A 57,671-nucleotide genomic window follows, 5' to 3' on the forward strand; every position below is an offset into this window, starting at 1 on the left:
ATTCTGGAGAGTTTTCCACCTCTTCTATCTCTTTTAGTCTATTTTCTATAGCAGATGGTTTTATTATATTTTTGATATTTTCTATCTTCTTTTCAAGCTTTTTTAGAAGTTCGGAATATTCGTAGCTGTCCAATTTTATCTCCTAATTTGGGTAAAATAACTTTAAAAGTTTAGTGCAATTATATCAAATAATTATATCAATAAGGATATGTATGAAAGTAGTAAAAAACCCTAAAGAATTGATGAAGATTTTAAGAAAAGAAAAAAGAAGCATTGGGTTTGTTCCTACAATGGGTGCTTTGCACGAAGGACACCTCTCTTTAATCAGACAATCTTGCAAAGAAAATGAGATTACAGTGGTATCCATCTTCGTAAATCCTACTCAATTTCTACCGGGAGAAGATTTTAGCAGATATCCTAGAAAATATGAAGCGGATAAAAAAATATGTGAACTAGCTGGAGTAGATTATCTTTTTATGCCAAGTGTGGAAGATATATATCAAAAAGATGAGGTTTTGGTAAAAGCGCCGAAAATTAAAGGATATATACTCGAAGGCTACAATAGACCCGGACATTTTGATGGAGTTTTACAGATAGTAAATAAACTTTTAAATATTGTTAAACCTACACGTGCCTATTTTGGTAAAAAAGATGCGCAGCAACTGTATCTAATAGAGAAGATGGTGGAAAATTTTTATATGGATGTAGAGATTGTTCCTTGCGATATTGTAAGAGAATCTGACGGTCTTGCAATGAGTAGCAGAAATGTATATCTGAGTGAAGAAGAGAGGAAAAGAGCACTGCTACTTTCTAAGTCCTTAAAAAGAGCTGGAAAGTTAATAATGCAAGGCGAGAAAGATGTCGAAAAGATAAGAGAGGAGATGTTTAAAGTCTTAGAGAAAGTTGAAATCGAATATATTGAAGTAGTTAATAAAAATTTGGATAAAATAAAAAGTGTTGAGAAGGGGAATAGTATCATTTTAGTTGCTGCGAAAGTTGGAAATACAAGGTTTATAGATAATTTATGGATATAGTTATGAATTGTAAACGATGGCTCTCTTTAAAAAAGCCCAATATTGAAGATACTAGAAAAATTTCTGAGGTGGCTAAAAAGACTTTAGCCTTTATGGCAAAGCATTATATCCCCTTAACTCCTAAGAATTACGAAGATTGGTTTTTTGTATTGTGTAGCGCTATAAATGAAAAACATCTTTTAACGGATCAAAATATTTTTTTATTATATGAAGAGTATTTAAAAGATAAGCCTATAATTTTAGATGATTATGTTGCAAAAGAGGTATCGGATAAGTTAAAAAGCGTAGCTAATGAGTCTGAAAATATAATCTCTATGATAGATTCAAACATTGATAAACATAGACAATATATAAAAGATAGTAAAGATGTTATTGAAGAAAAAGAGTTCGGAAAAATTAAAGAACTACAAATAAAAATTAATGAATTAGAAAAAGAGAATAGAAAACTAAAAGAGAAGATCAATAAAAATATCAAAAAGTTAGATAACCTTCAAGACAAATTTGAGGAGTATAAACATCTTTCATATATTGATCCATTAACCGAACTTTATAATAGAAGAGGTTTTGAGAAAGAACTAGAGAGAGTAATAAGCGACTCTAAAAATGTATTCTTAATATATCTTGATATTGATGACTTTAAAAAGATTAACGATCAATATGGTCATAATGTAGGTGATGAGGTATTGAAAAATATAGGTGAGATTTTGAAAAACTTTATAAGAAAAGGGACAAAGGCATTTAGATTAGGGGGAGAGGAGTTTGCGATAATTTTGTCCGATTTGACGCAACAAGATGTATATAAAATAGCCGAAAGACTTAGAAAAGTTATAGAAAATCATAATGTCAGAATAGATGAAAAAATAATTTCATATACGGCAAGTTTTGGTATAACGGAGTATAAAGAGAGTGAAAGCATGGAAGAGTTTTTAGATAGAGCCGATAAAGCTATGTACGAGGCAAAGAAAAAAGGTAAAAACAGAGTAGTTTTGCTATAGAGAGTCTAAGATAATTTTTATAGGGAGTGTAAATATAACTGTGTAAATCCTTATAAAAAGATTAGATAAAATTAAAGAATAAAAAGGATTTACACAATGAGGTATATCAATACAGAAGAGGTAAAAAAAGCTATCAAAGAGGGAAAGGGGATAGATATTGATGAGATCTTGGAAGAATTCAAAGGTCTTTTAAAAGAGGTTTATCAGACTGCTACAGAAGTAGAGTTAACTGAGCATTTAGGATATGAGAAGCATCAAGTTTCAGATAATCCAAATTATCGTAATGGGTACAGTGAAAAAACTTTAAAGTCCAAATATGGGGATATAGAGGTTAAGATACCAAGAGACAGAAACGCTACCTTCGAACCAAAGCTTATCAAGAAACGACAGACTCTCATAAAGGGGACAGAAGATTTAATTTTGTCTTTATATGCAAAAGGGATGAGTGAACAGATTTCAACACCATCTTGATGATTTATATGGGTATGAACTTTCTATTCAGACAATTTCCAATATAACAGAAGCAATAATAGATAAGGCAAAAGAGTGGCATAGTCGTCCGCTAGAGGCAATATATCCGATAATATTTATGGATGCTACAGTTTTAAAAATAAGAGTGGATAGAGTAGTTAAAAATATTGCTGCATATATAATGCTAGGCATAACTCTTGAAGGGAAAAAAGATATTCTTGGTATATGGATAGGTGAAAATGAAAGTTCTAAACAGTGGTTAACACTTTTAAATGAGATAAAAAACAGAGGTGTTGAAGATGTATTGATATTTGCAATAGACGGACTAAATGGATTTAAAGAGGCTATAGAGGCAGTTTATCCAAAGGCAGAAATTCAAAGATGTATTGTACACCAGATCAGAAATAGCCTAAAATTTGTATCTTGGAAAGATAGAAAAGAGGTAGCTAAAGATTTAAAGAGTATCTACACTTCATCAACCGAAGAAGAAGCAGAGCTTGCTCTTACAAATTTTAATGACAAATGGGGTCAAAAATATCCCCATATTACCCAGTCTTGGCAATCTAACTGGAATGAGCTATCTACATTTTTTAAATATCCCCAAGCTATAAGAAAACTGATTTATACGACAAATCCCATAGAATCGATAAATTCAAATATTAAAAAAAGAACAAAGTCTGTGGGTTCTTTTCCAACCATCGATTCAGCTTTTAAGCTTCTTTATCTTGCCACACAGGAGGTACAGCACAAATGGAGTAATACAAAAATCAGAAGCTGGAGTGAAATCTATGATAATGTCAAGAAAAATTCGCAATTTTCCTTCCCAGCAAGTTGTATTTCATTGGATATCAAGCAGCTTTAAGCTGCGCTTCATAGATTTCCATCACCTCTTGAAGCTTTTGTGGATGAATATAGCTTCTCTCAATCTCCCAGTCTTCAGTGTACTCCATCAAGTATGTGGTAATGAGTCTAATATAGGACTCTCTTGATGGAAAAACAGATACTACTTTAGAGCGTCTTCTAATCTCCTTGTTGATTCTTTCTAACACATTTGTCGAACTTATCCTCCTTTTATCAATTTGCGGGAAGTGATAAAACTGCAAAGAGTCTTCCAATCCATTTTGAAGCACTTCAATTGCTTCAGGGAATTTTTTGCCATATTCATCGATAATAGCTTGGGCTATAAGATAAGCTTCCTTTTTGCTGTTTTGCAGCCAGATTTGTTTGAGTTTTGCTGCAAATTTCTCTTTTGCTTTAGGTGGAACATGAGCCAGGATATTACGCATAAAATGGACTTTACACCGTTGCCATGATGCGCCAATAAAACTCTCTTTGAAAGCCTTTTGAATCCCTAAATGTGCATCACTGACAAGAAGGGCAATCTTTTCTATGCCTCTTTGTTTGAGTTTATCAAAAAAACTCTTCCAGCTCTCTACGCTTTCATTGACAAAAGGCTCGATCGCCAATACTTCTCTTTTTCCTTCCAATGTCACACCATAGGCTATCATAATAGCGGTAGATACCACTCTTCCTTCATAGTCTCTCACTTTCTCATACAAAGCATCAACCCTTGCGTTGGGATACTCTTTTTGCAGTGGTCTGTTTCGAAACTCTTCTACTTGTTCATCTAGCCCTTTGTTGATTTGTGATACCTGTGATGCACTGATATTCTCTATTCCAAGCTCTTTTGCAAGGCGCTCTATCTTTCTTGTTGATATTCCATTGACGTATGCCTCTTTCACCATCGAAATCAGAGCCTGTTCACTTCTTCTCTTTTCGGTGATGAAAAAGGGAATGTAGCCACCTTTTCTTATCTTTGGAATCATAAGATAAACTGTCCCTAGTCTCGTATCGAACCTTCTTGGTCTATAACCACTGAAATAGCTTTTTCTCTCACTATTATGCTCACCTTTTTTAGCTCCAACTTTCATCTCGGACTCTATCTTCATCAACTGTTCCATCATCCATTTCATCATTGATAAAAGTGGATCTTCATCAACTACAAACTGTGTCATTATCTCTTTGAATATTTTTGTTTCATCTATTTTTTTGCTATTATTTCTTTTAGATTGGTTTCCTCCTGCTTGCTTTATTCCTCACTGGGAAGTCTATCCAACTCTTTTGAAGATTTCAAAATCTAAAAAAGAGTCTTCAAGTGAAATTGCGAACTTTAGTGTACACTATCAAATCTATCCTCAGCTTTGTATATTTTTCAGTGAAATTATACAAAAATATACACGCTAAGGTTTTAAGGGCTTTAGGTGGTTTACACAGTTTATTTTACAGTCCCTTTTTATAGTCCATAGCTACTATAGTTTTATAGTTTGTAGGTAGTGAAGTTAAATATAGTATATTCTTTAGCGAAAAGCTATATCGATTTAACTTTTTATGATCTCATCTATAACAGATCTAGAACCTCCTCTTTTTGTAAGGCCTATCAATCTTTTGCTATATTGAGACAGATCCTTTTCTATAATATCCAATAACTGTTTTGGACCTAGTTTTTTATCGTATAAAAATGCGGCTTTATATTTTACTAAAAATCTTGCGTTGAACTCTTGATGATTTCCGGCGGCGTAAGGATACGGCAGGAAAAGTGTGGGGATTGCGTTTGCGGCAAGTTCCCAAAGAGTACTAGCGCCTGCTCTACTAACTGCAAAGTCCGCTTTTTCGATTTTTTCTACAACTTTTTTATCAAAATCAAAAATATCAACTTTTATATCTAGTTTTTCATACTCTTTTTTAACTCTTTCAAGATCTTTTTTGCCGGTTTGATGAATGATTTTTATACCCCTTTGTTCTAGTTCTTTTGCAACATAAAGAGCAAAATCGTTTATCTCTTTTGCACCTTGACTACCGCCTAAAAATATGACGGTTTTTACCTCTTTTCTAATACGCCTTTTTTCAAAAAAAGATTCTGAAACTGGATATGGATCATAAGGGGGTAAAAATGAGCAAAAGACTCTTTTTGCAAAAGGAGAAAGGATTTGGTTTAGTTTTCCTTTTACAGCATTTTGTTCATGGATAAAAAGAGGAGTTTTTGAGAGTATTGCTGCAAAACTTGCAGGTGCGGCTGAGTAGCCTCCTACGCTTATGACAGCCTCAATATTTCTAGTTTCTATAATATCTTTGCACTTTTTTGCTATTTTTAAGATATTTATAAGTGAATATATTTTTTTTAATCCTTTTTTATTTATTACTCCTGAGCTATCGAAAAATATTTTTTCACTAAAGCCCTCATCGTTTTCAAACCAGGCTCTATCTTGTCCATACGTAGAGCCGATATAGATAGGACGAATCTCTCTTTTATTTAATTCCTCTTTAAAAGCTTTGGCTACGCTGAGATGTCCACCTGTACCCCCACCGGTAATTATAATATTCAAGCTTATTCCTTTCCTAAAGTTTTAAGTGATGGGTAATCAGTGGTTAGTAATCCGTCACTCACCACTCATTACTACTCTATTTTATCTTCTTACTTATCATTAAAACAAGTCCAATAGCTATACCGTTAGCGAGCATAGAGCTTCCTCCATAGCTTAAAAAAGGAACTGCGATCCCTTTTATCGGTGTAAGACCGCTTATTCCATACGCATTTATTAAAAAAGAAAAACCTAAAAGAAGACCTACGCCTATGCAAAAAAGATAATCCAAATGATCTTTGCTTCTATTGGCAATTTTGAATATTCTATGAATCATCAAGGCTATTATAACGGTAACGGCAAAAACGCCTAAATAGCCAAGTTCTTCAGCAATTCCGGCAAGTATAAAATCTGTATGTACCTCGCTTAAAAAACCCAGTTTCAGTACTCCCTCTCCAAGTCCAGTTCCAAAAATACCTCCATGATGTATAGCATTTAGTGAGTGGGATATCTGATAAGGTTCAGGTGCATTTTCTACTCTTAGTTTTTCCGCTATGGCTTGAGGTAGATAAGATAAAATATAGTTTTGGGCATTTGCCCACCAAGATAAAATTCTATTTATTCTGTGCTCGGAAGTAAAAATGAAAATGATAAAAAGAGCCACAGCCGAGCCAATTAGAGTCAAAAAGAGTTTAAAGCTTCTTCCGGCAAAAAAAAGCATAAAGCTTAAAGTCAAACCCAAAACCATCACTTGTCCTAAATCGTTTTGAAATACGGCTATTAAAATAACAACGAATAAAAATACCACCATATACGGTAAAATCATTTTTATCTCTTCTAAAAGATCTCTTTTTTTCTCATCATTTGCAAATTTTCTTGAAAAACTCCAGGCCAAAAAGTATACAAAACCTATTTTGAAAAACTCTACGGGAGCTAAAGAAAAACCGGAAAGTCTTATCCATCTTTTAGCGCCTCCGGCACTTGTTACCAAAGATGATGGTAAAAAATACATAGATATCATTAAAATGAAAAATATTATAAATAGAGATATTCCTATAATTTTAGTCCATTTGGAGGGTTCTAACCTAGAGATCCCCCACATCAATAATATAGCACCTATACCGGCTATGAACTGCCTTGTTAAAAAATGAAACTCGTTAAAACCGTATAGTAAAGTTGTGTATGTAGAAAAAGTATAAGAGCCTATTATACCTATAGTTATAAGTATAGAAGCGAGAATAAAGAGTGTTTTATCTACCATATCAATCTTTCTTAAACTAACCCTTAAGTCAAATTTTATAGCTTTAAGAGTATCATTTTAGCCACTATAAGCCAAATCTTTGATTAAGAATAGATTTTATGAATACCCAAAGCAAACTATACAAAATAGCCACCCTTTTTTTCTTGCTATTGTTCGGTTTTTTAATATTTTTGTTTGCCGTTTTTAAGATAGTAATAGACGATAGAAAACTACCTGCTCTTAAAATAAGTGAAAAAAACAGAGCTATTAGAGGAGCAATAGTTACAAATGACGGTTTTAATGTAGCAAGTAGTAAAAAACTGTATAAAATCTCAGTCAATACAAGATGTATTGATCCGAACAAAAAAGAGTTGTTTGTAAAACTTTTTTCTGTTTACAGTGGAATGGATCACAATAGAATAAAAAAGGTTATAGAGAGCAAAAAAGGTAATGTTGTTCTTACTTATGCGATGGATCCAAAAAGAGCTAATCTTTTAAGAGAACTTGCTAAAAAGCTATATCTTATGGATGTATTTATTGAGTATGAATCAAATGGCAAAGTCTACAAACAAGGACTTTCCGTAAAAGAGAGTGGAGAGAGTAGATTATATCCTTATCAAGATATTTTAACTCCCATAGTTGGATATGTAAGAAAATATGAAGATGAAGGGTACACAAGAATAACTGGGGTCAAGGGTATTGAAAAATATTATGAAGAAAAGCTCAAGCCTATACAAGATGGGTTAATAGAAGGTTATAGAGATATTGGAAATAATATCATTTTAAACAGAGAATCAAAAATAAAAAAAAGAGTTGACGGTTTTAATGTGCATCTAAATATTCCAATACTTCTTCAAAAAACTGTAGAAAATATACTGGATAGATATAAAAAAAAGTTAAGAGCGAAAGAGATAATTGCAGCTGTAATGGAGAGCAGAAGCGGTAAAATAATAGCTTTGGCTTCTAGTAACAGATTTGATCCAAAAAACATAAGAAAAAGAGATTATGAATCTCTCAATGCTTCTGTAATAGAGTACAGTTTTGAGCCAGGTTCTGTTATGAAGCCTATAACTTTTGCTCTTTTACTTGAAAACTCTCTTGTATCTCCCTACGATATTATTAGAACTTATAGTGGACGATTTAAACTTGGAAAAAAAATTATAACCGATGAGCATAAAGAGGAGTGGATGAGTGCCGAAAATGTTATAGTTTACTCCAGTAATATAGGTATAGCACAGCTTGCGCAAAAACTCTCTCATATACAATTTTTTCAGGGATTAAAAAAATTTGGTTTTTCTAGGAGGACGGAGATTGATCTTCCATATGAGCATACAGGTTATATTCCTTCTCTATCAAAATTTAAAAGTGAAATCTACAAAGCAACTATAGGGTACGGATACGGTATGAAAGCGACTTTTATGCAGCTTCTAAAAGCGTATAACGTATTTAACAACAACGGAAAAGAGGTAATTCCGAGAATTGCTAGCTATCTTAGTTTGCAAGACGGGAAGCAGTTTGCTCTACCAAGATTTAGTGCTCAAAAAGTGATCTCTATTGGCACAGCTGCAAGAATGAACAAGATTTTAGTGAAAGTTGTGGAAAAAGGAACTGGAAGAGCAGCAAAGATAGAAGGCATTAATATAGGAGGTAAGACCGGAACGGCTCACATAGTAAAGAAGGGAAAATATGTAAAAAGCTACAATAGCTCCTTTTTTGGTTTTGCTAACGATGAAAAGAATAGATATACTATAGGAGTGACAGTGATTGAGCCAAAAAAAGTTTATTTCGCTTCACAGACGGCTGTACCGGTATTTAAAGAGATAGTAGATGTTTTAATAGACCAAGGATATTTAGTGCCTATGATTAATGAGTAGAGGAAAAAAGTATAAAGTTTGGCTTACTTAGTTACAAATCACGAGTTATTGTAGTATAAAAAAGGATAATATTAAACTCCATTAACGAACTAATTTATGTTAAAATTACCAAAAAAATTAATAAGAGGCTTTTATGGATATTAGAAGTGAATTTTTAAAATATTTCGAATCAAAAAATCATAAAATCTATCCCAGTTCTCCTTTGGTACCTGAAGATCCTACCCTCCTTTTTACCAATGCAGGGATGGTGCCTTTTAAAAAGATTTTTACAGGAGAGCTTCCGCCCGAGAGTTCTAGAGCTACAAGTTGTCAAACCTGTATAAGAGCTGGCGGGAAACACAACGATTTAGAAAATGTTGGATATACAGCAAGACATCATACATTTTTTGAGATGCTTGGAAATTTTAGTTTTGGGGACTACTTTAAAGAAGAGGCTATAGAGTACGCATGGGAGTTTGTTACAAAAGTTTTGGAACTACCTATTGATAGGCTTTGGGTTACTGTTCATGAAAGTGATAATAAAGCTGAGAAGATTTGGCAAAAGTTTGTAAGCAAAGATAGAATAAAAAGATTTGGGGATAAAGATAACTTTTGGCAGATGGGTGATACGGGACCTTGCGGTCCATGTAGTGAGATTTTCTACGATCAAGGAGTGGTGCGTTTTAACGGTCCTGAAGATTATCTTGGAGGAGACGGGGACAGGTTTTTAGAGATTTGGAACCTTGTTTTTATGCAGTACGAGAGAAATGAAGCCGGTGAACTTCTTCCTTTACCAAAACCTAGTATTGATACAGGAATGGGTTTAGAAAGAATAACGGCCATAAAAGAGGGAGTTTTTAGTAACTACGATAGCTCTTTGTTTATGCCGATCATCGAAGAGATTTCAAACCTAGCTAAAAAAGAGTATATTTACAAAGAGGGGGCTAGTTTTAGAGTTATAGCCGATCATATTAGAGCCGTAACATTTTTGCTTTCTCAAGGAGTTATGTTCGATAAGGAAGGGCGCGGTTATGTTCTTAGAAGAATTTTAAGGCGTGCTGTTAGACACGGATATCTGTTAGGATTAAAAGAGCCGTTTATGTATAAACTATCCGATGTGGTCGCCGAAATTATGGGAAAACACTACACATATTTAAATGAAAAACTTTCTACCGTAAAAGAGCAAATACGTGCCGAAGAGGAGAGATTTTATCAAACTATAGAAGCGGGGATGAGACTTTTTGAAGAAGAGCTTTCAAAAACTCAAGAGGTTTTTAGCGGTGAAGTGGCATTTAAACTTTACGATACATACGGATTTCCTCTAGATTTGACCGAAGATATGCTTAGAGAAATAGGTTTGAGGCTCGACAAAGAGGGTTTTGAGCGTCTTATGAAAGAACAGAGAGAGCGTGCCAAAGCTGCATGGAAAGGTAGTGGAGATATGGCGCTTTCCGGTGATTTTAAAGATCTTTTGGGATTAAAAAACGAGTTTGTAGGTTATGAGAAACTAAAGGCCAAAACGATAATTTTGGCGATTTTAAACGAAGATTTTAAAAGAAGCGAGAAACTCAAAAAAGGTGAAAAAGGTTGGATTTTACTAGAAGAGACCCCTTTTTACGCCCAAAGCGGTGGACAAGTTGGAGATATAGGCGAGATAAGAGTTTACGAGGGAGAAAATATAGCCAAAGTTTTGGACACTCAGAAATTTTTCGATCTCAATATGAGTCTTGTTGAAGCTCAAGATGAGGTAAAGGTTAACGAAGCTGTTGAAGCTGTGGTAGATAAAAGCCGCAGAGAAATTGCAAAACACCACTCTGTTACGCATCTTTTACACTCTGCTCTAAGACAAATCTTAGGAGAACATGTTACGCAACAAGGAAGTTTGGTTGAAGCAAATAGACTAAGATTTGATTTTTCCCATTCAAAAGCCCTAAGTACCGAAGAGATAAAAAAAATAGAAAATTATGTAAACGAAGTTATTGCACAGGGTATTGAAGCAAATATAGAAGAGATGAGTATAGAAAAAGCAAAAGAGAAAGGGGCAATGGCTCTTTTTGGCGAAAAGTACGGTGATATTGTGAGAGTCGTAGAGTTTGGCGATGCCAGTATAGAGCTTTGTGGCGGGACTCACGTTAAAAATACGGCAGAAATAGGTAGTTTTTTTATAACAAAAGAGAGTGGAGTCAGCAGTGGAGTAAGAAGAATTGAAGCTGTTTGCGGTATGAGTGCTGTTGCGTTAGCTAAAAAGTGGAGAGAGACTTTAGAAGAGGCTAAAGCGGAGCTAAAAGCTAAAGATCTGCTTTTGGCTATCAAAAAACAAAAAGATGAGATTAAAAGACTAAAAGAGGAACTTAAAAATGCAGCTAAAGTTAGTCAAAAAGAGCTAAAAAGCTATGAGATTGGTGGTGTAAATGTGATAGTGGATGAAGTGGAAGCAGGAGATATAAAAAATATCATAGACGATATAAAAAATGCAAATGAAAAAGTGGCTGTTATGCTTTTTCAGAAAAAGGGCGATAAAGTACTCATAGCTGCAGGAGTAAAAGGAGTTAGTCTAAAAGCTGGCGATTGGGTTAAAAAAATTGCTCCTATTGTTGGTGGTGGTGGAGGAGGCCGTCCCGATTTTGCTCAGGCTGGCGGAAAAGATCCAAGCAAAACCAAAGAAGCAAAAAGAGAGGCTCTAGAGTTTGTAAAAAAGAGTTTAAATTGATATAAAAGGAAAAGATATGAGAAAAGTTTTGAGCGGCTTATGTGTAATGTTTTTTACAGTATCCGGTTTAAATGCCGATTTTCTAAGAGCAGAAGTAGGTGCTGGTGCGTGGATAAATACGCCTAAAGGTAGTGCAGAATATTTAAGTAGTGACGGAAGCGTAGGCGGAAATGATACTTTTAAGGAAGATTCAACAACCAATGGTTATGTTTGGGCTTTTATAAAACATCCAGTACCACTTTTACCTAATATCAGAGCTGAATATAGTAAGTTCGAAGCTGAAGGAAATCCAACGGGAAAATGGGGCAACCAGACTTTTAATACCGGAGCTGCAAGTAATCTTGATATAACGCAATACGATATTATTCCTTATTACAATATTTTGGATAACATGTTTTGGTTAACAGTAGATTTAGGGATAGATTTTAGAATATCTGAAGTTAAATATGAGGCTTATCAAACTTCCAATCTAGCAAAATATAGTTATAATGATACTATTGTTTATCCTCTTGGTTATTTAAGAGCCAGAGGGGAAATACCGATGAGCGATATCGGTATTGAGGGTGATATAAAATATATAAGTTATAATGGCTCTACAATATATGATTATCGTATAAAGCTTGATTATACTTTTTCTTTTATAGGTTTTGAAGTAGGGTATAGATATGAAAAAATAAATATAGATGACAAAGATGTTTCTGAAGTAAAAACCGATCTCTCTTTTAGCGGAATATATACCGGAATTATGTTTAGATTTTAACAATCAATAAGGCGGTGTAATGGAAAACTATCTTTTATATATCATCTTTTTTCACGTTTTAGGAGCAATTATTTGGGTTGGGGGTATGATAGCTATTAGATTTGCCGTTCATCCGGCACTGCAAAATATAGATGATGCCAACACAAGAATGGCTAGAACTTTGGAGATAACAGGAAGACTGTTTGCACTGGTTCTGCCTTTTATCCTTATCATTTTGGCTACTGGGCTTATGATGGCTAGTACTTTTGGTTTTAGAGGCCAAACAGATTTAAGTATGATAGTTCATATTAAAGAGGCTATTTGGCTTGTTATGACACTTAATTACGCTTTGATGGTATATATAAGATTTCAGGCACAAAGCAGATTTTTAGCTGCGGATATAGAAGGGGCTAAAAATCTTTTATCCAAAATAGCAAAATATATGCTTCCTTTAAATATCTTTTTAGGGGTTTTGGCGCTATATTTTGGGCTGGTTCTTAGAGGATTTTAATAAAAGGATGTAAATGAAATCACTTGGAAAACATCTTTTGGCGGAGTACTATCGATGTGACGAGAGTGCTATAAACGACGTCTTAAGAGTCGAAGAGGCACTGAAAAAGGCTGCCGAGATAGCAGGTGCTACGGTTATAGGTAGTTCTTTTCATAGATTTGAGCCTTATGGAGTAAGTGGCGTCGTAGTCATAAGCGAATCTCATCTAACAATTCATACTTGGCCAGAATACGGTTTTGCGGCTGTTGATATTTTTACATGTGGGGAATATGTCGATCCTATGAAAGCTCATGAGTATCTAAAAGAGGTTTTCAAAACAAAAAACGCTACCGTAGAGACTGTTTTAAGAGGCGTTTTGAATATTCCGGATCTTAGACACAAACCGGGAGGAAGCTGTATAGAAAGTAGTTGTGATAGAGCTTTAAAGGAGTGAGGTTGATAATACTTGCGAGCGCAAGCGAAACAAGAGCAAAGATTTTGACTGAAGCTGGAGTTGAGTTTAAGCAATCTCCAGTAGAGTTTGACGAAGACTCTCTGGCTTTAAAATATACCTCTGCTAGAAGTTTTGTTTATCACGTCACAAAAGGAAAACTTCAAAAGGCTATTGAGAAACTAGGACTTAATGAGCCTCTTTTGGTAGCCGATACGGTAGTTGCCGTAGGAGAGAATATTCTTAGAAAAGCAAAAAACGAAGAAGAGGCCAAAAAAATTTTGGAACTTCAAAGCGGTTCTAAAGTTTCTATATTAACTTGCACTGCCTACAAATCTAAAAAGATAGAGTTTATTGACATTAGCGTTACATCATATATTTTTGATATATTCGACGAAAAAGAGTTACAAGAGTATCTAAAAAGCGGTGATTGGAGAGGGAAAGCCGGAGCTTGTATGGTTGAAGGTTTTTGCAAAAAGTATATAAAAGAGGTTAACGGCTTTGAAAGTTGTGCTAGAGGTTTGACGATAGAAAAGCTTATTCCTTTTATAAAACTGGATGAAAATCATTAAAAAAATTTTTGAGGGAAAAAGAGGTGAAATTTTTCTAGTTGAATATAGAGGCAAAATTTGTGTTATGAAAAGAAAAAAAGAGGGAGTTCCTGACTTTATAGATAAAGAGTATGAGATTTTAAACTATCTTTCTAGCGAATATGTTCCAAAAGTGTGTGAAAAAACAGAAGATTATATTTTGATGGAGTATCTAAAAGGGTACGATTTTAAAGAAGCTTTACGATTAAATAGAAAAACCTCTCTTCTTCTTGGACTTAAACTTAGCTACTTTTTAGATAAAAAAAGAGTTTACCACTCTCAACTCGGAAGATACTATCATCTAATAGTCTCTAAAGATTTTAAAAATATAAAAGCTTTGGATTTTGAGAGAGCAAAAGTCGATACTACCCAAAAAAATCTTTTACAGATTGTCGGATATTATATGAGAGATTTTTATCCTTTTTTAAAAGAAGAGATAAAGATATATAAAAGTGATATCGATAGCGGATATGAGAGGATTGTTAAAAAAATTATGTTGGTTGATGATTGATGGTGTATTAGTATATTAAAAAAATAAACCAATACACTAATATCCAAACCAAAATACTAAATTTACAAGTTATGACTTAAGGTATAAAGGCAATGTATGTATGAAAAAGAGCTTTTAGCTTTAAAAAGAGCAGATAGATTTAGACAAAGAGTTGTATATGATAAAAATCTCAAAGATTTTGCTTCAAACGATTATTTGGGATTTGCGGAAAAAAAGAGTTTTTTAAAAAAAGCCTATAAAGAATTGAAAAGATTTCCATCAAATGCTGCCAAGGCATCTTTACTAGTAAACGGATATACACAGATTCATAAAAATTTCGAAGAGGATCTTTGTAGAGTAAACGGTTTTGAAAATGGGGTGGTTTTAGGAAGCGGTTTCTTGGCAAACATCGCTATGATTGAGGCTCTGCCAAGAAGAGGAGATCTTCTTTTGATAGATGAGGAGTATCACGCAAGCGGCATTTTGGCTACGAAGCTTAGCATAGGAAAGGTTGAGTTTTTCAGACACAATGATGCAGAGGATTTAAAGAATAAAATAAAAAGAAGCTCTGCTAAAAGAGTTTTCATTGCCGTAGAGGGTGTTTACTCTATGAGCGGCGATTTACTAAATGAAGAGATTTTTCACATCGCTGACGAAAATGAAGCTCTTTTAATAGTAGATGAAGCACATAGCAGCGGTGTTATAGGTCAAAAGCTTATGGGAATATTTGATTATTATAAAATTTGGCCAAAATCAAACCATATAAAGATGGGAACTTTGGGAAAAGCTTATGGCAGTTATGGAGCTTATATTTTAGCTTCCAAAGAGATAATCTCTTTTTTAGAAAATAGAGCAAAAAGCATTATCTATACTACTGCACTTTCACTTTTTGATGTTTTGTTGGCTCATGAAGCTTTGAAATATATTAAAAAAAAGAGTAAAAAGTTATCAAAAAGAATTGAGGAAAGAAAAGATATAATAAAATCTGTTTTGAATAAAGATATAGAGTCTTTGATACTTCCAATAGAGTTTAAAAGCTCTAATGATGTTTTAATGGCTCAAAAATCTCTTTTACAAAAAGGTTTTTTGGTCGGGTCTATAAGGCCGCCGACAGTGAAACAACCGATACTTAGGGTGATTCCTAGGTTAAAAGAGAGCAAAAAAAGTTTTTATAGACTTTTAAAAGAGATAGAGTTACTTCAAAAAGAGTTTAGGTCAAAATAATGTTTATATGTGAAAAGTTAACAATAGCAGATTTTGAAAAAAGAAAAATTTTGGTTGATATATCTTTCAAGATCGAAGACTCTTTGGCATTAGTGGGAGAGAGCGGCAGTGGAAAGAGTCTGACTTTAAAGGCTCTTTTGGGACTTTTGCCATCGAACATAAAAGCAGATATGAAGATAAAGAGTGAGTTTGAGTTAAAAAGAGGCAAGACAATCTCTTTGGTACCCCAAAATCCGTTTACCTCTTTATCTCCACTAACAAAGATAAGAGATCAATTTTTAACCCCTTTGGACAAAGCAAAAGAGTTAATGAAATTGGTAGGATTAAAAGAGGAGTTTTTAGATAGATTTCCACCAGAACTTAGTGGCGGGCAGCTTCAAAGAGTCATTATAGCTATGGCTCTCTCTTTAGAGCCGAAGCTTCTTTTGCTTGATGAGCCAACAACTGCGCTAGATCCCGATACAAAAGATATGGTTATAAAACTTTTGAATGATATGAAACGAAGATTTGATTTTTTGACACTTTTTGTAACACACGATATAGATAGTGCTTCAAAGATTTGCAAAGAGATTTCTGTTATAAAAAAAGGTGAGATAATTGAAGAGGGATTAATGAACCAGATTTTAAAAAATCCAAAAAAAGAGTATACAAAAAGATTGATAGAGTCAAATTTTGCTAAAAGAGAGTGGAGAAAGTGAGATACTTTATATCTTTTTTGTTGATAACTTTTATGGCAATAGGCGCTATACTCATATATTATTATAATCAAATAAGGGGACAAGCCGACTATATTATTAACTATGAACCTAAACTCACTACTAAAATATACGATAGAAATAAGAAACTGATTGCAAATCTCTTTGATGAGGAAAACAGAATATATGCTACGTACGACGAGATACCCGCACACGTTATCGAAGCTCTTTTGGCTATAGAAGATACTCTCTTTTTTGAACATCATGGAATAAATTTCGATGCGATTTTTAGAGCGATTATTAAAGATATAAAGGCTAGAAAGTTTGTAGAGGGTGCAAGTACTCTTACGCAACAGTTGGTTAAAAATACTGTTTTGAGCAGAGAGAAGAAGATAGAGAGAAAGATAAAGGAGATTTTGCTAGCTTTACGCTTAGAGTCAATGCTCTCTAAAGAGGAGATTTTAGAAAGATACTTAAATCAGATCTATTTTGGACACGGATATTACGGTATAAAGACGGCAGCACAAGGCTATTTCCATAAAAGTTTGAAAGATTTGACCCTAAAAGAGGCAGCTATGTTAGTTGGACTGCCAAGGGCTCCTAGTTTTTACGATCCTACCAAAAACTTAGAAGCCTCATTAGAGAGAGCCAACAGAGTAATATCTAGGATGCATCAATTAGGATGGATAGATGATGAGGAGTTTACAAAATCTATAAAAGAAGTGCCTATCGTTTATGATGATACCTTAACTCAAAACAGGGCTCCATATGTGGTAGATGAGATTATTAGAAGATTATCAAAAGATATCGAAGATTTAAAAAGCGGTGGATACAGTATATATACGACTATTGATCTTGAATATCAAAAACTAGCGAAAAAAGTTCTAAAAGAGGGATATGAAGCAATCCTTAAAAGAGCCAAAAACGAAGAGCAGGTAGAGACGCTAAACGGTGCTATGGTAGTTATGGAGAATAAAACCGGAGATATTTTAGCTTTGGTTGGAGGGGTCGATTATAAAAAAAGCTCCTTTAGCAGGGCTACCCAGTCAAAAAGGCAGCCGGGAAGCTCTTTTAAGCCTTTTATATATCAAGCGGCCCTCAATATGGGCTACTCTACCGTATCTTTGATTCCAGATGTTGCTCGAACCTACGAGTTTGATAACGGGGATGAGGTTAAAAAATGGCAGCCTAAAAATTATGAGAAAGATTTTAAAGGTCTTATAACTCTTAGAGAGGCTTTGGTCCATTCAAGAAACCTAGCTACCATAAACCTTGTAAATGAGATAGGACTTTTGAATGTTTACAAAGAGTTAAAAAGATTTGGCTTTAAAGACTTGCCTATGGATCTCTCCTTGTCTTTGGGAAGTCTAGGGATTTCACCTTATGAGTTTGCAGGTTTTTATTCGATCTTTTCCAACTATGGAACGAAAGTAAAACCAAGACTTATTTTGCAAATTAGTGATAAAAACGGAGATGTAATCTATGAAAAAGAGGAAAAAAAAGAGTATCTATTTGAACCAAAACAGGCCTTTTTGATGATAGATATATTAAAAGATGTGGTAAAGAGAGGAACCGGAAAAAGAGCTAGAGTAAAAGGGTTAGAGGTAGCCGGAAAAACCGGAACAACAAACAACAATATAGACGCATGGTTTTGCGGTTTTACGCCGGAATTAGAGGCTATTGTTTGGTTTGGAAAAGATAACAATACCCCTATGAGAAAGGGAGAATCGGGTGGTGTGGCAGCAGCGCCGGTTGTAGGGAAATTTTTTAAAGAGCTTTTGAAAAAACATCCTGAAATTAAAAGAGAGTTTGATGCTCCAAAAGGTATTATAATAACTAAATATAATGGTAAAAGAGAGGTATTTACTGATATCTCAAAACCTCCTGCTATGAAAGAGGAGCCGGTTATTGAAGATAAACTACTTTTTTAAAGGGAAATTATGTTGTTTGTAATGGAAGGAATCTGTCCAAAATGTAAACAAAAAGGACAAAAGGTCTCTCATGAGGTACTGATGGCACATCTAAAAGATATATCAAAAATAAAAAAGGATAAAGGGTATTACTTTTGTTGGAGCGGTGATTGTGAAAATATCTATTTTGCGATAGGAGAAAATCTAACGCAAGAGGATGTTATAAGAGAAGTTGGATATAAAAATTTCTCAAGTGAAGATGGAATAGTATGTTTTTGTTTTAACTATACAAAAGGGAGTATTGGTCCCGACTCTTTTAAAGAGAAAAAGTTGAAAGTTAAACTCCACGGATGTAACTGCGCTCTTAGAAATCCTAGCGGGGGATGCTGTACCAGTTGGTTTAAAAATTATGTAAAAGAGAAATTTAAGAGGGGTGATTAATTTTTAATCAAAAAATAAAATTTAATTAAATTTGATTTAGATATAATTTTTGGTGAATTCAAAAAAATATAAAAGGAGTATATATGTTTCAAATAGATGAAGCAAAGCTTCAAAAACTCTTTGATACTATCAAAGAGCATGAGATTGAATTTATAGACTTTAGATTTACTGACATTAAAGGTGCTTGGCATCATGTTACTTATAATGTAAAGGCTATTAGTGAGGAAACTTTTAGAAATGGACTTCCATTTGACGGTAGTTCTCTTCCAGCTTGGCAGCCTATCAATAAGTCCGATATGGTTTTAGTGCCAGAAGCTGGAACTGAATTTGTTGATCCTTTTACAGCTGATCCGACTTTAGTCGTAATTTGTGATGTTTATGATATATACAAAAACCAGCCATATGAAAAGTGTCCAAGAAGCATAGCAAAAAAAGCTCTAAAATATCTACAAGAGAGCGGAATTGGAGATGTTGCTTATTTTGGACCTGAAAATGAATTTTTTGTTTTTGACAACATTACAATCAGAGATGAGATAAATTGTCAAAGCTATGAGGTTGATACAAGTGAAGGAGAGTGGAATAGAGGTGTTGATAATCCTGAAAACGATGTTTACAATATTGGACACAGACCAGGAACAAAAGGTGGATATTTCCCAGTTCCTCCAGTAGATAGCTTAATGGATATAAGAGCTGAAATGAGTAAAGTAATGGAGGAAATTGGACTTGAGACATATGTAATACACCATGAAGTTGCCCAGGGACAAGGCGAAATTGGTGTGAAATTTGGAACGCTTATAGAAGCAGCCGATAATGTTCAAAAGTTAAAATATGTTGTTAAAAATGTTGCGCATATAAATGGTAAAACTGCAACATTTATGCCAAAGCCTTTGTATGGAGATAACGGTAACGGTATGCATACTCACATCTCTATCTGGAAAGATGGAAAGAACCTATTTTATGGAGATGGGTATGCAAATCTAAGTGAAACAGGACTTCATTTTATAGGTGGGGTTTTAAAACATGCTCGAGCAGTTGCAGCCTTTACAAATGCTTCTACAAACTCTTATAAAAGATTAATTCCTGGATTTGAGGCACCTTCAATTTTGACCTATTCGGCTCAAAACAGAAGTGCAAGTTGTAGAATTCCTTGGGGAGCCGGTGAAAAGAGCGTAAGGACTGAGTTTAGATTTCCTGATAGCTCTTCAAATCCATATTTGGCTTTTACTGCTTTGCTTCTTGCAGGTATTGATGGTATAAAAAATAAGATTCATCCTGGTGAACCTATGGAAATGGATTTGTTTGAACTTAGTCTAGATGAAATTAGAGAAAAGGGAATTAAACAGATGCCTCATACTTTAAGGGAAGCTGTGGAAGCAATGCTAAAAGAGAAAGAGTTATTTAAAGTTGGTGAAGTAATGACAGAAGAGTTTATTCAAACATACCAGCATTACAAGTTTGAGACAGAAATCTGGCCGTGGGAAGGAAGACCGCATCCATACGAATTTATAACTACATACTCTTGCTAATTTTTGGGGCTTTGCCCCAATATTAAAATTTAATCAATATTTTTTCTTTATTTCTAAATATTGCAAATTCTGAATATCCAATCCCTTTTGCTAAACTTTTTAACTCTTCTATTTTAAAACCTACTTGTTCAGGTTTGTGGGCATCACTTGCAAAAGTGATAGGTATATCCATTTCATACGCCATCTCTAAAAGTTCTTTGCTGGGATAGATTTCACCTACCGGTTTTCTTAGTCCAGCACTAGAGATTTCCAAAACCATATCAGATTTTTTTATAGCTTTTAAAGCATTTCTTGCAATCACTCTTACATCTTTTTTGGGTTTGTAATTAAAAACTTTTATAAGATCTAAGTGACCGACTATATCAAAAAGTCTTTTTTTTGCCATTGCCTCTATCGCATCAAAATAGTCTTGCCAGATTTTATCTATATCTTGATTTTTATATTCGCCGATAAACTCGGGATTGTCAAAACCCCAAAGATTTTGATGTATTAATATCTCTTTGTGAGAGCTAGTTTTAGGCAGAAAATGTACCGAGCCTATGAGATAATCCACTTTTGCATTTAAGACTCTATCTTCTATGAGTCCGGGTAAAAAATCCACCTCATAGGCTAAAAGAATCTCTATTTTATCTTTGTATCTCTCTTTTGTTTCTTTAACCATCTGTTCATATATCGCTATCTGTGATAGTTTCATTCTGTATTTTGGGTCAAAGTTCATTGGTGCGTGATCACTAAATCCAAAAATATCTATCTTTTTTTCGATTGCGGCTTCTATATACTCTTCAATTTCACCTTCTGCGTGGTTACAAAGTTTTGTGTGATTGTGAAGATCGACTCTCATTTTCTCCCTTTTAATATTTGATATAATATTATCTTAATTATAGCAGATGGGGGATTTATGAATATTTTTAACGAGATTAAAAGAGACAATATTTTGGGGGTAAAAGAGCTACTTGAGGAGATAGATGATGTCTCTTCTTTAAAAAATGAAAACGGAGAATCGCTTCTTAGATTTGCCATTAAAAATGGATGCAGTTTAGGAGTATTTAAACTTTTAGCAAAAAGCGGCGCTGATATTTTTGAAGTTGATGAGGAAGGGGTCTCACTTTTGGATGACGCTATCAAAAAAGGAAGACTCGATATTGTTACTTTTTTAGTTGAGAGTGGATTAGATCCTAATACTACCAAAAGAAAGTCTGGTTTTACACCTCTAATGGCCGCTGTTAGCTATGGGGATGAAGAGATTACTAGATATCTCTTATCCCTTGGTGTGGATACTACAACTAAAGATGGTTTCAACTACAGTGCGAAAGATTATGCGAGAATGACGGGATATAAAAGATTTATAAAAATCATAGAAGAGTATGAGAATAAGTGAGGATAGAGTGAAAAAAGTAGAGCTGTTAAGTCCTGCCGGAAATCTAGAAAAACTAAAAATCGCCATCAATTATGGGGCCGATGCCGTTTACGGAGGTGTAAGCCATTTTAGTTTGAGAATTAGAAGCGGAAAAGAGTTTACGATCGAGAGTTTTAAAGAAGGGATCGATTACGCTCACGCAAGAGGAAAGAAGGTTTATTGTACAATAAATGGATTTCCTTTCAATTCGCAAATAAAGCTTTTTAGAAAACATGTTGAGAAGATGGCTGAGCTGGAGCCTGATGCTTTCATCGTCAGTACCCCGGGCGTTATCAATCTTTGTAAAGAGATTGCTCCTCATATAGACTTGCACCTTTCCACTCAGGCAAACGTTATGAACTATTTAGACGCTCAGGTATATTTTGAACTTGGAGTAAAAAGAATCATAGTAGCAAGAGAAATTAGCCTAAAAGATGTTCAGATAATAAAAGAGAAATTGCCTGAACTTGAGCTAGAGGTTTTTGTTCACGGAAGTATGTGTTTTGCTTATAGCGGAAGATGTCTTATATCGACTATGCAAAGCGGAAGGGTACCAAATAGAGGTAGCTGCGCAAATGACTGTAGGTTTCCTTATACTCTTTATGCGGAAAATCCAGAGACCGGAACACTTTTTAAACTAGAAGAGGTGGCAGGTGAGGGAACATATATCATGAATGCAAAAGATCTAAATCTAGCAAGCCACATAAAAGAGATTTTAGATAGCAAAGCAGTAGATAGCTTAAAAATCGAAGGAAGAACAAAAAGTCCTTACTATACCGCGATAACAACTAAAGTTTATAGATGTGCGATAGATGATTATTATAATGGCAGATTTTATCCTGAAATCTATCAAAAAGAGTTGCATACTACTAAACATAGAGGTTTTACCGATGCATATCTTATTCAAAGACCTTATGAGAAGGCAGATACACAAAAGTTAGACAGCTCTATCAGTGAAGGAACTCATCAAGTAACGGCTGAAGTTACGGAAGATGGGCTTTACTTTTTGACAAAAGATAAGATGTGTAAAGGTGATGAGGTAGAGATAGTTTCACCTAATGGGGAGTTGACGGAGTGTGAAAACGAGATAGGAAAAGTTTACAAAAAAGAGGATTCTTGGTTTGTGAAATTTTACAAAATCAAGACCGAGTCCGGTAAAGAGATGGAGTGTATTCACAGCGGAAATCAAAATAGAGTAAAGCTTCCATGTAAAATGGAGCCTTTCTCGTTTTTTAGGAGAAAAATTGGAAAAAGTAACGATTAAAGAGATAGTTCCAATCTGGTGGGCATGGCAGTGGAGGGCTATGGTTGCTACATTAGTAGGTACTTTGGTATTTAGTTTTTTGATAGGTTTGATAGGAGGTATCTTAGGGTTTTCTAAAGAGAGTATATATATACTTACAAATCTGGTTTCTTTAGCGGTAGCCATATATGCCTCTTTATACTTTTTTGCGTATATTTTCAATATGAGGTTTAAAAAGTATAAACTCTGTATAATGGAAGATAGTAATCATTACGCTAAAAAGGCGGCTTTGATTTAAAGATAGATAGATTTTTCCAAAAATTTTTAATCAAACCAAACGTAAAGGAGTATTATGAGATTCGTATCTATTATAATGGGAAGTAAAAGCGATTATGAGATTATGAAAGAGTGTGCTAATGTACTTGAAAAGTTTGGCGTTCAGTATGAGTTGCTCATCTCTAGCGCTCACAGAAGTCCTCATAGAACAAAAAGTTATGTTGTAGAGGCTGAAAAAAAGGGTGCCAAAGTATTTATCTGTGCCGCCGGGATGGCCGCTCATTTGGCAGGTGTGGTAGCATCTTTAACCGTTAAACCCGTTATAGGCGTACCTATGAAGGGAGGATTTATGGACGGAATGGATGCACTTTTAAGTACAGTTCAAATGCCTGCTGGTATGCCTGTTGCTACGGTAGCGGTGGGAAAAGCTGGAGCGGTTAACGCGGCATATCTAGCTATGCAGATTTTAGCTATAGATGATGATGAACTAAAGACAAAACTTGAAGAAGACCGCATAGCAAAAGCGAAAAAAGTTGAAGCAGATTCTAGTCAGATAGAAGTATTATTGTAGTTAATTAGTTGAATAGTTGAGTGGTTGAGTAATAGCGGTTTTTTTCTACTCAACTACTTAACTTTTTTAACCAGTCCACAAAACAACAAGGAAAATAATGTATATGAAACCAGATTGTTTGGCTTGTCTTTATAACCAGACATTGAGAGTTGTAAAAGCGATAAATTGTGAAGAAGATTGTGCTGTCAAGGTTTTGAAAGAGTCTGCAAAACTTATATCCAAACTGAAAATAGAGCAGACTCCACCTGAGGCCGCGTCGCTTTTGTACCCTAAGATTTCTGAGATTGTCGGTAAAATCGATCTTTATGAAGAGAAAAAGATAGAATCTACCGATAAAGCTTTGAAACTATTAGAACTAGTCCTAAAAAAAATGAATAATTCTGAAGATATTGTGGATACGGCTTTAAGAGCCGCAGTAGCAGGGAACGTCATAGATTTTGCCACTGAAGTTACTTTTGATATAAAAAAAGAGATTGAGACTATTTTTGAAGCCGAGTTTGCCGTGGATCATAAAGAGCTTTTCAAAAAGAGACTAAAAGAGGCGAAATCTTTGATGGTAATAGGAGATAACGTAGGAGAACATCTCTTTGATAAAGTTATGATAGAGACATTTTTAGATTTCAATCCAAAACTAGATATCTACTATGTTGTAAGAGGAAGGCCTATAATTAACGATGTTACCGTATCTGATGCGAAAGCTATAGATATGGACAAAATCGCCACTATTGTAGATAGCGGGGTTGATACTCCCGGATTTATCTTAGATAGAGCAAATGAAGAGACAAAAGAGCTTTTTAAAAAGGCGGAACTGATACTTGCCAAAGGTATGGGGAATTTTGAGTGTATGGAAGAGATGAAAGATGAGAGGCTCTTTTTTCTTTTCAAAGTAAAGTGTTCCGTAGTAGCCGATAAAATAGGTAAAAATGTTGGGGACTTGATTTGCATGAGCGCAGGATAGTTAAAATGGTTGAAGAGTTTAGCAGTTGAAATAATTAACATCTTTAACTACTCAACCATTTTAATTTTTAATAAATATTCTAAATTTAAGGAGGTGAAATGAGTGGAAAAAAACCTCAAAAAAAAGTTGTTATATTTACAGGACCAGGTTGCCATTGGTGTGTAAAAGCTAAAAACTACTTTAAAGCCAAAGGTATAAAGTTTAAAGAGATAGATATAAGCAAAGACCAAAAAGCTGCCAAAGATTGTGAAAGACATGGTTGCAGAGGTGTTCCGGTTGTACTTATAGGGAGTAGATGGATCTGCGGATTCGATCAGGCTAAGATAGAAAAAGAGCTGGGAATCAGATAAAAAGGAAGATTAATGATAACTTTTAGCGAATTGCTACTTAAACTCCAAAATTTTTGGGCAAAGGAGGGTTGTACAATAGTGCAGCCTTATGATTTTCCAAGTGGTGCAGGTACTTTTCACCCAGCAACTTTTTTAAAATCTCTTGACGACAAACCGTGGGCAACAGCTTATGTTGCTCCTTCACGTCGTCCCACTGATGGCAGATATGGAGAAAATCCTAACAGACTAGGAGCTTATTATCAGTTTCAAGTACTTATAAAGCCAAGCCCAGACAATATACAAGAGTTTTATCTCAAAAGCCTGGAGGCTTTGGGACTGGATATTAAAAATCATGATATAAGGTTTGTAGAGGATAACTGGGAGAGCCCTACTCTTGGTGCTTGGGGGTTAGGTTGGGAAGTTTGGTTAGATGGAATGGAGGTTACTCAATTTACCTATTTTCAGCAGGTGGGGGGATTTTCTTGCGATCCTGTGGCTGTTGAGATAACGTACGGGACGGAGAGACTAGCTATGTATCTGCAGGGAGTCGAGAGTGTTTTTGATATAGTCTGGAACAAAAATCCTGACGGTAGTTGTGTAACTTATGCGGATGTTCATAAAAGAAGCGAGTTTGAATTTAGCAGATACAATTTCGAAGTGGCAGATACTTCGATGCTGTTTAGGCATTTTGAAGATGCGGCTAAGGAGTGTAAAAGATGTTTAGAACAAAAAATCCCTTTGGCTGCATATGATTATTGTCTTTTAGCTAGTCATATATTTAATACTTTAGATGCAAGAAAGGCTATAAGTGTAACTGAGAGACAAAATTTTATTTTAAAAGTAAGAGAGCTTGCAAGAGGTTGTGCAACAGTCTATAAAGAAGTGAGTGGGGAGTGGGTGTGAAGGAGTGAAGCAGTGAAAGGGTGTTGGTGTTAGTGTTAAGAATTAAGTGTTAAGAGTTAGGATTATCTAATATATCAATTCCCAATACACTAATATACCAATGCACCAATGTCTAATATCCAATGTCCAATAAGGAAATTTTATGAAAGTTAAAGAAATTTACAATATTTTGGATGAAATAAGTCCTTTTGAACTTCAAGAGAGTTGGGATAACAGCGGACTTCAGATTGGAAGTTCCGATGACGAAGTAGATAGAGTTGTTGTCTCTATGGATATAGATTTTGAGCTTTTATCCTCTCTTGATGTAAAAACATTGGTTGTAACACACCATCCTCTTATTTTTAAAGGCATAAAAGAGCTGGATTTCTCTTCATATCCTTCAAATCTTATAAAAGAGTTTATAAAAAAAGATATCTCTTTGATATCGATGCACACAAATTTTGATAAAACACATCTAAACAGCTATGTTGCAAAAAAAGTTTTAGGTTTTAGCTCAGCTATTTGCGAAGATTTTATATGCTATTTTGAAGTGGATAAAAGTTTTGAAGAGATGGTACGGTTGGTAAAAGAGGCTTTCAGCTTGGAAAAAGTTAGAGTACTTAAGTGCAAAGAGAGAATAAAAAGCGTAGCTCTTACCACGGGAGCCGGCGGATCTTTGATAAAAGATGTAAAAGCGGATCTCTTTTTGACAGGAGATATAAAGTATCATGATGCAATGGAGGCAAAGTCTTTGGGACTTAGTCTCATAGATATAGAGCACTACTCAAGCGAGTGCTTCTTTGGGCAGATTTTAGCTGATGAATTGAAAAAAAATCAAATAGAAGCTATAATTTCATCAACAAAAAATCCCTTCGGATTAATCTGAAAAATCTATAAAATCCATAATTTTAAAAGATTTTTTCGCAATTTTATAGAAAAAAGTAGCAATTAGCACTAAAAGGAAAAAGATGAAACAGTTTATAGAACAGCTTGTAGAACTATCCAAAATAGATAAAGATATAGATGCTTTTGAACCAAAAATTGCAGAGATAAGAGCAAGGTTAGAAAAAGTAGAAAAAGAAAAGAGAACTATAGAAACTGCAATAAAACAGTTAAACGATGAGATTCAAGAGTGTGAACTCAAAAAGAGAAAGAATGAGCTTCATCTGCAGGAACTTGCTGAAAAGCTAGAGGAACTCTCTAAAAAAAGTGCTAATGTTAAAACAGAAAAAGAGGCAAAAGCTATTGGGCTTGAAGAGGAAATTGCAAAAGAGCAGATAAGCTTTGCAAACGAAGAGATTGCAAGACTTGAAAATCTTTGTGAAACAAAGCTTGAAGAGAAAGAGGCTTTAGAAAATCAGTTAATAGAGATTGAAGAGAAGCTTGAAAAGATAAAAGAGTCTGTAGAGGTTGAACTAAAAGAGATAGAAGATGAAAGAACAAAAGTTTTTGAAAAAAAACAAGAACTTGTTTCAAAAATCCCTCAAAAAATTTTGGCTTTTTATGAAAAGATAAGAAGATGGGCCGGAAACAGCGCCGTTGTCCCGGTAAAAAAGCAGGCTTGCATGGGATGCTTTATGAAAATAAACGACAAAACATTCTCTAAAGTTATTAAAGCCGAAGAGATTGTAACCTGTCCTCACTGCGGCAGAATACTCTATCTTGAAAAAGAGGAAGAAACGGTATAGGAATTAGTAATCAGGAATTAGGAATTAGAAAAATCCTAATTCCCAATTCCTAGTTCCAAATTCCAAAGAGGTTTAATGTTTCCATTTATCTACACAGTTTTATTAACTTTTTTTTATATAGTTTTAATTCCCTTTTTATTAATAATTTCTTTCAAAAACAAGTATAAAAGATCGATTCCATCGAGATTTTTTCTTTTTAAAAATCCTTCTTTCAAAGATAAAACCATCCATTTTCATTCATGCAGTCTTGGAGAAACCCTATCTTTAAAGCCTTTGATAGAAAGTTTTGACAAAGTTAATCTCTCAGTTATAACCGATACCGGATTCGAGGCAGCTAGAAAGTATTCAAATGCGGATGTGAGATTTTTGCCTTTTGAGATATTTTTGTGGTTTTGGCTAAAACCAGGTAGAGTTCTTGTAGTAACGGAAGCGGAACTATGGTACCTTCTTTTTTATCTATCTAAAAAAAGAGGGGGCAAAACCTTTTTGATAAACGCGAGAATCAGCGATAGAAGCTACAAAAGCTATCTGAGACTTAGGTGGTTTTATAAAAAGATTTTTGAAAATATAGATTTTGTATTTGCTCAGACAGAAACGGATAGAGAGAGACTAAAAACTCTTGGCGCTAAAAATGTAGAGGTGGCCGGAAATATAAAACTGGCAGTAAAACCTGTAATTACCAAAAGTTATGAAAAACCGAAAAAAAGAGTGATTGTTGCGGCAAGCACTCATGAACCTGAAGAGGAGATCATTTTTACTGCCTGGCTTAAAAATAACAAAGATTCGGTTCTGGTTATTGTTCCAAGACATCCAGAAAGATTTGACGAAGTAGATGAGCTTCTTTCATCTAGATGCAAGGCTGAGAGGCTTAGTTATCATAGATTTAGTCAAAAGAGCAGTTTTGATGCGGATGTGGTTTTAGTAGATAAAATGGGAGAATTGATAAATATTTATACCATTAGCGATCTAGTTATTCTTGGCGGAAGTTTTGTCAACGTGGGAGGTCATAACCCTTTAGAGCCGGCATTTTTCAATAAACCTATAATCAGCGGGAAAAATATCTATAACCAAAAAGAGTCATATTCATATGTTGGCGGTATAGAACTTATAGAAGCGGATGAACTTGAAGAGGTTTTTGAAAAAAAAGATTTTAAGCCTACAAAAATCGTTGCAAAAGCGGATATAAAAAAGATTTTAAAAAAGATAAAAGAGGCTTATGATGTGGTATGAGATAAGAGATGATTTTGTCATTTTTTATATAAAAGCTCAGCCAAATTCGAGTAAAAACAAAATTGCAGGAATTTTAGGAGATAGTTTAAAAATAAACATAAAAGCTCCGGCCGTAGATGGGGAAGCTAATAAAGAGCTAGTAAAATTTTTAAGTAAAAGCTTCAAGATTGCAAAAAACGATATACATTTTATTAGCGGCGAGACAAGTAAAAGGAAAAAACTAAAACTTCCAATAAATGAAAATATACAAAAGTTTATAGAAGATATGGAAAAAATATAAAGGAAAAGTTTGAAGGATAAAGCATACAAAGTTTTAGCAAAACAGCTGGATATCTCCAATAAAAAGGCTAAAGAGCTTATAGACAGAGGTTTGGTATATGTTGGAAACAAAAAGGTAAAAATAGCAAGAGGAGAGATAGATACTAAAACGAAACTAAGGGTTAAAGATATTCCTAAATTAGATGTGATATATGAGGATGAAAATATTTTAGCTATAAACAAACCAGCTTTTATAACCAGTGAAGAGATAGAAAAAGATAGTGGTTACAGACTTCTTCACAGGCTTGACAAAGAGACGAGTGGAGTTTTGCTTCTAGTTAAGAATGAAGAGTTTAGAAAAGAGGCGATAGAAGCTTTCAGACAGGGAAAGGTTTATAAAGAGTATTTTGCTTGGGTTGAAGGAATTTTGCCTGAAGAAACAACTATTGATCTTCCGATTTTGACTATCAAAAAGGGAGGAAGAGCAAAGAGCAAAATCTCTTACTCCAAAGGAAAAGAGGCTTTAACCGTAGTAGAGCCTTTGGAGGTGATGGCCAAATATACAAAAGTAAAAGCCCTTATAAAAACGGGAAGAACACATCAAATAAGAGTTCATTTAGCAAGAATAGACCATCCCATTTTGGGCGATACTCTATATGGAGGAAAAGAGTGGGACAGAATTATGCTGCACGCGGCTAAGATAGAGCTATTTGGTTACTCTTTTGAATCACCCGAACCTGATGAGTTTAAAAAATTGTTGTAGTATTGAGAACTTTTGAATTTTAAATTTAGCTAAAATTAATCTTTTTTTAAGTAAAATTCACACTCACGTAAAAGTAGGTAATTTTAACAATATTTTTAAATAGAAGGATTTAATAGGTGTTTGAAGCTATATCCAACTCATTTAGCAACGCTATAAAAAAGATCAGATTTCAAGATGATGAGAAAGCTCTTAAAAAGGCACTCTCTGAGCTTAAAAAGTCGTTGTTAAAATCAGATGTTCACCATAAAGTTGTAAAAGAGCTTCTAAACAAAGTTGAGTTGGATACAAAAAAAGCCGGTATAGGAAAAGAGAATTTTTTAAAGGCTTTAGAGAAAAATCTAAAAGATATTTTAGAAGTTGAGGGGAAGCAGGGTTTTGTTTTTGCCTCTAAACCTCCTACCGTAGTTTTGATGACTGGCCTTCAAGGAAGCGGAAAAACCACTACTACGGGAAAACTTGGATACTATCTAAAGCTTCGAAAAAAGAAAGTTTTGATGGTTGCTGCTGACCTTCAAAGGCTTGCAGCGGTAGAACAACTAAAACAGATAGGACAGCAGATAGAAGTTGACGTTTTTAGCGAAGAGGGAAGCGAGCCTGTAAAAGTTGTAAAAGATGCGTTGGATTACGCAAACAAAAATCTTTATGATGTAGTTTTGATAGATACTGCCGGTCGCCTTGCTATCGATGAAGCTTTGATGGAAGAGCTAAAAAGAGTGAAAGAGGCGGCAAATCCTGACGATATCTTTTATGTAGCCGACTCTTTAACGGGGCAAGATGCTGTTAGAAGTGCAGCTAAGTTTAATGAAGAGATAGGTATAACTGGGGTAATTCTTACAAAATTTGACGGCGATAGCAAAGGTGGCGTGGCTATCGGTATAGCTCACCAAATAGGTGTGCCGTTAAGATTTATAGGAACTGGCGAAAAGATGCCGGACTTGGAAGTTTTTATTCCTGATCGTATAACTAGCCGTTTGATGGGTGCTGGTGATATAGAGTCTTTGGCTGAAAAGACATCAGCTGTAATTGATGAGAAAAAAGCTAAAGAGTTAACCAAAAAGATAAAAAAAGGAAAATTCAATTTCGAAGACTTTCTAGAGCAGCTTGAGTCTTTAAAAAAGATGGGAAGTCTTAAGTCTTTGATATCTATGATTCCTGGTATGGGAAATATTGCAAGCGCTTTGAAAAATGTTGATCTTGACAACTCAAAAGAGATCAAAAAAATCAAAGCAATGATAAGCTCTATGACTCCTAAAGAGAGAAAGGACCCAGATCTTATCATGAAAAACAACAGCAGAAAAAGAAGAATTGCCCAAGGTGCCGGTTTGAGTCAGCAAGAGGTTAATAAAATCTTGAAACAGTTTAACAATGCAGCTAAATTTGCTAAGAAGTTTTCTGGTAAAAAAGGTATGCAAGATCTACAAAACATGATGAATCAGATGAAAACTGGAGGAATTCCTAGATAAGTTGAGTAAGGTGAGTAAGTTGAGTAGTTACACATACCTTATTTAACTTACTCACCTTACTTAACTATAAAAAAGGAGAAATTTAAATGACAGTTATTAGACTAACTAGAATGGGAAGAAAAAAAAGACCATTTTACAGAATCGTTGTAACGGATAGTAGAAAAAGAAGAGATGGAGGCTGGATTGAGTCTATAGGATATTATAATCCTTTAACTGAGCCTGCAACGGTGAAATTTGACGAAGAGAGATTAAACTACTGGCTTAGCGTAGGCGCTAAAATGAGTGAAAGAGTTAAAAAAATCACCGGAAAATAAGATGATTGAAAAATTTGTGGAAAAGTATGCGAAGCTTATCGCTACTGTTCCAGAAGATATAGAAGTCAAAAGGAATGATGTCAACGAAGGTTTTAGCGAGATAACAATCATTGCAAATAGAGTTGACGCCGGGAAACTGATAGGGAAAGAGGGCAAGATGATAGGCGCTATCAAAACCCTAATTTCCGGCTGCAAAGCAAAAGACGGAATCAGTTACAAGGTAAATGTTCAGATCAGGGAGGATTAGTTTTGCAAAAGGTAGATGTTGCAAAACTGGGCCGCTCTGTTGGTTTGAAAGGGGAGATGAAACTTCATCTTATCAGCGATTTTCCCGAACAGTTCAAAAAAGGCGCAAAATTTAAAATAGCCGATAAAGAACTGATTATAGAGTATTATAATCCCAATAGAGGAATTATAAAATTTTTAGGTATAAACACTCCAGAAGATGCAAAGAAACTCACCAATAAAATCATAACTTCATCTGTAGAAGATACCAGAAAATCTTGCAAACTCGAAGAGGGTGAATATTTTTGGTTCGATATTATCGGATGTGAAGTCTTTGAAAACGGACAAAGAGTAGGGATAGTTAAAGATATTCAAAGATTACCTTCAAGCGACTATCTTTTAGTAAATACAGATGATGAACTGATTAAAAGCGGTAAAGCAAAAAATTTTATGATACCTTTTATAGATAGATTTATAGAAGATGTTGATATAAAATCAAAAAGAGTCGATGTAAAAGAGGCTTTGGATATTTTGGACGCTTCATGAGATTTAGTTTTATTACTCTCTTTAGAGAACTGATGGAGTGTTATTTTCAAGACTCCATCTTAAAAAGAGCCATTGAAGAAGAGCTTATATCTATAGATTTTCACAATCCAAGAGACTATAGCAAAAATAGACACAAAAAGGTAGATGCTCCAAAAATTGGTGGAGGGGCCGGAATGCTTATGACTCCTCAGCCTCTGATTGATTGTATAAGAGATATGAAAAAAGAAGATAGCTGGGTAATATTTGTTACCCCCGCGGCAAAAAGATTTAATCAAAAAGATGCAAAAAGACTTAGCCAAAAGAGGCATTTAATCTTTGTTAGTGGCAGATATGAAGGGATAGATGAGAGGGTTATCGAAAAAGAGGCCGATGAGGTCTTATCTATAGGTGATTTTATATTGACTGGAGGAGAGCTTGCAGCTCTTTGTATGACTGATGCAATTGCTAGAAATATTCCCGGAGTTTTGGGTAATCCAGATTCACTAGAAGAGGAGAGTTTCGAAAACTCTTTATTAGAGTCGCCTGCTTTTACGAAGCCAAATATTTTTGAAGGTAGCTTTGTGCCTTCAGAATTTTTAAAGGGCAATCATAGTAAAATAAGCGCCTTAAAAAAAGCAATGGCAATTTATAGAACAAATTATTACAGACCTGGCTTAAAAGCGTAACATCAGCTAAAGGATTAAAGATGAGAAACAGATATATAGAGCATTTTGAGAAATCTCAAATAGAATCGAAAGATGTTCCTGAATTCAAAGCGGGAGATACTGTAAGAGTATCAGTTGAGATTAAAGAGGGAAACAAAACGAGAATACAGGATTTTGAAGGTGTTTGCATATCAATCAAAGGTGAAGGTACAGGTAGAACTTTTACCGTTAGAAAGATAGGTGCAAACAATGTAGGCGTTGAGAGAATATTCCCTCTATACAGCGACTCTATAAAAGGAATTAAAGTAGTAAGACGCGGACGTGTAAGAAGAGCGAAACTTTACTATCTAAGAGATAGACAGGGTAAATCAGCAAGAATTAAAGAGCTTAGAAAATAACTTTTATGTTTGAGGTTCTTCTCGAACCTCATTTCTTTGATTTTTCTAACACTTAAACCATTTTCTAAAAGCTTTAAAAAACGTTACAAACAATATAACTAAAAAGCTTTGAAGCAAATTAGTAGTTTTTCATAGCCGCTTTTGCTTCTCTATCCATTATTTTTCTTTTTATAGCTTCTCTCTTATCATGAAGTGTTTTACCTTTTGCAAGAGCAATTTCTAGTTTAGCGAGATTTTTATTGTTGAAATATAGTTTCAAAGGAACTATGGTATAACCTTTTTCACTGGTTTTTCCTATCAGTTTGTTTATCTCTTTTTTGTGTAAAAGAAGTTTTCTAGGTCTTTTTTCATCAGGTTTAAAGTGAGGGTTTGCAGTGCTAAGATGAGAAATATGCATACCGAAAATGAATGGCTCTCCTTTTACAATTTTAATAAAACTATCTTTTAGATTCACTTTCCCGGCACGGATGGCTTTTACTTCACTTCCTTCCAAAACGATACCGGCTTCTAGCTTTTCAATAATCTCAAAATCGTGGAAAGCCTTTTTATTTGTGGATACTATTTTCATTTTACTCCTTCAGCTTAAAAAGTGTGCTTCCGCTTCCGCTTAGAAACCATCTATCTTTAAAAGAGTCTAGTTTAGGACAAAGATCTATTGCGCTTTTATATAAATCATTTGCTTTTAGAGGCGAAATTTTAGTCAAAATCTTATATGATGGCAAGTTTTTAAGCTCATTTGAAAGCTCTATCTCGAAAATTTTCATAAATTTTTCTCTATAGTTTTTATAAACTCTGGCTGTATCGCACCTCTCATCTATAAACTTTAGCTCAATATCTGGAACCTCTTCTTCAAATTTTTCTATAATCTCTCCGACGCCGCTAACGTTTGCACTCTCATAATCGTATATGAAAAAGGGGATATCAGCTCCTATTGTAGCTCCTATTTCTGAAAGTCGTTTTATGGAAAGTCTAAGGTCGATAACATCGTTGCAAAGTTTCATAAAAGCGGCCGCATCGCTACTTCCGCCGCCAAGCCCTCCTCCTTGAGGTATTCTTTTTTTAACCACTACTTTATGATAATAGAAAAACTCTATGATAGCCGGATTTTGCGTATATTCGTTAAGTTTAATAAAAGCTTTGTATATGAGATTTTCCTCTCTTTTTATCCCCTCGCATCCCTCTATAGTAAATTTTTCAAAGTTTCCCGGGATAAACTCTATCACATCATACAGCTCTTTTATCTTGACAAATCTTGAGATGAGTTCGTGATAGTCGCCTCTGGTACCAACTATTTTTAAAAAGATATTTACTTTTGCATGAGCTTTTGTTTTCATTTTATTCATTCTCCACAATCTATATTTAACCCAATATGATTTAAAAGATACTTCACCTTTTTATCTTTAATCTCTATTATTGTGAAAAAATTATCGAAAACTAGATGGAAGACTCCTTCCTCTTTGATTTTTAGATCTTTTAGAAATATCTTTTTGCCGTTTTTTATCTCATCTTTTGACAGGCAGGTAAAGTTCTCTTTAGTATTTAGATATTTTACCGGATTTAAAGCTTTTTCATTTTCATATACAAACTCTCCTTCTCTGAGTCTCTCAAGACTGCTTAGGGTACCGACAGTACCAAGTTTTTTAGCTATTAGCTCTCCTAAACTTCTTATATAAGTCCCTTCGCTTACTTTTGCTTTAAAGGTTATAAAAGGGTGTGAATAGTTTATAAGTTCGATATCATAAACAAAAGATGTAACTTCTGGAAGTTTTACATCCTTTTCTTTTCTGGCAAGTTCGTAAGATCTAATACCTCCAACTTTTTTTGCGCTATATTTAGGCGGAGTATATCTTATCTCTCCTTTGAAAGACTCTACTACATCTTTTACTTTTTTGTAGTTTATAGGCAAAATATTTTTAATATCATCTATATCTTCTATATCTAATGTTTCGCTTTTAGCTCCAAGCCACAAGGTGGCTTCATAAACTTTTGGTGTTTTTTTTAAAAATCTAAAAAGTTTTGTGTATTCTCCAAAAGCCACTATCAAAACGCCTTTGGCGAAAGGATCTAATGTTCCAGAATATCCGGCCTTTTTGATTTTATATTTTTTTTTAATTTGAGAAAGAAATCTATTTGAGCCAATAAAAGGGGGTTTGTATGTTACAAAAAGAGAGGTGCTAGAAGGTAGAAGGTAGAAGGTTGAAGGAATAATTTCATTTTTCAATTTTTTACTTTCTATCTTTAACCTTCTTCCTTCTTCCTTCATCCTTCAACCTTTACTTATATTTTTTCAACAAAAGAAGCCAAAATATCTCTTTTTTGTCCGCTAAAATTTATAGAGAGTTTAAACTCGCGTCCCACTTTGCTAACACCCGTTACCCTGCCTATGCCAAAGATTTTATGTTTGACCAAATCGCCTTTTTTAAAAGATGTGGATTTTTCCAAAGAGAGGCTTCCTTCACAAAGCCCCGCCTCTTTTAAAAATCGACTTTTAATCAGTTCGGTTCTTCTGCCTTTATAAAACCTGCTGTGAACGTGGCTTAAAACAAGTTCCTCTTGTGCTCTTGTTATAGCAACGTAGCCCAAGCGTCTCTCTTCTTCTATATCGCTACCATCACCGGTTAGGGGAAAGAAACCCTCTTCAAGTCCTATTACGAAAAGGTATCTAAACTCTAGTCCTTTACTTGCATGTACGCTCATAATAGAGATAGATTCACCATCTATCTGATCCTGATCGCTTTGTAGTGAAAGTTCGTTTAAAAAATCGTCTAGTGTACTTTCGGGATTTTGTTTTATGAAATCTCTAAAAAGTCCGTAGAATTCGTCTATATTTAAAACTCTTTCCATGCCGTCTGGCATACTTTCATAATATCTTCTTAGTCCAAAAATATTTTCAATCTCATCTACAAATTTGTATAAAGATTCCTGTGATAAAGATTTTAACAGACTCAAGCCTTCTATGAACTCTTTTATAGTTTTATAGTTTTTTTTACCTATTAAAGAGATAAGTTCTTTTTCATCGGCTTCTGTTAAATAACTTATGATAGGTTTTCTGTTTTCGTATGCGGCTTTTTGGAGTTTGTCAAATGTAATTTTTCCTATGCCTCTTTTTGGTCTATTGATAACTCTTTTTAAAGAAAAGTCGTCATAAGGGTTTGCAACAATTCTAAGATAACTTATAAGATCTTTTATCTCAGCTCTTTCGTAAAACCTCATAGCGCCCACGAGTTTATAAGGTATTTTAGCTTTATTAAGTCCCTCTTCAAGTGAGCGGCTAAGAGCGTTGATTCTAAATAAAACGGCAATCTCTTTAGGATCGGCACCTGCATTTAAAAGTTCTTTTATCTTCTTGGCTATTTTTGCCGACTCTTCAATTTCATCTTTCGACTCGTATATCTCAATAGGCTTCCCTTTTCCAATAACAGCTTCCAATTTTTTGCCTAAGCGGTTTCTATTATGCTCTATCAAAGAGTTGGCTGCTTTTAGTATCTCTTGAGTAGATCTATAGTTTTTTTCGAGTTTAACTACTTTTGTGTTTGGAAAATGGTTAGGAAATTCCAAAATATTTTTTATATTTGCGCCTCTCCATCCGTAGATACTCTGATCGTCATCACCTACTACGCATATATTGTTATGTGTGTAGCAGAGTTTTTTCACAAGCAGATACTGAAGTTCGTTAGTGTCTTGGTATTCGTCTATCATTATGTATTGATATCTTTGACTGATTTGAGTGCATAAATCATCATTTTTGTCCAAAATTTTGTAAGTTAAAACTAAAAGATCATCAAAGTCTACCAGATTGTTCTCTTTTAGATAGTTTTGATATTTTTGATAGATTGCAGCAATCTTTTTAAAATTTGGAAGCTGAGCGCTTTCAAGTGCAATTTCTGGCTCTATCAATGAGTTTTTGTATCTTGAAATTTCGCTTGCAATTAAAGGGATTGGGATGTCCGGTTCAAAAGATTTTAGGATTCTCTTTTTATCATCTGTATCTATTATTACGAAAGTGTTGCTTCTTCCTAATTCTTGTATATAAAATTTTAAAAACAGAAGGCCAAATTTGTGAAAAGTGCAAAGAAGGGGAGGATAAACGCTATCTTCTATCAATGAAAGAGCCCTCTCTCTCATCTCTTTTGCTGCTTTGTTGGTAAATGTTAGAGTTAAAGTATTGGCAGGATCAATTCCAAGTTTTAATAGATAGGCTAGCCTAGAAGTTATAGTTTTGGTTTTGCCGCTTCCTGCTCCGGCTAAAATTAGAAGAGGACCATCTATGGTCTCTACCGCTTCTTTTTGAGATTCGTTTAAATGGTTGAAAATTTTATCCATATTGTTCATTATTTACTCTTATAGTTATATAAAGTATATTTATTATATCAAAATATGAATTTATATTGCATATAACCGTTTAGATAAGTATATATTTTCATTATATAAAACGAAAATATATGAAATATTAGAAAAAGTTATTGAATTATTCATTATATTTTGTTATAATTTCACCAATAAGATAATTTTTGCTAATAATGCTGAAAATGAGGGAAGATTATGCTAAAAGATTTCTCAAAATTGGAAACATTTTTAACGGTTGTAAGAGAGAAAAGTTTTTCCAAAGCTTCAGCTAAACTTGGGATTTCTCAACCTGCTGTTACTCAGCAGATAAAGTTTTTAGAAGATTATCTGGAAACTAAGATTGTAGAAAGGAAAAAAAACGGAATAAGACTTACAAAGGAGGGTGAAGAGGTATATAGAATCGCTCAGAAGATGGAGAGATGTATTAATAATGCCGAAAAAGAGCTTTTTAAGATAATCAATAAAGAGATTACTTTTATAATAGGTGCCTCTTTTACTATAGGAAACTATGTATTGCCTGAAGTTTTGAACAATATAAAACAGGCTATAAATAACGATGTTTTTATAAAAGTTGAAGTTAGCGAAAAGATACTCAATGAGGTTTTGGATAAGAAGTGCGATATAGGTCTAATTGAGTCTCCAATTTTTAAAGATGGACTTATATATAGAGAATGGATGGAAGATGAGTTGGTTCTTTTTAGTAACACTCCTCTTCCAAAATATATCAAAAAAGAGGATCTTTACAATTTTAACTGGATATGTCGGGAAGAGGGTAGTCATACTAGAAAGATGGTTTCGGAGCTTTTTGAATCGATGGGCGTAGAGTGTAAAAATTTTAATGTTATTAGCGAAGTTAGCAGTTCTACCGCAGTTGTTCAGACAATTCTTAGAAGTCCGGTTGATAAAAATAATCCAACGGTATCTATTATCTCAAAGTATGCAATCGCAAGTGAAGTAGAAAGTGGAAAACTTTATGAGGCTAGAATTAAGGGACATAAACTAAAAAGAAAGTTTTTTATAGTTTATACAAAAGATAGAAAACATGATGCTTTTATAGAAAAAGTTGTGGATTTTCTTTTGAAACTAAAAAATAAATGAGTGAGGACAAGCTAAAAGCTTAGTAAAGCAACTGCTTGCTTTGCGTGTCTGAGTGAAAGTTGTGTGTATATGCGAATCCTAAGTTTTATTAGTGATGAGCATATGCACAGCTGAATTACTTTGAAGAAAATCTTTGCTTAGAATCAGCACAAGATTTTTAGTTAATAAATAATATTTTTAATCGGTAACCTGGCGTATACTATGCAAAAAATTTGCATAAATGCTTTTTCTAGCGTATTGTGGCGCAAAGATAAACTTTGCAGATCACTATACCCATGCTAGCTAAAATCGTGAAGCATTTCACGATTTTTAACGACTCTTCTGTGCGGAGCTATAAATATAAAGCAGTTGGCTTTTAATTACCGTTCTTTGTGTGCTTGAGTATAAAATTATAAACTACTTTTTCTTCTTTTTCAAAAGTTTTTGATTTTCCGGATTTGATAAAAGCGCCTCCATCGAACTTTTAATACCTTCTTCTTTTCTTGGTTTGTTGATTGTTGCCGTTAGATTTACAAATATGGGAGTTTCATCAACTATGATCTGTAAAATCGATTCTATAGGAACCGTAACAACACTTCCTATATTTTCGCTTCCAAAACCAGCTTCAAAAATTAGCTTGCTATCTTCTGTGTAGGCACTTTCTAAAGTATAATTAACAAGCAAAAATAGTGTAAATTCAGCAAAAGTCTCTTTTATCTCTTTTGGAATATCTGGATTGAAACTTAATGTCTCCGTTCTCGCTAAAACTCCAAAAGGCTCATCTTTTTCCAAAAAATATCTAATCAAATCAGTTGCGTGATTTTTAAGTATTGCGCTAAATTCATCTTCTTGTAAAATATCGTAAAGCATAGTTTCCTTTCAAAAAGGATTTATGGATAACTTTATAAATTTTAAATAGTTATGCCCTTATATAATTATACCCTCTTTGATTTCGTAAAATCCAATCATTGCATTCATAAGAGCAAATTTTTCAAACTTTTTTAGATCTTTTACTTTTATATCGGCTAAAAAAACTTTTTGTTCTTTTAAAAGTCTCTCTCTAGTTGTCCCTTTTAGCAAAGGTTTTTTTGGTGTTAGCCATTTTTTACCGTCGAAAAAGGCTATATTAGCTATTGATGTGTCTGTTATATATCCCTCTTTTACAATCAAAACATCATCCGCTTCGCCTCTTTTTTCAAAGAGAGTGTCTATGTCGTTTCTATCTAGATACTTGTATGAATAGTCAATATCCGACTTTATAAGTTTTAACTTTTTTATCTCTCTTATTTTGTATGGATAGTAAGAGATTTGTAAAATATCTCTATCATATATTATTTTACATCTATAAAGGCCACTGGGTGGCGACTCTATAAAGTTTTGTAGTTTTATATCCTTTTTTAAGCCAAAATTGTCTGTTATAGTTTTATTTAACCTTTTATTGTGATAATCTATATGAAATACTTTCCCATCTTCTATCTTAATTGTTTCAAAAAAGATTTTTTCTTTCACTATTTTACTCGAACAGCTCTGTACTTAAGTATCTTTCACCCGTATCGCAAAGAATCGTCACTATCGTTTTTCCCGGATTTTTCTTTGCCACTTCGCAGGCCGCTACAAGATTGGCCCCGCTAGATATCCCTACTAAAAGTCCTTCTTCTTTTGCTATCTTTTGGCTCATTTTAATGGCATCTTCGTCTCTTACCTGAATAACTTCGCTGTAGATTTTGGTATTTAATATTTTTGGAACAAATCCGGCGCCTATGCCTTGAATCTTGTGAGGCCCAGGGTTTCCTCCTGAGAGCACGGGAGAGTTTTTAGGCTCCACCGCATAGATTTTGATATTGGGATTATGCTCTTTTAAAACTTCCGACGTTCCTGTTATAGTTCCGCCGGTACCAATTGCGGCTACAAAGCAATCGATATCTCCGTTTGTGTCTCTTAAAATCTCTTTAGCGGTAGTTAATCGATGGATCTCAGGATTGTATGGATTGTCAAACTGATTTGGCATATATGAGTTTTCTATCGTTTCAAGTAGCTCGTAAGCTTTATCTATAGCTCCTTTCATACCTAATTCAGCCGGGGTTAGTTCCAGTTTGGCACCAAAAGCTTTTAGAAGCTTTCTTCTCTCAAGACTCATAGATTCTGGCATTGTAAGTATCAGTTTTAGTCCAAAAGATGCGCATACACTAGCTAGCGCTATACCAGTATTGCCGCTTGTTGGTTCAATAATAGTGGTTTTTTCGTTTATTTTACCATTCTCTATGGCTCTTCTTATCATATTGAATCCTATTCTATCTTTAACGGAACTTGTCGGATTCATAAATTCGCATTTTCCAATGATTTTTGCGCCAAATTCGCTAGATAGAGAGTTAATCATAACTAATGGAGTATTTCCGATAAGTTCTGTTATATTTTTTGCTATCTTCATGATTTTTCCTTTGCTCGTTATGTGTATGCAAGAGCTTTTATTTACTTAGAAATATTACCAAATAACCGCTGTTTTTGCAATATTAGTCGAGTGATAAACTACGATTCTATGGCTTTTTGCGTAATATTTTATTATAAGATTTTGTAATGTGGGCTCAATGGAGGGTGTAAACCAGGCGTTGTTGCTGATTGCTATCAGATATTTTGGAGTATTTTTATAAAGAAGAGGATGAGTCGCTTCATAACAGATAGCGTTTCTAAATCTAACTCCATTTATCTCAAAATCTGTAGGATACTTTGCTCTTTTATAATCCTCTGCTCCGTTAAAAAAAACTTTGTTTACCAGTTTAGCTAAAGGTTTTGGTAAAGGCACAGCTTCTCCAAAAGGAACCAAAACTACTTTGTCTGCGATAATGTAATCTCCATTTGTAAAAATATAAGTTGAGTTGTAAGAGAGTCCCTCTTTTAGATGTAGAGCTCCGGCGACTATGGAGATTTTTTCGCTCATTTTCTTAAGGGTGTTCAAAATATTTTTTCTGGTATTTAGATATAGAGGAAAAGCGGTCTCTGGCAATACAACCAAGTCATATCTTTTTTTAATCGCTTCTTCTATGATTTTGAAATTTTCGTCGATTATCTTCGTTTGAAGTAGCGGGTCCCACTTCTTATCTTGGGGTATGGTAGTTTGAGAAAGATATATTTTAATTGGTGCCAATTTTGGTTCTGTTTGCATCTCTTTTTTTGCAAATATCAACAAACTAATAGCTGCCAAAACAAAGACTACTTTTTTTTTCATCTCAAAGCGGTTGTAGAGTGTTAAAAATGAAATTGATAGCAAAATTATTAAAAAGCTAGATTTGTTTGATTCTAAATAGCTGTTTAAAAAGATTAGCTCAGGAATAAACCAGTTAAATCCAAAAGGGTGAATATAGTTTAATATCGATAAAAATAGACTTTTTATAAAAGGCTGAAGATAGATTGAAAAAGAGGAAAAAATATTCGTTGTCAACTCGGTTAATTTTCCAATCAACCAAAAAATTATCCCGTAAACTACGCCTACAAATAAAATTACTATGGGGATCATCCAAAAAAGATTATAATATCTAAAACTAAGTCCTATCCAGTAAAACCACAAAATACCTATGAAAAAGCCTATCCAAAATAGCTCTTTTTTGTCGGCTTTGAGGATAAAGTAGATAGCTACAACACCAGTTAAGGTATTTAATAGTTCAGAACTTTTACCCAAAGCTTCAACGTATATAAAAAAACTAAAAGCCGCTGCAATTAAAAAGGCTTTTATTAGCAAATAGATGTTAAAATAGCGTGAAATTTTTTTAAAAAGGATGGATATGGAAGGACAAGCTGTAGGAGCTACAGGGATTTTGGGTTCACTTTTACCACTCATCATAATCTTTGCTATCTTTTATTTTTTGATCATCAGACCGCAACAGCAACAGGCTAAAAAGCACAAAGAGATGATAAACTCTTTGCAAAAAGGTGACAAAGTCGTCACTAACGGCGGTTTGATCGTTGAGGTTGTAAAACCTGAAGAGGATTTTATCAAAGCTAAGCTTAATGAGGAAGTAATAGTCAAAATTGACAAAAACTTTATAGCCAAAAAATTAGAGAGTTAAAATGAGGGTTTTAAACTATCGTTTAGTTATCTTCCTCATAGCTCTTATGGGGGGGATAGCACTTTCTATCCCCTCTTTTTTAAATCTCAAAGAGGGACCGAAGATAACGCTTGGTTTGGATTTGCAAGGTGGTCTTCATATGCTTTTGGGAGTAGATACGGATGCAGCTATCAAATCAAAAATCAAATCTATTGCCTCAAGCATAAAATATTTTGCCGAAGATAACGATATATTGCTCGAAGACTTAAAAATAGAAGATAAAGATATAAAATTTACTCTGCTTGATAAAGATGATGAGCCTAAAATGGATGAGATGTTAAAAAACATTTCCGGGTTGAAAGTAGAAAAACACTCTCTTCACTACGTTGTTACTTTAACGCCTCAGGAGATAGAGTCTGTAAAAGAGTACGCGATAAATCAGGCGGTAGATACCATAAGAAACAGGCTTGATCAGTTTGGATTAGCCGAACCAAATGTGGCAAAACAAGGAAAAGATAAGATTTTGGTAGAGCTTCCTGGGATAAAAACTCCTAAGCAAGAACAAAGGATCAGATCTCTTATAGCAAAAGCGGCGCATCTACAACTTATGGCCGTAGATGAGGACAGGGCGGCAAGAGTATATCAGATGAGTCCTGAAGAGGCCGCTGAGTATGGTGATGTGATATTAAGTGATGCTAAAAATCCGAAGATAAAGTATCTTTTAAAAGAGATCCCTATACTTGACGGTTCTATGATAATTGATGCGAAGGTTGCATTTGATCAAAACAATCAGCCCGTAATTAACTTCACTTTAAACAGTGAAGGTGCTAAGATTTTTGGTGATTTTACCGCTAAAAGTGTTGGAAAACATTTAGCGATCGTTTTAGATAACAAAGTATATTCAGCGCCGGTAATCAGAGAGAGAATAGGCGGCGGAAGCGGTCAGATAAGCGGAGGTTTTAGCGTTCAAGAGGCGCACGACGTAGCTATCGCCCTAAGAAGCGGCGCTTTACTAGCTCCCGTATTTTTACTAGAAAAAAGGAGTGTTGGACCAAGTCTAGGCGCCGATAGTATAAAAGCGAGTCTTATAGCGCTTATAAGCGGATTTGTGATCGTTGTTTTGTTTATGATTTTTTACTATGGAATTGCCGGGATTATAGCCGATATTGCTCTGGTTGCCAATCTATTTTTGATAATAGGTGTAATGGCTCTCTTTGGCGCTACGCTCACGCTTCCTGGGATGGCGGGTATTGTTTTAACTGTCGGTATGGCGGTGGATGCCAACGTTATTATAAGTGAGCGAATAAGGGAGCTTTTAAGAGAAGGTGTAAGTATAAAAAAAGCGATAGAGCAAGGATATAAGAACGCTATGAGCGCTATTTTGGACGCAAATATCACCACATTGATAGCGGCTGTTGTGCTTTACGCATACGGAACGGGACCTATTAAAGGTTTTGCTATTACCATAAGCATTGGTATTTTAGCTTCTATGCTTACCGCTATATTGGGAACGCACGGCATTTATGAGGCTCTTTTGCCAAAGATTGAAAAAAGCAAAAATCTATCTTTGTGGTTTGGTTTAAAAGTAAAGGGTAAATGATGGAGTTTTTTAAGACGGATAAAATATACGATTTTATGGGCAAAAGCAAACTATTTATATCTATATCTTTGTTTTTGATACTAGGTTCTTACATACTTCTTTTTACCAAAGGACTTAATTTCGGTATCGACTTTACCGGCGGAACAATCGTTCAGGTTAGGTACGATAAGCCTGTAAATATAAAAGAGATAAGAGAGGCTCTCAAAAAAAGTGAGATTTTTAAAGACGCCGCCGTTACAAAGTTTGGAAGTGATGAAGAGATTATTATCAGAGTTAAAACCTCAACCAAAAAGCTCGGTCAAGATATAGGAGATATAGCGAGAGAAGTTTTACAAGGGACGGGCAATTATGAGATAAGAAGAGTGGATATAGTAGGACCCAAAGTTGGAAGTGAGTTAAGAGAAAAGGGTATGATGGCTATGGTTATAGCCATTATTGGTATTTTGATATATGTTTCTATCAGATTTGAGTATCGATTCGCTTTAGCTTCCGTATTGGCTCTAGTTCACGACGTCTCGATAGCTTTAGGCGCCATAAGCCTTTTTAACGTTCCGGTTAACTTGGATATTTTAGCGGCTCTTTTGACGATTTTAGGTTATTCGCTAAACGATACCATCATAGTTTTTGATAGGATCAGAGAGGGTATAGTCGAGGCTAAAACAAACGATCTAAACAGAGTCATCAACGAGTCGATTACTAAAACTTTATCTAGAACCACTCTTACCTCTTTAACCACTTTTTTCGTTGTTTTAACGCTATTTTTGTTTGGAGGAGAGATTATTAAAGGGTTTAGTTTTACTTTGCTCGTAGGTGTAGTTGTAGGTACCTACAGCTCCATTTTCGTGGCTTCTCCGCTGTTGGGCTGGCTAGGTTTTAATCTGCAAAAATATAGGGCTAAATTAGCTGAGAAGAAAAAGAGAGCTCAGGAAAAAGAGAGAATGAGAGCGATGTATGAACAAGGAGTTGTGTAATAGTCATTAGTCAGTAGTCGTTAGCTAACAGATAATCTAAAGATTAACGACTGATGGCTAAAGACTAACGACTAAAAACTAACGACTAAAGGGAGATGATGGGTTACGAACCTAAAAGTATAGAAAAAAAGTGGCAAGAGTTTTGGAAAAAAGATAGATATTACGAACCAAAAAATGACTATACAAAGGAAAAAAGATATATTTTGAGTATGTTTCCTTATCCAAGCGGACGTATCCACATGGGGCATGTTAGAAACTACGCTATAGGTGATGCTATTGCTAGATACTACAGAAAAATCGGGAAAAACGTTCTTCATCCTATCGGCTGGGATGCGTTTGGGATGCCTGCAGAGAATGCGGCTATAAAAAAAGGTGTACACCCTAAAAAATGGACTTATGAAAATATAGACTATATGAGAAAGGAACTAGACTCTTTAGGTTTTAGTTTTTCTCAAGAGAGGGAGTTTGCCACTTGCGATGAGATATATACTAAGTTTGAACAAGAATTTACCGTTGATATGTTTGAAAAAGGGCTTCTGTATAGAAGCAGTGCTACCGTAAACTGGTGTCCTCACGATAAAACCGTTTTGGCAAACGAGCAGGTGATAGAGGGTAGATGTTGGAGATGTGATACGGAAGTAGTCCAAAAAGAGATGGACCAATACTTTTTAAAGATCACTGATTATGCGGAGGAGCTTTTAAGAGATCTTGAAAAACTGGAGGGTAAATGGCCAAAACAGGTCATTGCTATGCAAAGAAACTGGATAGGTAGAAGCGAAGGGTTAGAGTTTGAATTAAAGCTTGACGATGATAGCAAAAAGAGGTTAGGTGAAAAGTTTGAGGGTTTTAAAGTTTTTACTACAAGAGCCGATACTATCTATGGAGTTACCTATACGGCTTTGGCGCCAGAGCATGAGATAGTAAAATATCTTGTAAATAATACTCTTTTAGATAGCGAGTCGATCCAAAAGATTAAAAAGATGCAAAATACTCCGCCAAAACTTAGAGCCCAGGCAGAAAAAGAGGGGTTATTTCTAAATCTTTACGTAATCCATCCGCTAACAAAAGAGAAGATTCCGGTATGGGTGGCAAATTTTGTTTTGACTGAGTATGGAAGCGGCGCGGTGATGGCCGTACCTGCCCATGATGAGAGAGATTTTGAGTTTGCTAAAAAATACAATCTTTCTATCAGATATGTTATAAAGCCTAAAGATGGCAAAATCGATAGCGATAGAGCTGTTGTAGAGCCTGGAGTCCTCTTTGATAGCGAAGAGTTTAGTGGTTTAGAGAGCGAAAAAGCTAAAAAAGCGATAATTGACTATTTCGAAAAAGAGGGGTTAGGAAAAAAAACTATAAATTATAAACTTAAAGATTGGTTGGTTAGTAGACAAAGATACTGGGGGACGCCAATTCCTCTTGTTAAGTGTCCAAAATGTGGACTTGTGGCAGAGAAAAAAGAGAATCTCCCCGTAACTTTACCGGAAGATGTGCAGATTACCGGTGAAGGAAATCCTTTAGAGCTACATCCAACCTGGAAATATACAAAATGTCCAAATTGTGGCGAGGATGCTATAAGAGAGACGGATACTTTAGATACTTTTGTGGAGTCTAGTTGGTACTTTCTAAGATTTACCACTCAAAAAGAGTATTGGGATAAGCTGCCTTTCAAAAAAGAGGATACCGACTACTGGATGAGCGTTGATCAGTATATCGGCGGTATAGAGCATGCTATATTGCATCTTTTATATTCTAGGTTTTTTACAAAAGCTTTAAGAGATTTAGGATACGTAGATATTGACGAGCCTTTTGAGAGACTGCTTACCCAGGGTATGGTTTTAAAAGATGGAGCTAAGATGAGTAAGTCTAAAGGCAACGTGGTAGATCCGGACTCGATTGTGGAAAAATTCGGTGCCGATACCGCAAGACTCTTTATCCTTTTTGCGGCCCCTCCTTCAAAAGAGCTTGAGTGGAACGACAGTGCGGTTGAAGGGGCTTATAGATTTATAAAGAGATTTTTTGATAGATCTTTGGATGTAAAACCTTGCGAAAATTTACCTGCTATAGATCACTCAAAACTCTCAAAAGAGGAGAAACTTGCTAGAAAGAAAGTTTACGAGGCTTTGAAAAAATCGAAAGATGTTTATGAAAAAAACTACACTTTCAACACTCTAATAGCCGCTTCTATGGAAGCTTTAAATGCTTTAAACGCACAAAAAAATGAAGAGGTATGGAGCGAAGGATACTGGATACTATCAAATATATTAGAGCCTATTATTCCTCACGTATGCTGGGAGATATCTGATAGACTTTTTAATAGAAACAATTTTGAAAATATCGAGATAAAAGAGGAAGTTTTCCAAGAAGATAGCGTAACTTTGGCGGTAACTATAAACGGGAAAAGAAGAGCCGAGATAGAAGTGCCCGTAAATGCTTCCAAAGAGGAGATTTTACGAACAGCTAAAGAGAAAGCTAAAAAGTGGATAGAGGATAAAGAGATAGTTAAAGAGATTGTGGTTCCAAATAGACTTGTAAATATAGTGGTAAAAGGGTAGATTTGAGATTAGAGATGAGAGATTTTATTTCGGCATTTAGGAGAGTTTTTCTCCTTTTGCCTTCAGCCTTTATCCTTGTATATTTAATAACCGGTTGCGGATACAAACCAACTTCGGTATATACGAAAAAAGTTTTGGGCGAAAAGATCTACTCCCAGGTTGAGGTCTATCTAAGAGATCCTGAAAACGCAGTTTTGATAAAGGACGCCTTAAACGAAGCTATAGTAAGCAGATTTAAAGGCTCTTTGGTACCAAAACAGTATGCCGATAGTGAACTAATAGTTAGCTTAAGAGGAGTTAGTTTTAGGCCACTTCAATATGACAAAAACGGATATGTTATTTACTATAGAGCTATTACCTCTCTAAAAATAGTCTATAAAAGTAGAAAAGGAGAAACGAAAATATTGACGGTTTCCGGCAATTACGATTTTCCTATTGAGCCAAACAGTGTTATTTCGGATACTAAAAGATTTGAAGCTATAAGGGAGAGCTCTAAGAAAGCTTTGGATAAGTTTATTTCGCAAATCTCTATCATAGGATATCAAGAGAGTTAAGTTTTAATGACTATAAAAGATTTCCTAAACTCCAAGCCTCGTTATTATAAAAATATCGATTACACAAGAATGCCTAGAGCGTATGAGAGCGTAAAAGAGAAATTGTCTCTACCTAAAATTATCCATATCGTAGGAACTAACGGCAAAGGTAGCACCGGCAGATTTTTAGCTTATATGCTCTTTAAAAAAGGGTATAAAACCGGACACTATACTTCTCCCCATATCTTAAAATTTAACGAAAGAATCTGGATAAACGCAAAAGATATAGATGACGAATCCTTGGAGAATACTCATAAAAAGCTTTTAAATATATTGCCAAAAGAGTTTCAAGAGAGTCTTAGTTATTTTGAGTACACAACTCTTTTGGCCGCCGTATCTTTTGAAGGGCTGGATTTTGCTGTTATGGAGGCCGGTCTTGGAGGCGAGTTTGACGCTACGAACGTTTTTGATAAGGAGCTAAGTTTAATAACCGCGATAGATTTTGATCATCAAGCCTTTTTGGGAAACAGCATAGAAAAGATTGCGAAAACAAAGATAAGAAGTATCCGCAAAGAAGCGATTTTAGGATATCAAAAACATAAAAGTGTAGAAGAGATAGCAAAAGAGGTGGCAAAAGAGATAGGATGTAAACTTTATATGGTTGATGAGCTTTTGAGCAAAGAGGAAAAGAGTGATATAAAAGAGTTCATAAGCAAAAAAGCTTATCCGATATTTTTTAGTGAAAATCTATCATTGGCTTTTGCGGCTGGCAAAGTGTTGGGAGTGAGTCTTGAGATAGAAGATTGTTTTGATTTGCAGATTTTTGGTAGGTTCCAAAAAGTTGCCGATAATGTTGTTTTGGATGTGGGGCACAACCCTCTAGCAGCAAAAGCGATAGAGCGTGAACTTAGGCCAGATACGGTTTTGGTTTACAACGCTTATGAAGATAAGGATTTTAAAGAGGTTTTAAAGATATTAAAACCGAAAATTAAAAGAGTAGAGATTATAGATATAGAAGACGAAAGAGCGGTTGATAAAGAGGAGCTCATAAATGTTTTGAGAGAACTGGGTATAAAATATGGAGATTTTAAGAGGGTAGAGAAGGAAGAAGAGTATCTTGTTTTTGGTTCATTTAGAGTAGCTGAAGAGTTTTTAAAAGGAGGCTTTTCTGCAAGCTAAAGTTTTTGAGTTTTTAAAAAAAGAGATTCCCGATATTTTAGTAGTAACAGATGAAAAAGAGGCAAAAGAGGTATTGGACGTAGCTAAATATTTAGATATAGAAGCTGTAGTTTTGCCAGACTTTAGGGCAAGATTTGGCGATGATCTAAGAAGCTTCAAAGAGGAACTTGAAGAGCTACTAAGCGCTCTTGATATATACTACACAAAAAAGACTCTTTTGATCTCTGCGTATCAGACACTCTCAAACTATCTCCCCTCGCCAAAATATTTTAAAAGCTTTTCGCTCGAATTTGGAGATAGAGTTGATCTAGGCGAACTTAAAAATAGACTACTTTATTGGGGCTATGAGTTTGTAGATATTGTGGAAACGAAAGGCGAGGTCTCTTTTAGAGGAGATATTATAGATATATATCCTAAAGATTCAAAACCGGTTAGAATCAGTCTTTTTGATGATGAGATAGAGAGTATTAGATATTTTGACGAAACTACGCAAAAGAGTTTTAAGGATGAACTTGAGAGCATAAGAGTCACGCCCGCACTCTTTGGTCTTGATGAAAGCGAGTATGAGAAGCTTTTAAATAGGATCAAAGAGACTGAGAGCGACGTATTTGTTAAAGATATTGCCTCTTTGGGTTTTTGGTATCTTGATGAAAAGATAAATCTGTTGGATGGTAAAAGAGCCTTTTTAGTTAGCGGTATAAAAGATGAGATTGACTCTTTGTATGAAGAGAGTTTCGAGTTTGTTCCAAAAAGTTCTTTTGATTTGCCTATTATCGAGGAAGCTAGAGACTATAAAGATATTGAAGTTATAAACATAAACTCTCTTATAAAGTTCAGAAAAGATAAAAAGATAAAAGTTATCGCTAAAAACGAAACGGTAGTTAGAAGAAGCGCACTAGATAGTTTTGAAGGGTTAAAATTTATCTATAAAGATATAGTTTTAAATATCGAAAGCGATGAAGAACTGATAATATCTCTAAACAAAAGAGAAAAATTTAAAAGGGTGAAAAAAGCCAAAGTTTTACTTGATGAACTAAAACCCGGCGATTATGTAGTTCACGATAATCACGGTATCGCGATTTTTAGCGGTATCGAAGCGGTAACCGTTCTTGGGGCGACTAAAGATTTTTTGGTTCTTAAATACCAAGGTGATGATAGGCTTTTGGTTCCTGTTGAGAATATAGACTTGATAGATAGGTATATTGCTGATAGTGGAGCAATACCGGTTTTAGATAGACTTGGAAGCAGCTCTTTTGCAAAGCTAAAGAAAAAGGTAAAAGAGAAACTTTTTGAGATAGCAAACGAAATAGTAAGGCTTGCGGCAAAAAGAGAGCTTTTAAAAGGTGTAGTTTGCAATGTAGAAAATCCAGAAATTAAAATCTTCCAAAAAGAGGCCGGATTTGAGTATACGCCGGATCAAAAAGAGGCGATAGAGGAGATCTTTAAAGATCTATCTAGCGGTAAGGTTATGGACAGGCTTCTAAGCGGAGATGTGGGTTTTGGAAAAACAGAAGTTGCTATGAACGCCATTTTTGCCGTGGTAAAAAGCGGATATCAGGCTGCTTTTTTGGCTCCTACAACGCTACTTTCAAATCAACACTACAAAACTTTACAAGAGAGGTTTGAAAAGTTCGGTATAAAAGTAGCTAGGCTTGATAGATTTGTAAGTTCCAAAGAGAAAAAGATAGTTCTGCAAAAATTGAAAGAGGGAAGTATAGATGTGGTAGTGGGAACTCACTCCATTTTGGGAGTAGAGTTTGCAAAGCTAGCCCTGATAGTGATAGACGAAGAGCATAAATTTGGCGTAAAACAGAAAGAGAAGCTTAAAGCGATGAGCGAAAATGTTCACGTTCTTAGTATGAGTGCTACTCCGATTCCAAGAAGTCTTAATATGGCTTTAAGTCGTCTTAAAGAGTTTAGTGAACTAAGAACGCCCCCTCAAGGTAAAAAAGAGGTTAGAACCTATGTTAAAGAGTATAACGAAAAGCTCGTTAAAGAGGTAATTTTAAGGGAGCTTAGGCGAGGAGGACAGATATTTTACATCTTCAACTCCATAGCAAATATAGAGTCTAAAAAAGAGGAACTTTTAGAGATTTTGCCAAATCTTAAGATTTTGGTGCTTCACTCAAAGGTTAGCGCCTCCGTTACCGAAAAGGAGCTTTTGAACTTTTATCAAAAAAAATATGATCTGCTTCTATCCACATCTATAGTAGAATCTGGACTTCATATGCCAAACGTAAATACGATCATAGTAGATGGAGCCGATAGATTCGGAATGGCAGATCTTCATCAGCTAAGAGGCCGCGTTGGAAGAGGTAAAAAAGAGGGGTATTGCTACTTTATGGTGGAAAATAAAGAGAGATTAACTGATGAAGCTAAAAAGAGACTTGTGGCGCTTGAGTCCAACTCATATCTTGGAAGCGGACAGGTTTTGGCTATGCACGATTTGGAGATAAGAGGAGGAGGAAACATCATAGGGGCTCAGCAAAGCGGTCATATAAAAAATATCGGATATAGCTTGTATCTGAAAATGCTAGAAGAGGCTTTAAACTTACTAACAACTGGTAAGATGGAAGAAAAACCGAAAATCGAGATAAAGCTTGCCATAAACGCTTATATCTCAAAAGAGCTTGTTAGCGAAGATAGGCTGAGACTAGATCTTTATAGAAGATTAGGCCAGTGTGAAGAAGTGGATGAAGTTTATGATATAGAAGAGGAGATTGCCGATAGATTTGGCAAACTTGACAATGTTACAAAACAGTTTTTGGATGTTGTTATTATGAAGATATTGGGACTTAAAAAAGGTATTAAAACTATCTCTAACTATAATGAAAATATAACTATCGAGTATAATGACGGGAAAAAAGAGTTTTTAAAAGCTAGAAGCAAAGATGAAGATGATCTTATAGATACCGTACTTAGAAAACTTAGGGGAAGTTGATGAAGATAGGTTTTATTGGAGATATCATAGGAAAACCCGGCAGAAAGATGGTAGCAAGACACCTAAAAGAGATAAGAGAGAAAGAAGGACTTGATTTTGTTATTGCAAATTATGAAAATGCAAGTCACGGTTTTGGTCTGACTGAGAAAAACGCCAAAGAGCTTTTTAGGTGCGGTATCGATTTGATGACAGGAGGAAATCATACCTGGGATAAAAAGGATATTTTTGCTCTTTTAGATAGCTATCCCATACTTAGGCCCGTTAATTACCCTGAAGGGGTTCCCGGACGCGGGATGGAAGTTGTAGAGGTAAAAGAAGAAAAACTTGCGATTGTAAATCTTATGGGATACTACTCCATGCCGATGGTTGATAATCCTTTTATAACAATAAAGAGAGTTGTTGAAAAGCTTCATGAAGATGGGGTAAAAAACATATTTATTGATATGCACGCAGAAGCAACCAGCGAAAAAAGAGCTCTTTTAATGATGCTAAAAAATAGTGTCAGTGCCATAGCCGGGACACATACCCATGTGGGAAGCGATGATTTGCAAATTTTTCATGATGTTGGTTATATTACTGATGTGGGACTTACGGGCTGTAGAGACAATGTGATAGGGATGGAGAAGAGTGTGCCTATAAAGAGGTTTTTAACAGGACTTCCAGGACGATTCGATGTGCCTGATAAGTGCAAAAAGATATTTCAGATGGTGATTTTTGAGATAGAAGATGGAAAATGCAAGGATGCTTATAAAGTGAAAGCCTACGATGAAGAGGAGTATTTTGTTTCGCAAAGGGCGTTTAAAGAAGAGTAATAAAGTGATGAAGTGAAAAAGTGAGGAGTTAAAATATAGTTATTGTTTAGTGACTTTGAAACTTGCTACCTTGTTACAAAAGGATGCTAATGATAGAAAACAGTTTTGAACTGTTAAAAAGATTAAAAGAGCTTGGATTTTTAAAAGATGAAAGAGATCCTTACTGGTGGCCTAACAGTGGAACGTTTGAGGTTGTGGTAGGGGCTATTTTGACTCAAAATACAAGATGGGAAAAAGTTGAAGAGGCTCTTTTAAATCTAAAAAATTATATGAACGATATAGAGCTTGAAAAGCTAGCCCAGATTGATCAAAAACTGCTCTCTACTCTTATAAAACCGGCCGGTTTTTACAATACAAAAGCTTTTAGACTAAAAAAACTATCACAAAATATTTTGAATGAGTTTGGAAGTTTTGAAATTTTTCAAAAGAGGGTCAGCAGATACTGGCTTTTAAATCAAAAGGGAATAGGCAAAGAGACAGCCGATTCTATACTCAATTATGCCTGTTATAAAGATTTTATGGTGGTTGACAGCTATACTGCCAGGATACTCGGTATTACAGGATATGAGTTTAGCGAGTATGATGATATTGCTGATTTCTTAACGGAAGGGGTTTTTCAAAATTTAGACGAAATCTATGAGCTTTACAATAAAGAGATACCCTTAAATCAAATATATGCAAGATTTCATGGCAAAATTGTAGATTTTTGCAAAGAGTATTTTAAGGGAAAACAAAGGGAAGATAAAGTTAAAAAACTACTTTTTACCTAAATCTTTTAAAAATTTCATCAAAAGATATATTTATCTGATAGATATCTATATCAAACGTAAATATTTCTTTATCAAATTCTCCTAGTTTAACCCGGATTTTGCAATAGAATTTGTTTCAATAGTACTTTTGCTTGAGATTTAGAGGCTTTTTAAAAATTTTGAAGCCCTATCTAAATTTTGAAGCCCTATCTATAGGATGATAAGTAAAAAAAATTTTTAATTGCCTATAAACGGGGTGTTAGTGCTGGTAGTGTACAATAAAGTTCGCAATTTTACTTGAAGACTCTTTTTGAGATTTTGAAATCTTCAAAAGAGTTGGATGGACTTCTCAGTAAGGAATAAAGCAAGTATGAGGAAACCAATCTAAAAGAAATAATAGCAAAAAAATAGATGAGACAAAAATATTTAAAGAGATAATGATGCAGCTTGTGGGAGAGGTGGTTCCACTTTTATCAATGATGAAATGGATGACGGAGCAATTGATGAGGATAGAGTCTGAGATAAAAGTTGGAAAATATACACGCTAAGGTTTTAAGGGCTTTAGGTGGTTTACACAGTTTATTTTACAGTCCCCATAAATCAACTTCCTGAATTGTGCGGAAAGACACCCAAAAATTAGGTATTGAATATAGCGGAGTAAATTAGAGATTGATAATTGTTAAAATTAAAAAGTTTAATAGAGTCTTTGGTTTCAATGGCTTTCATATTTTTTATAAGTTCAATTATAAGTTTTTTAGAAAAAGTAAATTGCATATTATGAAGTTTTAACCTTCTTTCAAATTCTTTATAGATTGCATAAGCTACAAAGGCTACGAGGATATGGGCTTTGATTCTATGTTCTAATCTATGATGAATCGGTCTGATTTTTAGGTCAGTTTTAGATGAGACCGTTCATAATTTTGTGTCACCGATAGTTCATAGGATTATATCATAGCTCGAGAGCTTTCTCGAGTCTTCCTTCAAAAAATATAGCCAATTGGGAGAGAGTAAGACTCCAGTTTCTAATTGGCATTGTCCACTTTTTTTGAGCATTCTGAATACCAAGATAGAGCAGCTTTAAAAGGCTGTTTTCATTGGGAAACGCTCCTTTTGTTTTAGTAAGTTTTCGAAACTGTCGATGGACAGATTCTATGATATTTGTAGTATAGACGATACGACGGATATCTTCAGGATATTTGAAATAATAGGAGAGATTTTCCCATTTATTTCTCCACGAGTTGATAACAATGGGGTATTTTTTGCCCCATTTCTCTTCAAGCCGATCCAATTCCGTTTCGGCAGCCTCTTTGGATATTGCCTGATACACTTTTTTAAGGTCTTTCATGAACTCTTTGGAGTCTTTAGAAGCTACATATTTAAGGGAATTTCTTATTGTCCTCGGCTTCGCCTGCGGGGTTGTCGCTTCGCTCGGACGATGAATAATGCAAAGTTGCACTTCGGTCTTAGGAAATATTGCATTGATAGCCTCTGAAAACCCTTTGAGTCCATCCACTGATAATAAGTATATCTTCGACTCCTCTATTGTTTAAATCTGTTAAAATAGATAGCCAGAAATTGGCACCTTCAGACTCTGATAGATAAAGTCCCAATATCTCTTTTTTGCCTTCCAAATTTACTCCAAGAATAGTATAAACAGCTTTATTAACATATTTACCATTATCTTTGATTTTATAGTGTATTGCATCAAGCCAAATGAAAGGATATACTGCCTCTAATGGTCTTTGCTGCCACTCTTTTAACATTGGAATAATCTTATCTGTAACAGCACTAATAGTGGCTTTGGAAAATTCAATACCATAAAGTTCTTTAATATGCTGGGCTATCTGGCTATAGGAGTTTCCAAGAGCATAGAGTAATAGTATTTTCTGCTCTATTTGATCGCTCATATAAGTTTGATACTTTTTAACGATTTGAGGTTCGAATGTCCCTTTTCTATCTCTTGGAACCACTAGTTCAAACTCGCCAACTGAACTCTTCATTGTTTTTGAAGATTTGCCATTTTTGCGGTTTTTTATCTCTTTAGCTAGATGTGATTCAAGTTCTGCTTCTAAAGCAGCCTCTGTGAGTTGTTTAATAAGTGGTGCAAGTACTCCATCTTTGCCATCTATTTTTGCTCCAGCCTTGATAGCCTCAAGAGCTTCATTCAAATCGAAGTTTTCCATATTGTGTCTCTCCTTTAGATTATTTTATTCTATCGGATTGACACAAAATTTCTAACGCTCCCAAATTAATTGATTCTTTCCAAACTTCTAAATCTTTGTTATTTTTCATAAATATTCCTTTTTGCTTTTCCCTGTTTAAATTCATCATTTTTTACAATTACTACTTACCAATTACTTGTCACCGATTACTCATCACTCATAATCAATCCGGCATTATCCTTTTATCTTTTCTTCTCTTTTCTAAAGCTTTTTTTCTCTTCTCTTCCATCATAATGGCATCTTTTAGTTCTTCTTCTCCATCAAATCTAGCGACGTCCAAAAACTTAGATGTGTCGTCGAACTGTCCTGTTCTTAGTCCCCACAACAAAGCCGCCAATCCTAAAGCACCAAGAAGCGTCGAAACACCCAACATCATAGCTATTATACCGGCACTCATTTTTTTCCTTTTAGTATTTAGTGATCAGTAACGGGTAATCGATAAACTCATCACTCGTCACTTATTACTCAACTTAATTCTAAACGAATTACCAACAACCAACAATGAACTTAAAGACATGGAAATAGCGGCTACCAAAGGATTTACAAACCCCATCACCGCTACTGGAACCGCAAAAGTGTTATATATCAAAGAGAGTGCGAGATTCTCTTTAACAGCTTTAAAGGTTCTTCTACTTATCTTATAAGCCTCATATATACTTTTTGGCTTTTCATCAAGTAAAACTATATCGCTAACGCTTATGGCCACATCCGCCCCACTACCCATCGCGATAGCTATATCGCTGCAAGCAAGGGCTATAGAGTCGTTTATACCGTCTCCGGCCATTACGATGATGTGTCCCCCTTTATGAAACTTATCTATGTAGGCACTTTTGTCTTGTGGCAAAAGTTTTGCGTAAAACTCTTCTATCCCAAGCGTATCGGCTACTTTTTTGGCTACCTTTTCATTATCGCCGGTTAACATTACAACTCTTATACCCATTTCTTTTATTTTCGCAATTGCTTCTGCAGCTCCCTCTTTTATCTTATCGCTAAGTTCAAAAATAGCTACAAGCTCGTTTTCTATCGCAACCAAAAATATACTATTTTCACTCTCTATTTCTATATCTATCCCAAACTCTTTTAAAAGCTCAATATTTCCTCCCAAAACTCTTTTACCATCAATTTTAGCAATCATCCCTTTTGCTTTTATCTCTTTAAACTCTTCGACCTTCAATATTGAAGTGTGTGTGTGAGTGTGAGTGTGGGTACAAAAATATTCATCTTCACTCCTTCCCTCCTTCACCCC

At 34.8% G+C, this 57,671-nt stretch carries 57 protein-coding genes and 3 pseudogenes (2 of these 60 only partly in view); 43 read left to right on the forward strand and 17 right to left on the reverse strand.

All coding sequences use genetic code 11. From position 1 onward, the window contains the following. A protein-coding gene (gene prfB / locus NIL_RS01260; RefSeq protein WP_187647844.1) for a peptide chain release factor 2 crosses the window boundary here: on the reverse strand, positions 1 to 133 show its 5' portion. It extends 977 nt beyond the left edge of the window; the window shows 133 of its 1,110 coding nt (coding positions 1–133); it begins with the start codon at positions 131 to 133; its stop codon lies off the left edge, out of view. Positions 134 to 212: 79 nt separating this feature from the next. Here prfB and panC point away from each other — a divergent pair, with 79 nt between their 5' ends. The 3 genes and pseudogenes from panC to NIL_RS10790 all read left to right on the forward strand — a co-directional run bounded on the left by panC (position 213) and on the right by NIL_RS10790 (position 3,362). Beyond that, a complete protein-coding gene (gene panC / locus NIL_RS01265; protein WP_187647845.1) occupies positions 213 to 1,034 on the forward strand; it encodes a pantoate--beta-alanine ligase in 822 nt (273 codons plus the stop codon). A 2-nt stretch (positions 1,035 to 1,036) separates the two neighbouring features. Next, a complete protein-coding gene (locus NIL_RS01270; protein ID WP_187647846.1) occupies positions 1,037 to 2,029 on the forward strand; it encodes a GGDEF domain-containing protein in 993 nt (330 codons plus the stop codon). Positions 2,030 to 2,125: 96 nt separating this feature from the next. After that, a pseudogene (locus NIL_RS10790) lies at positions 2,126 to 3,362 on the forward strand (IS256 family transposase). Here the strand turns inward: NIL_RS10790 and NIL_RS01280 are convergent. From NIL_RS01280 to NIL_RS01290, 3 genes are all read right to left on the reverse strand, one after another. Further along, on the reverse strand, positions 3,349 to 4,515 hold the full coding sequence (locus NIL_RS01280; protein WP_187647847.1) for an IS256 family transposase: 1,167 nt from the start codon (positions 4,513 to 4,515) through the stop codon (positions 3,349 to 3,351). The pseudogene NIL_RS10790 and the gene NIL_RS01280 sit on opposite strands and share 14 nt — an antisense overlap. A 363-nt stretch (positions 4,516 to 4,878) precedes the next feature. After that, the gene (locus NIL_RS01285; RefSeq protein ID WP_187647848.1) at positions 4,879 to 5,883 is read right to left on the reverse strand and encodes a UDP-N-acetylglucosamine--N-acetylmuramyl-(pentapeptide) pyrophosphoryl-undecaprenol N-acetylglucosamine transferase; all 1,005 of its coding nucleotides are present in this window, start codon (positions 5,881 to 5,883) and stop codon (positions 4,879 to 4,881) included. A gap of 76 nt (positions 5,884 to 5,959) precedes the next feature. Beyond that, a complete protein-coding gene (locus NIL_RS01290) occupies positions 5,960 to 7,120 on the reverse strand; it encodes a peptidoglycan glycosyltransferase FtsW (protein ID WP_187647849.1) in 1,161 nt (386 codons plus the stop codon). A gap of 98 nt (positions 7,121 to 7,218) precedes the next feature. Between NIL_RS01290 and NIL_RS01295 the strand changes: the two genes are divergently transcribed. The 12 genes from NIL_RS01295 to glnA all read left to right on the forward strand — a co-directional run bounded on the left by NIL_RS01295 (position 7,219) and on the right by glnA (position 20,218). Then, positions 7,219 to 8,973 carry a peptidoglycan D,D-transpeptidase FtsI family protein gene (locus tag NIL_RS01295; RefSeq protein ID WP_187647850.1) on the forward strand — a complete coding sequence of 585 codons (1,755 nt, stop codon included), beginning with the start codon at positions 7,219 to 7,221 and terminating at the stop codon, positions 8,971 to 8,973. A 133-nt stretch (positions 8,974 to 9,106) separates the two neighbouring features. Further along, the gene (gene alaS / locus NIL_RS01300; protein ID WP_187647851.1) at positions 9,107 to 11,662 is read left to right on the forward strand and encodes an alanine--tRNA ligase; all 2,556 of its coding nucleotides are present in this window, start codon (positions 9,107 to 9,109) and stop codon (positions 11,660 to 11,662) included. A 16-nt stretch (positions 11,663 to 11,678) separates the two neighbouring features. Beyond that, positions 11,679 to 12,422, forward strand: a complete 744-nt coding sequence (locus tag NIL_RS01305) for a TIGR04219 family outer membrane beta-barrel protein (RefSeq protein WP_187647852.1) — start codon at positions 11,679 to 11,681, stop codon at positions 12,420 to 12,422. Positions 12,423 to 12,441: 19 nt separating this feature from the next. Next, positions 12,442 to 12,912, forward strand: coding sequence for a hypothetical protein (locus NIL_RS01310; protein WP_187647853.1), 471 nt, complete (start codon positions 12,442 to 12,444; stop codon positions 12,910 to 12,912). 13 nt (positions 12,913 to 12,925) lie between these two features. Further along, positions 12,926 to 13,345 carry an adenosylmethionine decarboxylase gene (gene speD, locus NIL_RS01315; RefSeq protein ID WP_187647854.1) on the forward strand — a complete coding sequence of 140 codons (420 nt, stop codon included), beginning with the start codon at positions 12,926 to 12,928 and terminating at the stop codon, positions 13,343 to 13,345. Positions 13,346 to 13,347: 2 nt separating this feature from the next. Beyond that, the gene (gene maf, locus NIL_RS01320; protein ID WP_187647855.1) at positions 13,348 to 13,914 is read left to right on the forward strand and encodes a septum formation inhibitor Maf; all 567 of its coding nucleotides are present in this window, start codon (positions 13,348 to 13,350) and stop codon (positions 13,912 to 13,914) included. A 64-nt stretch (positions 13,915 to 13,978) separates the two neighbouring features. Continuing rightward, entirely contained in the window at positions 13,979 to 14,443 is a 465-nt protein-coding gene (locus NIL_RS01325) for a hypothetical protein (RefSeq protein ID WP_187647856.1), read from the forward strand. 96 nt (positions 14,444 to 14,539) lie between these two features. Then, on the forward strand, positions 14,540 to 15,646 hold the full coding sequence (locus NIL_RS01330) for an aminotransferase class I/II-fold pyridoxal phosphate-dependent enzyme (RefSeq protein WP_187647857.1): 1,107 nt from the start codon (positions 14,540 to 14,542) through the stop codon (positions 15,644 to 15,646). Beyond that, positions 15,646 to 16,344, forward strand: coding sequence for an ATP-binding cassette domain-containing protein (locus NIL_RS01335; RefSeq protein ID WP_187647858.1), 699 nt, complete (start codon positions 15,646 to 15,648; stop codon positions 16,342 to 16,344). Before NIL_RS01330 ends, NIL_RS01335 begins: the two co-directional genes overlap by 1 nt. Beyond that, positions 16,341 to 18,272, forward strand: coding sequence for a transglycosylase domain-containing protein (locus tag NIL_RS01340; RefSeq protein WP_246434445.1), 1,932 nt, complete (start codon positions 16,341 to 16,343; stop codon positions 18,270 to 18,272). Before NIL_RS01335 ends, NIL_RS01340 begins: the two co-directional genes overlap by 4 nt. A 9-nt stretch (positions 18,273 to 18,281) precedes the next feature. Then, positions 18,282 to 18,692 (forward strand): hypothetical protein, encoded by a 411-nt coding sequence (locus NIL_RS01345; RefSeq protein WP_187647859.1) that lies wholly within the window; start codon positions 18,282 to 18,284, stop codon positions 18,690 to 18,692. A gap of 83 nt (positions 18,693 to 18,775) precedes the next feature. Then, complete coding sequence (glnA, locus tag NIL_RS01350; protein WP_197972101.1) at positions 18,776 to 20,218, forward strand: type I glutamate--ammonia ligase; 1,443 nt, start codon at positions 18,776 to 18,778, stop codon at positions 20,216 to 20,218. A 22-nt stretch (positions 20,219 to 20,240) separates the two neighbouring features. Here glnA and NIL_RS01355 read toward each other — a convergent pair whose 3' ends face one another. Then, complete coding sequence (locus NIL_RS01355; RefSeq protein ID WP_187647860.1) at positions 20,241 to 21,059, reverse strand: histidinol-phosphatase; 819 nt, start codon at positions 21,057 to 21,059, stop codon at positions 20,241 to 20,243. A gap of 57 nt (positions 21,060 to 21,116) precedes the next feature. Between NIL_RS01355 and NIL_RS01360 the strand changes: the two genes are divergently transcribed. The 18 genes from NIL_RS01360 to rplS all read left to right on the forward strand — a co-directional run bounded on the left by NIL_RS01360 (position 21,117) and on the right by rplS (position 33,402). Then, positions 21,117 to 21,596: an ankyrin repeat domain-containing protein gene (locus NIL_RS01360; protein ID WP_187647861.1), complete on the forward strand. Its 480-nt coding sequence runs from the start codon at positions 21,117 to 21,119 to the stop codon at positions 21,594 to 21,596. Further along, positions 21,583 to 22,878, forward strand: a complete 1,296-nt coding sequence (locus tag NIL_RS01365; RefSeq protein WP_187647862.1) for a U32 family peptidase — start codon at positions 21,583 to 21,585, stop codon at positions 22,876 to 22,878. The genes NIL_RS01360 and NIL_RS01365 overlap by 14 nt, the downstream gene beginning before the upstream one ends. Next, the gene (locus NIL_RS01370; protein ID WP_187647863.1) at positions 22,859 to 23,155 is read left to right on the forward strand and encodes a hypothetical protein; all 297 of its coding nucleotides are present in this window, start codon (positions 22,859 to 22,861) and stop codon (positions 23,153 to 23,155) included. The genes NIL_RS01365 and NIL_RS01370 overlap by 20 nt, the downstream gene beginning before the upstream one ends. A gap of 54 nt (positions 23,156 to 23,209) precedes the next feature. Beyond that, positions 23,210 to 23,704, forward strand: coding sequence for a 5-(carboxyamino)imidazole ribonucleotide mutase (gene purE, locus NIL_RS01375; RefSeq protein ID WP_187647864.1), 495 nt, complete (start codon positions 23,210 to 23,212; stop codon positions 23,702 to 23,704). A 97-nt stretch (positions 23,705 to 23,801) separates the two neighbouring features. Further along, positions 23,802 to 24,662: a damage-control phosphatase ARMT1 family protein gene (locus tag NIL_RS01380; RefSeq protein WP_187647865.1), complete on the forward strand. Its 861-nt coding sequence runs from the start codon at positions 23,802 to 23,804 to the stop codon at positions 24,660 to 24,662. 98 nt (positions 24,663 to 24,760) lie between these two features. Then, positions 24,761 to 25,012, forward strand: coding sequence for a glutaredoxin family protein (locus NIL_RS01385; RefSeq protein ID WP_187647866.1), 252 nt, complete (start codon positions 24,761 to 24,763; stop codon positions 25,010 to 25,012). A 12-nt stretch (positions 25,013 to 25,024) separates the two neighbouring features. After that, positions 25,025 to 25,894, forward strand: a complete 870-nt coding sequence (gene glyQ / locus NIL_RS01390) for a glycine--tRNA ligase subunit alpha (RefSeq protein WP_187647867.1) — start codon at positions 25,025 to 25,027, stop codon at positions 25,892 to 25,894. 142 nt (positions 25,895 to 26,036) lie between these two features. After that, complete coding sequence (locus NIL_RS01395) at positions 26,037 to 26,759, forward strand: Nif3-like dinuclear metal center hexameric protein (RefSeq protein WP_187647868.1); 723 nt, start codon at positions 26,037 to 26,039, stop codon at positions 26,757 to 26,759. An 82-nt stretch (positions 26,760 to 26,841) separates the two neighbouring features. Next, a complete protein-coding gene (locus NIL_RS01400; RefSeq protein ID WP_187647869.1) occupies positions 26,842 to 27,561 on the forward strand; it encodes a zinc ribbon domain-containing protein in 720 nt (239 codons plus the stop codon). A 75-nt stretch (positions 27,562 to 27,636) separates the two neighbouring features. Next, on the forward strand, positions 27,637 to 28,791 hold the full coding sequence (gene waaA / locus NIL_RS01405) for a lipid IV(A) 3-deoxy-D-manno-octulosonic acid transferase (RefSeq protein WP_187647870.1): 1,155 nt from the start codon (positions 27,637 to 27,639) through the stop codon (positions 28,789 to 28,791). Then, positions 28,781 to 29,071, forward strand: coding sequence for a DUF167 domain-containing protein (locus tag NIL_RS01410; RefSeq protein WP_187648538.1), 291 nt, complete (start codon positions 28,781 to 28,783; stop codon positions 29,069 to 29,071). The genes waaA and NIL_RS01410 overlap by 11 nt, the downstream gene beginning before the upstream one ends. Positions 29,072 to 29,080: 9 nt before the next feature. Then, complete coding sequence (locus tag NIL_RS01415) at positions 29,081 to 29,812, forward strand: RluA family pseudouridine synthase (RefSeq protein ID WP_187647871.1); 732 nt, start codon at positions 29,081 to 29,083, stop codon at positions 29,810 to 29,812. A 116-nt stretch (positions 29,813 to 29,928) separates the two neighbouring features. Next, positions 29,929 to 31,275 (forward strand): signal recognition particle protein, encoded by a 1,347-nt coding sequence (gene ffh / locus NIL_RS01420; RefSeq protein WP_187647872.1) that lies wholly within the window; start codon positions 29,929 to 29,931, stop codon positions 31,273 to 31,275. An 86-nt stretch (positions 31,276 to 31,361) separates the two neighbouring features. Beyond that, positions 31,362 to 31,589 (forward strand): 30S ribosomal protein S16, encoded by a 228-nt coding sequence (gene rpsP / locus NIL_RS01425; RefSeq protein ID WP_187647873.1) that lies wholly within the window; start codon positions 31,362 to 31,364, stop codon positions 31,587 to 31,589. A gap of 1 nt (position 31,590) precedes the next feature. Beyond that, positions 31,591 to 31,836: a KH domain-containing protein gene (locus tag NIL_RS01430; RefSeq protein WP_187648539.1), complete on the forward strand. Its 246-nt coding sequence runs from the start codon at positions 31,591 to 31,593 to the stop codon at positions 31,834 to 31,836. 2 nt (positions 31,837 to 31,838) lie between these two features. Then, on the forward strand, positions 31,839 to 32,360 hold the full coding sequence (gene rimM, locus NIL_RS01435) for a ribosome maturation factor RimM (RefSeq protein WP_187647874.1): 522 nt from the start codon (positions 31,839 to 31,841) through the stop codon (positions 32,358 to 32,360). Further along, positions 32,357 to 33,025 carry a tRNA (guanosine(37)-N1)-methyltransferase TrmD gene (trmD, locus tag NIL_RS01440; RefSeq protein ID WP_187647875.1) on the forward strand — a complete coding sequence of 223 codons (669 nt, stop codon included), beginning with the start codon at positions 32,357 to 32,359 and terminating at the stop codon, positions 33,023 to 33,025. Before rimM ends, trmD begins: the two co-directional genes overlap by 4 nt. 20 nt (positions 33,026 to 33,045) lie before the next feature. Then, a complete protein-coding gene (gene rplS / locus NIL_RS01445) occupies positions 33,046 to 33,402 on the forward strand; it encodes a 50S ribosomal protein L19 (protein ID WP_187647876.1) in 357 nt (118 codons plus the stop codon). Positions 33,403 to 33,520: 118 nt separating this feature from the next. Here the strand turns inward: rplS and smpB are convergent, their stop codons facing one another. The 4 genes from smpB to NIL_RS01465 are packed head-to-tail and all read right to left on the reverse strand — an operon-like array spanning position 33,521 to position 37,725. Further along, positions 33,521 to 33,970, reverse strand: a complete 450-nt coding sequence (gene smpB / locus NIL_RS01450) for an SsrA-binding protein SmpB (protein WP_187647877.1) — start codon at positions 33,968 to 33,970, stop codon at positions 33,521 to 33,523. A 1-nt stretch (position 33,971) separates the two neighbouring features. After that, the gene (locus NIL_RS01455) at positions 33,972 to 34,736 is read right to left on the reverse strand and encodes a 4-(cytidine 5'-diphospho)-2-C-methyl-D-erythritol kinase (RefSeq protein ID WP_187647878.1); all 765 of its coding nucleotides are present in this window, start codon (positions 34,734 to 34,736) and stop codon (positions 33,972 to 33,974) included. Between the two features lie 5 nt (positions 34,737 to 34,741). Continuing rightward, the gene (gene truB, locus NIL_RS01460) at positions 34,742 to 35,665 is read right to left on the reverse strand and encodes a tRNA pseudouridine(55) synthase TruB (protein WP_187647879.1); all 924 of its coding nucleotides are present in this window, start codon (positions 35,663 to 35,665) and stop codon (positions 34,742 to 34,744) included. 14 nt (positions 35,666 to 35,679) lie between these two features. Then, positions 35,680 to 37,725 (reverse strand): ATP-dependent helicase, encoded by a 2,046-nt coding sequence (locus tag NIL_RS01465; protein ID WP_187648540.1) that lies wholly within the window; start codon positions 37,723 to 37,725, stop codon positions 35,680 to 35,682. A gap of 219 nt (positions 37,726 to 37,944) precedes the next feature. Here NIL_RS01465 and NIL_RS01470 point away from each other — a divergent pair, with 219 nt between their 5' ends. Further along, a complete protein-coding gene (locus tag NIL_RS01470; RefSeq protein WP_187647880.1) occupies positions 37,945 to 38,847 on the forward strand; it encodes a LysR substrate-binding domain-containing protein in 903 nt (300 codons plus the stop codon). Between the two features lie 396 nt (positions 38,848 to 39,243). Here NIL_RS01470 and NIL_RS01475 read toward each other — a convergent pair whose 3' ends face one another. The 4 genes from NIL_RS01475 to NIL_RS01490 are packed head-to-tail and all read right to left on the reverse strand — an operon-like array spanning position 39,244 to position 42,658. Continuing rightward, entirely contained in the window at positions 39,244 to 39,696 is a 453-nt protein-coding gene (locus NIL_RS01475; RefSeq protein ID WP_187647881.1) for a hypothetical protein, read from the reverse strand. 57 nt (positions 39,697 to 39,753) lie between these two features. Then, positions 39,754 to 40,335: an aminotransferase class IV family protein gene (locus NIL_RS01480; protein WP_187647882.1), complete on the reverse strand. Its 582-nt coding sequence runs from the start codon at positions 40,333 to 40,335 to the stop codon at positions 39,754 to 39,756. Between the two features lie 4 nt (positions 40,336 to 40,339). Further along, positions 40,340 to 41,254: a cysteine synthase A gene (cysK, locus tag NIL_RS01485; RefSeq protein ID WP_187647883.1), complete on the reverse strand. Its 915-nt coding sequence runs from the start codon at positions 41,252 to 41,254 to the stop codon at positions 40,340 to 40,342. Between the two features lie 54 nt (positions 41,255 to 41,308). Further along, complete coding sequence (locus NIL_RS01490; RefSeq protein ID WP_187647884.1) at positions 41,309 to 42,658, reverse strand: apolipoprotein N-acyltransferase; 1,350 nt, start codon at positions 42,656 to 42,658, stop codon at positions 41,309 to 41,311. On the opposite strand from NIL_RS01490, the gene yajC reads away from it, so the two are divergent. The 9 genes from yajC (at position 42,603) to NIL_RS01535 (ending at position 54,224) form a co-directional block, all read left to right on the forward strand. Further along, complete coding sequence (gene yajC, locus NIL_RS01495) at positions 42,603 to 42,887, forward strand: preprotein translocase subunit YajC (RefSeq protein ID WP_187647885.1); 285 nt, start codon at positions 42,603 to 42,605, stop codon at positions 42,885 to 42,887. The genes NIL_RS01490 and yajC overlap by 56 nt on opposite strands. Position 42,888: 1 nt before the next feature. Next, complete coding sequence (secD, locus tag NIL_RS01500) at positions 42,889 to 44,466, forward strand: protein translocase subunit SecD (protein ID WP_187647886.1); 1,578 nt, start codon at positions 42,889 to 42,891, stop codon at positions 44,464 to 44,466. Then, positions 44,466 to 45,437 (forward strand): protein translocase subunit SecF, encoded by a 972-nt coding sequence (gene secF / locus NIL_RS01505; RefSeq protein WP_187647887.1) that lies wholly within the window; start codon positions 44,466 to 44,468, stop codon positions 45,435 to 45,437. Before secD ends, secF begins: the two co-directional genes overlap by 1 nt. A 98-nt stretch (positions 45,438 to 45,535) precedes the next feature. Next, entirely contained in the window at positions 45,536 to 47,989 is a 2,454-nt protein-coding gene (leuS, locus tag NIL_RS01510) for a leucine--tRNA ligase (RefSeq protein ID WP_187647888.1), read from the forward strand. Between the two features lie 2 nt (positions 47,990 to 47,991). After that, entirely contained in the window at positions 47,992 to 48,543 is a 552-nt protein-coding gene (gene lptE / locus NIL_RS01515; RefSeq protein ID WP_197972106.1) for an LPS assembly lipoprotein LptE, read from the forward strand. A 6-nt stretch (positions 48,544 to 48,549) separates the two neighbouring features. Beyond that, a complete protein-coding gene (locus NIL_RS01520; protein WP_187647889.1) occupies positions 48,550 to 49,701 on the forward strand; it encodes a bifunctional folylpolyglutamate synthase/dihydrofolate synthase in 1,152 nt (383 codons plus the stop codon). Beyond that, positions 49,691 to 52,642, forward strand: a complete 2,952-nt coding sequence (gene mfd / locus NIL_RS01525; protein ID WP_187648542.1) for a transcription-repair coupling factor — start codon at positions 49,691 to 49,693, stop codon at positions 52,640 to 52,642. Before NIL_RS01520 ends, mfd begins: the two co-directional genes overlap by 11 nt. Beyond that, complete coding sequence (locus tag NIL_RS01530; protein WP_187647890.1) at positions 52,642 to 53,454, forward strand: TIGR00282 family metallophosphoesterase; 813 nt, start codon at positions 52,642 to 52,644, stop codon at positions 53,452 to 53,454. The genes mfd and NIL_RS01530 overlap by 1 nt, the downstream gene beginning before the upstream one ends. Before the next feature lie 89 nt (positions 53,455 to 53,543). Beyond that, positions 53,544 to 54,224 (forward strand): 3-methyladenine DNA glycosylase, encoded by a 681-nt coding sequence (locus NIL_RS01535; RefSeq protein WP_187647891.1) that lies wholly within the window; start codon positions 53,544 to 53,546, stop codon positions 54,222 to 54,224. Between the two features lie 615 nt (positions 54,225 to 54,839). Here the strand turns inward: NIL_RS01535 and NIL_RS11180 are convergent. The 4 genes and pseudogenes from NIL_RS11180 to NIL_RS01550 all read right to left on the reverse strand — a co-directional run. After that, positions 54,840 to 55,106: pseudogene (locus tag NIL_RS11180) on the reverse strand (IS1634 family transposase); the annotation flags it as partial. Positions 55,107 to 55,152: 46 nt separating this feature from the next. After that, positions 55,153 to 56,386 (reverse strand): annotated as a pseudogene (locus NIL_RS01540) (IS256 family transposase). 202 nt (positions 56,387 to 56,588) lie between these two features. After that, positions 56,589 to 56,822 (reverse strand): cbb3-type cytochrome oxidase assembly protein CcoS, encoded by a 234-nt coding sequence (gene ccoS, locus NIL_RS01545; protein WP_187647892.1) that lies wholly within the window; start codon positions 56,820 to 56,822, stop codon positions 56,589 to 56,591. A 57-nt stretch (positions 56,823 to 56,879) separates the two neighbouring features. Next, positions 56,880 to 57,671, reverse strand: partial view of a heavy metal translocating P-type ATPase gene (locus tag NIL_RS01550; protein ID WP_187647893.1) — the end only. The gene runs 1,683 nt beyond the window's last position; 792 of the gene's 2,475 nt are visible here — the last part of the coding sequence; its start codon lies off the right edge, out of view; its stop codon occupies positions 56,880 to 56,882.

Origin of the sequence: Nitrosophilus labii (assembly GCF_014466985.1) — a bacterium.
GTDB classification, from domain to species: Bacteria; Campylobacterota; Campylobacteria; order Campylobacterales; family Nitratiruptoraceae; genus Nitrosophilus_A; species Nitrosophilus_A labii.

Coding starts and splice junctions, on each gene's coding strand:
- NIL_RS01345 (WP_187647859.1), top strand. CDS start 18,282: ATGTTGTTTGTAATGGAAGGAATCTGTCCAAAATGTAAACAAAAAGGA.
- leuS (WP_187647888.1), top strand. CDS start 45,536: ATGGGTTACGAACCTAAAAGTATAGAAAAAAAGTGGCAAGAGTTTTGG.
- NIL_RS01385 (WP_187647866.1), top strand. CDS start 24,761: ATGAGTGGAAAAAAACCTCAAAAAAAAGTTGTTATATTTACAGGACCA.
- smpB (WP_187647877.1), bottom strand. CDS start 33,970: ATGAAAATAGTATCCACAAATAAAAAGGCTTTCCACGATTTTGAGATT.
- NIL_RS01470 (WP_187647880.1), top strand. CDS start 37,945: ATGCTAAAAGATTTCTCAAAATTGGAAACATTTTTAACGGTTGTAAGA.
- NIL_RS01455 (WP_187647878.1), bottom strand. CDS start 34,736: ATGAAAACAAAAGCTCATGCAAAAGTAAATATCTTTTTAAAAATAGTT.
- NIL_RS01520 (WP_187647889.1), top strand. CDS start 48,550: ATGACTATAAAAGATTTCCTAAACTCCAAGCCTCGTTATTATAAAAAT.
- glnA (WP_197972101.1), top strand. CDS start 18,776: ATGTTTCAAATAGATGAAGCAAAGCTTCAAAAACTCTTTGATACTATC.
- NIL_RS01360 (WP_187647861.1), top strand. CDS start 21,117: ATGAATATTTTTAACGAGATTAAAAGAGACAATATTTTGGGGGTAAAA.
- trmD (WP_187647875.1), top strand. CDS start 32,357: ATGAGATTTAGTTTTATTACTCTCTTTAGAGAACTGATGGAGTGTTAT.
- NIL_RS01335 (WP_187647858.1), top strand. CDS start 15,646: ATGTTTATATGTGAAAAGTTAACAATAGCAGATTTTGAAAAAAGAAAA.
- NIL_RS01410 (WP_187648538.1), top strand. CDS start 28,781: ATGTGGTATGAGATAAGAGATGATTTTGTCATTTTTTATATAAAAGCT.
- NIL_RS01465 (WP_187648540.1), bottom strand. CDS start 37,725: ATGGATAAAATTTTCAACCATTTAAACGAATCTCAAAAAGAAGCGGTA.
- secD (WP_187647886.1), top strand. CDS start 42,889: ATGAGGGTTTTAAACTATCGTTTAGTTATCTTCCTCATAGCTCTTATG.
- NIL_RS01290 (WP_187647849.1), bottom strand. CDS start 7,120: ATGGTAGATAAAACACTCTTTATTCTCGCTTCTATACTTATAACTATA.
- NIL_RS01280 (WP_187647847.1), bottom strand. CDS start 4,515: ATGACACAGTTTGTAGTTGATGAAGATCCACTTTTATCAATGATGAAA.
- NIL_RS01270 (WP_187647846.1), top strand. CDS start 1,037: ATGAATTGTAAACGATGGCTCTCTTTAAAAAAGCCCAATATTGAAGAT.
- NIL_RS01490 (WP_187647884.1), bottom strand. CDS start 42,658: ATGAGTGGTAAAAGTGAACCCAAAATCCCTGTAGCTCCTACAGCTTGT.
- rplS (WP_187647876.1), top strand. CDS start 33,046: ATGAGAAACAGATATATAGAGCATTTTGAGAAATCTCAAATAGAATCG.
- secF (WP_187647887.1), top strand. CDS start 44,466: ATGGAGTTTTTTAAGACGGATAAAATATACGATTTTATGGGCAAAAGC.
- NIL_RS01305 (WP_187647852.1), top strand. CDS start 11,679: ATGAGAAAAGTTTTGAGCGGCTTATGTGTAATGTTTTTTACAGTATCC.
- NIL_RS01395 (WP_187647868.1), top strand. CDS start 26,037: ATGAAAGTTAAAGAAATTTACAATATTTTGGATGAAATAAGTCCTTTT.
- cysK (WP_187647883.1), bottom strand. CDS start 41,254: ATGAAGATAGCAAAAAATATAACAGAACTTATCGGAAATACTCCATTA.
- glyQ (WP_187647867.1), top strand. CDS start 25,025: ATGATAACTTTTAGCGAATTGCTACTTAAACTCCAAAATTTTTGGGCA.
- rpsP (WP_187647873.1), top strand. CDS start 31,362: ATGACAGTTATTAGACTAACTAGAATGGGAAGAAAAAAAAGACCATTT.
- truB (WP_187647879.1), bottom strand. CDS start 35,665: ATGAAGGAAGAAGGAAGAAGGTTAAAGATAGAAAGTAAAAAATTGAAA.
- NIL_RS01325 (WP_187647856.1), top strand. CDS start 13,979: ATGAAAAGAAAAAAAGAGGGAGTTCCTGACTTTATAGATAAAGAGTAT.
- NIL_RS01430 (WP_187648539.1), top strand. CDS start 31,591: ATGATTGAAAAATTTGTGGAAAAGTATGCGAAGCTTATCGCTACTGTT.
- waaA (WP_187647870.1), top strand. CDS start 27,637: ATGTTTCCATTTATCTACACAGTTTTATTAACTTTTTTTTATATAGTT.
- NIL_RS01355 (WP_187647860.1), bottom strand. CDS start 21,059: ATGAGAGTCGATCTTCACAATCACACAAAACTTTGTAACCACGCAGAA.
- speD (WP_187647854.1), top strand. CDS start 12,926: ATGAAATCACTTGGAAAACATCTTTTGGCGGAGTACTATCGATGTGAC.
- NIL_RS01530 (WP_187647890.1), top strand. CDS start 52,642: ATGAAGATAGGTTTTATTGGAGATATCATAGGAAAACCCGGCAGAAAG.
- NIL_RS01535 (WP_187647891.1), top strand. CDS start 53,544: ATGATAGAAAACAGTTTTGAACTGTTAAAAAGATTAAAAGAGCTTGGA.
- panC (WP_187647845.1), top strand. CDS start 213: ATGAAAGTAGTAAAAAACCCTAAAGAATTGATGAAGATTTTAAGAAAA.
- NIL_RS01475 (WP_187647881.1), bottom strand. CDS start 39,696: ATGCTTTACGATATTTTACAAGAAGATGAATTTAGCGCAATACTTAAA.
- purE (WP_187647864.1), top strand. CDS start 23,210: ATGAGATTCGTATCTATTATAATGGGAAGTAAAAGCGATTATGAGATT.
- NIL_RS01295 (WP_187647850.1), top strand. CDS start 7,219: ATGAATACCCAAAGCAAACTATACAAAATAGCCACCCTTTTTTTCTTG.
- NIL_RS01330 (WP_187647857.1), top strand. CDS start 14,540: ATGTATGAAAAAGAGCTTTTAGCTTTAAAAAGAGCAGATAGATTTAGA.
- NIL_RS01400 (WP_187647869.1), top strand. CDS start 26,842: ATGAAACAGTTTATAGAACAGCTTGTAGAACTATCCAAAATAGATAAA.
- NIL_RS01365 (WP_187647862.1), top strand. CDS start 21,583: ATGAGAATAAGTGAGGATAGAGTGAAAAAAGTAGAGCTGTTAAGTCCT.
- NIL_RS01310 (WP_187647853.1), top strand. CDS start 12,442: ATGGAAAACTATCTTTTATATATCATCTTTTTTCACGTTTTAGGAGCA.
- alaS (WP_187647851.1), top strand. CDS start 9,107: ATGGATATTAGAAGTGAATTTTTAAAATATTTCGAATCAAAAAATCAT.
- NIL_RS01380 (WP_187647865.1), top strand. CDS start 23,802: ATGTATATGAAACCAGATTGTTTGGCTTGTCTTTATAACCAGACATTG.
- yajC (WP_187647885.1), top strand. CDS start 42,603: ATGGAAGGACAAGCTGTAGGAGCTACAGGGATTTTGGGTTCACTTTTA.
- ccoS (WP_187647892.1), bottom strand. CDS start 56,822: ATGAGTGCCGGTATAATAGCTATGATGTTGGGTGTTTCGACGCTTCTT.